Below are 57,671 nucleotides of genomic sequence, written 5' to 3' on the forward strand. Positions count from 1 at the left end.
CGGGACTAAGAAATGTACTTGCCCTTACATTTTTTATTCGATGCGAAAGATGTTTTGACTTCAGAACGCTTTATCTCAGAACAAGAAATATACCTATTTTTCTAAAATTGACACCTATAGTGCGGTTGCAAACCGAACCTACTGGGTCTGGGGGTGAATTAGAATTGCCGATTTAAATAATTAAACTTCATCAAACCTCGCCAGCGAAGGAGTGGTGTTTTGTGTTTTCCAAAGTGCCCTGTTATTTTCGGGTTTTACTATAGTTTTCGATGTGCTTGCATTCTTGACATGAGCCGAGGAAATCAAGGGTGTTTCCTGTTAAAAGAGTTTCCGCCCGGTGTTCAGAAAACACACAGGCGGAAAACAAAGATCGGATGTCTCCATCCGCTAAAACGTAATCGGCTTTGTGATTACACCGAAGCTGATGCTTGCGCATAGCCGGAGCGCCCATAGCCGTTGGCGGATGATTCATGAGTAAAGGACATTGATATCTCCATGAAAAGGCTTGAGGTTCCCCAAACGTATCCGCTATAATTGTTCGCGTATATTGAGGCAGCTGCTTGAGCAGTAAAATAATTCCACTCCTCACCACTACTATTAGACGCGTAGCCTTGGGCGTAGTAATCAAATGTATCTCCGCGATACTCAGAAGCCAAAGCAGAAGCATAATCGGGGTCAATACTTGACTGATCATAATCGTAAGTATGGTTAGGATCATGGAAATCAGCGTTGATGCCGATTGCAATAAACATTAGCGTCAAAAGACAAAGTAATTTTTTCATTTTGTATGCTCCTTTAACAGCAAGTCAAGATATTCATAAGGATCAATCCCTGCTGCATTATAATCAAGAACCTGTATATCCGCTGGCAAACTTTCTCCAGGGGATAGTTCTTTAATATCACCAATAATTAAACGGGAAGAACCACCTGCTGAACCATCCGAGGCAATATGTTTTCTTTCTTGGACATAAACTGTCTTCGGATAATGCAGATATACTCTGCCATTTTCTCCAATACTACTTCCGAGAAAACGCTCGCCCTCGTTCCAAGCTTTTATCATCACCCGCGCTGATAGTTCCAGATCAATGTGTTCCGTAGTATCTGTCCACTTCACATTAAAAGGAAAATTAGCAGGTATTTCAGGATACGCTCCGAATCCAAATGGCGAGACAGGCACATCTTCAAAAACCTGTGTTTCCTCTGAAACTATCTCATCTGGTAAGAAGGCATCCGTGATGTCAAGGTTCTCAGTCTCGTTGGGGACCGCCGCTGTTTCGTCAAACATCGGTTGTGTGTCCTCGTTTGCTTCGGGCGTGTCCCTAACCTCTGGAGTCTCTAACACAACGCGGGCAGTGCTGGTCTCCTTCTCGTTTTCGAGAGACTCAACTGCCAACGGTGTCCGACTCCACTCGGCTGCCGTGTTGCGTTGGACGTGCCAACTATACAACAGGCTGCTGCTGACGACCAGCGCGAAGAAAACAAGACCGACTTGAATCGCTCGGCTGGAAAGTAAATCACCTAACATCATATCACCTCTCTCATGCGGTTGATGGAAAAAGACCTGATCAGACAAACGGTCGCAGAGATGGCACTCTTTCCATTTCGTATAGCATGCTGATTTCCTTTTATATCTGTATGTATGATACAATAGAGAACCAGCACTGTCATACTGGGTTTATGGCAGTGCTATGCGCCGCTCGGTGTTGTACCTACCGGTGGCGCCCCTCTTAAAAAATGGAGACTGCCAATTACAAAACGATTATAGAAACAACACACAAAATTGTTAATCAAACGTTTTTGTGTGAATGTTTTAATTATACAAAAAAATACTACTTTTGTCAAGAAAAATTGTGTTTTTTCAAGAAAATGGACTATTTTTTCCTATAATTGGCTCTAATTTAGCATTTTTTACTAAAAAAGTCAAGAAAAAATATGATAAATTCGTTAAAAATGTCGTTTTTGACGGAAAATGATGATAATATGGTAAGAATTTATACGATTTTAGGTTCGTTTTTTCATATTTTTGGAAGTGGCGGGATAATTCGAAGTGCCTGTCCAAGCGATAGATGCCTATCAGCCCATTCAAGTCGCTCGCGCGCGTCAGTGTCCCCGAAATAGGCGGCCCTGAAGTCTTGGTTTAAGATATCCTTCATTTCCACAGTGAAACCGCCAGCGGGCAGTTTAAAAAACTTTTCTAACGCCTGCAGGTGTTTTTGATTCGGGACTCTCCTGCCGGTCTCCCACTCGGCGACGGTTTCCACGGAGGTATTGAATTTTTTGGCAAGTTCCGCTTGTGAGAGGTCGGCTTTTTCACGTAGGTAGCGCAGTAAATGCGGATTATAGGCGGTAGAAGATGAGGTGCCCACCAAAAATGCCCCTTGTTCCAAGTTCCTCACTTCTTGTGTTTGGTGTGTGTTTTCCTCTCTTTTAGCCATGATATGTCTCCTTTTGGAGGGTTTGTGTCTACTTATGATAGTTAATTAGACAGAAATTGTCAAGATTTGGTGGAAAATGTGAAAATGTAAATGCGTTAAGTAAAATTCAAGAATAATTACCTTGTATTTTATCAGATTTGACGTAAAAATGTCAAAATATTCGCTCCGTTTACCAAGGGTTATTTGGTTTTAACGCAATTCTATAGACATTTCACCCCTACGGGGTGGGGAAAGAGACGAAAACCGTTTCTGAGATGTGCAAAACTTGTTAGTAGCAACTTGGGTTAACGTAACGAATATCTCAATTGGACGTTTAGAGAGTATGTAGGGTTTAGAAAGGTGAAGGATGTTTCCACTGTTATAGCAAACGAAAAAGGAGAACGAACCATGACAACCCAAATTCGTCAGCAGAACGGCATCGCAATTTTGGAACCCACCGGGAAAATAGTAGGACCCTCTGTATCAGAATTACGGGAGGCAATCGCACCCCAGATAGAAGCCTCAGACACACCACGCATTCTTATCAATTTCGAGCATGTTAATAAGATTGACAGTTCTGGACTCGTTGCGCTTATGGAGGCACGTGCCGCCGCGGAACGAAAGCAAGGTCGTATCGGCGTTATCCATGTCGGCAAACACATCAAAGATTTGGTGGCACTGAGCCGGATCGTGAGTCTCTTTGAACATTTCGACAGTGAGGACGCTGCGGTCTCAGCGTTAGCGGCGTAGCATCTAAAATACAGTAGAACATAAAACGGGGACTGGTTTTACCAGTCCCTTTTTTTATGTCCCAGAAGTTGGGTTATGTGTTCGTCTGTTTCCGGGGTGATGTCCGCTCCAATGCCTCTTGGAAATCACGAAAACTTGACACCAATGAAGCGTTTAGGTTCAACTGCTTCAAGTTGTCAAGGTCGACAATCATTTCAAGAGACGATTTGAGGCGGTTGACATCCACATCTGTGAATCGCGTTGTCAGGGTTGCTACGGTGTTCTCAATCGTCGTTTCGCGCGCTCCACGTTCTATTCCTTGCTCTATTCCTTGCTCTATGCCTTGTTCAATACCTTGCTGTAGGTAGTGTTCTGCCAAAGTCTGCATGAGGTCTGCCTCCTGTTCGCACTCCGGTCGGGGAACGTCCGCAACGGTTCTCCTAAGAAAGTTAGGATTTCCTCAATATCTGTTTCTAACACAACACCGTCCTCATCGCGCACCGAGACCGGTCCCCTGAAGGCTTCCACCAAAAGAATAACACCGCTGCGCTACGAATCATAAAGATTTTGTGGTCCGCTTGGAACTATTATACGTTGATTTCCCGTTGGAGGTCAACCTTTTTTTCACTTTTCAATCACGGATATTTAGGGTAAATCCTAAAAATATATCGACAGTTTCGTAACGGTGTTTCCTCCAACCCGAAACGCACCCCGATCACGGTAGGTAAGGTTTCATGAAGTTTCAATAAATACTTCGGTAATTCTATCCCACAAAAACCCTCTACGGGGCTTGGCTTATTTGGGGGATTCGGGTTCTACAGAGATACCGCCCCTACGGGGCTTAGGTCTGTGAGGTGCCCTTTTTCTACACAGATATCATCCCTACGGGATTCAAGAGGTTTTTGAATGCTTCAAGGTTTCTGTGTCAATCTGTCCAGACCAGATGATTTTCAAGGCACGTAGGTTGGGTTGAGTGGGGTTGAAAATCAAAGGTAGATATTTCAAAATACGTCAAACCTGATAGACCCGCATAGGCGTGGAGAAACCCAGCGAAACCCAACGTTCTTTGCGTCAAACGCTACCAACATGTCGGTAGGTTTGCGTTGGGTTTCGCTATTTCCTTGATTGATAGAACGGTATAGAGTGGTAAAATGTGCTTGGGGTGTCCATATTATTTTCTCGGATCCGCTCAACCCAACCTACGATGCTATGACGCGTTTTTTCTTAAATTGACAGTCATGGTGCGGTTGAAAATTACACTTGCCAATTAATCCTCGTTGTCAGGAGGACTTGCAGTTAACCTATAGGGGTGGGAGGTTTTTGACGATCTCGACTGTTTTTAGGCTGATGGTGATGACGCGGGTAATCAGGTCCACAATATATCGCGGCTCGGTTTCACGGTTCGGGTCGTTGACGATGCCGCTCCGTCTGTCGGTCTTGACGCGATACTGATCTACGATCCACTCCAACGCGGAACGGGTGCCGAGCCGATAGTCGTGGACTTCTGGCGGGATGCCGTCGAGTGTGAGGAAGTCGTTGTATTTCAGCTGCGTCTTGTCTTTGGAGAGTTTCGTCTTCTCGACGCGCCAATCTATCTGCATCCCTGGCGTTTCGATGGACTTCAGTTTATCGTATTTCGGTGCGGATTCGTAGTTGACGTGGAGGTCTGCTAACTGCTTGCCTGCCTCGGCGAATCCCCAAAAGTTTTTGGCGAGGGGGTTGCTGACTGCGCCTTCGTGGGTGATGGCGTGTTGGTCGTATTGCTGCAACGTGGCGTAGTAGTCTTGGATTACCTTGTGGTTCGGTTTGAGGTTGAGTTGTGGCATGGGAGTATGGTAGCTGGTTTTGGGGGACGCGTCAATTTGAAACCTTGATTTCTCCCCACGTCACAGCCATCTTATTTAACGGTTCCACTGGTAGCGAATCACCAACCCAACGTGGTAAAATAGGCAGACTATCCGGCAAATGTACTAAACGCCGCACTTTCTGAGACGCAAAGGAGTAAATGTAAAGCCCAAAATTACCAAAACCTGTGTCAACAGAGAATACAAGATATTTGCCGTTCGGGGACCAATCTACTTGAAAGAACTGCCGCAAGTCGCGATTTGCTTTTTCTAAGAGGTTTATCCCATTAGCATTGACAATAAATATGCCTTCCTGAATCTGATCGACGACTTTTTCGTGGTTCCCCCCATCAATATCCGCAACAAATACGCCTTCATGGAGCGGGGTGTAGGCAATCTTTTTACCGTCCGGAGAGAACGCATAGAACGGGTAACGGCTTAAGAAACCCGCACGTTCATGGAATGGCAAATGTTTCTTGGCTTTTTCCTGACCATTGACATTCGACTCCCAGATCTCCTGATGCCTGTCCGTTGAAGTGAGATTGTAGAACACGGATTGCGCATCTGGTGCCCAGACGAAACCTGTCGGTCTTTCGCCAATTGGGTGTGGTAACTTCCGTTTCTGTCGTCCATCCGGTGAAATTAGAAAGATTTCTGTGTTCACATCGCGTCCCCCTCTTATCTTTTGCTGGCTGCCAGCATACACAATCCAACGTCCATCCGGTGACCAAGAAATATCGACGTAGGAATGGACTTGCAATATGATGGAACGAATTTTCTTACCGGTGCGAAGGTCTCGGATATGGAGAACATTACGGCGGTCAGGATCGCCGTCTACCGCTGCCAAGAAGCGACCGTCCGGCGAAGGTGTCGAAATACCTTCTTCCGCAATGCGTGTAGGTGCAGGGACGGTATCATTGGGATGTATCATGTAGGTGGTACTACGATAGGTGTAGACAATTACACCTTCTGCCCAACAGAGCAGATTCGGGCAGATACCCGATAGAAGAATTATTACCGAAAACAGAAAAGTCAAGCGACGTGCGTCCATTAGGAACCCCTCATTTCAAAATAGCTGCACTAACAGCCAAGGTTAAGGTGCGTTGGTTAATTATCAAACATCACTCTGTACACTCTTATGCTTAACGCAAGTTGCCACCTGTTTGTGCACATAGCACTCCGCTGGAGTGCGATCGCGTAAATACGCCATTTTCTATAGACATATAACCCCTACGGGGTGCGGAAAAAGACGAAACCCTTTCTGAAATGTGCAAAACCAGTTAGTAGCAACTTGGGTTATGCTTACAATTATTGTGCAAACTGAAGGAAGTTCAGGTTTATTATAGTAAAATCCCTAATTACCTATACACTAACATAAGGGCGAGGTTCCAAACCTCGCCAGCGGCGGTGGGTGTTGTTCCTTGACGAACTGTAAACATATTTTCGGATTTTACTATAAACGGAATTAGTCGTTTTGGACTTGTGAAAGTTGCTAAAAAGTGTTCTAAACCTTTGTGTTTACTATGTTTTCGCTTGTTTGAAGTTGCCTAAAAATGATGGAATATCGGTAGGGAAATAGGGGCGACATCCCCTATTTGAAACGAAAAAAGCGAGTTGCTTTTTCTTGGTTCCACACTTGCTTGATACTCTATCAGAAACCCTCATAAAAAGCAATTCATTAAATAACGCAAGTTGCCACCTATGCATTCTCACTGCGAAGCAATAGCACCCCTAATGAAGATTAAGGATTTAATCGGGTAATGTATGTGTTAATTGTCTGAATCACGGAGAACACGGAGGACGCAGCGGACGCGGAAATTGTGGCGTGCGCGGTGTTGATTGTCTGAAGCAGGATTTACAGGATTCTAAGGATTCACAGGATTATGGAGTCTTCTTGATTGAAAGTTGTGCTTTATAGAATAAATGTTTTATTATAGTAAATCCCATAAATCTATACATCAACACGAGGGCGAGGTTCCAAACCTCGCCAGCGTCGGTGGGGTGTTTGTTCCCTGACGAAGTGTAAACATATTTTCGGATTTTACTATAACGCAAGTTGCCACTTATTATAGACATAGCACTCCTACGGAGTGCAATCGCGTAAACACGCCCTTTCTATAGACATAGCACCCCTACGGGGTAAGGAAAGTATCCGAAAAACCGTGTTAGAATGCCAAAAATCCGTTGGTAGCAACTTGGGTTAAATTAACACGCTAAGGAACTGCTCTTGGGTCGTAAACTTCGACACTGGTAAGCGGATCTTTACCAAAGTGACTGGATCCCCCAAAGATATAGATTTTCCCATCAATGACTTCCGTTGTGTGTCCCGATTTTCCAATCAGCATGTCCGGTTCATGGGTCCAACAGTCGGTTGCGGGATCGTAGCTTTCGATCGTTGCGAGGTTCTTAACTTTATTACCTTCCCCAACGTAACCACCTATGACATAGATTTTTCCATCAATTACGCTTGCTGTGTGGCTCGTTTTCGGAGCAGGCATCTCTGTTCTTTTCTGCCATTGATTCGTTTTTAGATTGAACACTTCAACGCTGGAAAGATACGGATCTGGTTCGTTCTGAATCCCCGACCATCCCCTTCCACCCATGGCATAGATTTCTCCATTCACAACACTGATTGCCGTACAAGAACGTGGATGGGTTATATCTTTGGCTTTTGCCCATGTGTCCGTCGCTGGATCGTACACCTCCACAGTTTCCAACCGCCACTTTTCATTGGAACTTGACATCCCACCAATGGCATAGATTTTCCCGTCCATAACCGAGGTAGAAAGATAAGACCGAGGTGTCGGCATATCCGCTTTCTGCGTCCATGTGTCTGTAGCCGGATCATACATTTCTACGGTTGGAAGTTTTTTACTCTCAAGTCCCCAACCCCTGGAATGCTTAATTTTCTTCATTTGTGCGCCACCAATGGCGAATATTTTGCCATCTACAACCGAGGTAGATACAGCAGACCGAGGTGTCGGCATATCCGTTCTTCGTTCCCATGTATCCGTTTCCGGGTCGTACATTTCTACTTTTGAAAGCGTCATGTCCCCAAATTCGTCCAGTTTGAGCTGAAGTCCGCCCCCTATCGCGAATATTTTTCCATCTACAACCGAGGTAGAAAAGTCAGACCGGGCTGTTGGCATGTCCGCTTTTCGCGTCCATTGCGCTGTAGGAAATCTGAAAGAATTCGATCGCGTCTCGGAGACCGGAGGCGTATCAGGGGTCTGTAGCCCTGCCCCGATGTTTTTATTCGCGGATGTCGCGCGTCCGATCTGGTTCCGTAGGTCGGGTTTTGAATCAATATCAAGAACGACGAAGGTATCAACAATTTCAACCGTGGGTTCGGAGACTGCCTCGAAACTATACGGCTTTTGAAAGTGGACGAGGTGTTGGTGCGTCGCCCCTAATAGAAAGACAACCAGAAGCGTTGCAATACCAAAGGCACCCCACGGGAGCATGGGTTTTGCAACCGGAGGTGGTATCGGTTTCAGGTCAGCGACCTGCCGCATGATGTTCTCTGTTAGGTTGGAGGGGAACTGCACGCCGCCGAGAACTTCCTGAACCAGAAGTTCTTGGTCCTCCCGCAAACGCTTTCGCGCCCGCCAGAGTCGGTTTGTAATCGTGTTTACTGAGACACCTAAGAATTTGCTTATTTCCTTCGCTGTCATTTCACCGAGATAGTGGAGCGTCATTACCGTGCGCTCACTCTCCGGCAGTTTCGACAGAAGTTTTTCGGCGATTTCATGGCGATGCTCGGTCACTTCTGTCTCTCGCTGTTCCGCAGCATAATGGATATAAGAAGATTCTTCTATTTCTTCCATAGGTGTATCCTCCAGCGATTGCATCGCAGGTTTGTGTCTTTGGAGCCAGTTAATACAAAGCCGATTTGCGATGACGTAGAGCCACCCAGCAAATTGATTCGGATTTTTGAGTGTTGAGAGTTTCTTGTATGCTTGAAGAAAAGTATCCTGCGTAATTTCTTCAGCGTAGTGAAAATCTTTAACCTTCCGCCATGCAAGTGCGTGAACACCCTTTTGGTGCTTTTCGACTAACGTACTGAATGCCTCATCGTCGCCTGATAGAATTCTGCGAATCAGTTGAACATCGTTTTCCACCGTCACAATCCTCCATGATACACGAACAGGTTTATAATAAAACCTACAATTATTAAAGACACATTTTTAGGGCAGAAAGTGTGCATAATTTGAGAAAAACGTGATATATAATATACTCCAAAAATTGGCATGTTATCTGCATCAAAATTTAATTTCTCGCTTCTGACGCGTAAGTTTGACATAATGCATTGTACCCTGGATGTGGTATATATCATAGCCCCTATAACGTTAAAGACGCGCTTTTGGGATGCAAAGGTTGCATAATTTGGAATGGTCATCAGTTATAGTGAAACTCGTAATTACTTATACACCAACGCAAGGGCGAGGATACAATCCTCGCCAGCGGCGGTGGCATTTCAGGTGTCAGTCGTCAATAGAAAGGATTGACAGTTTACCGACTGCTGTAACCGCCGCTACTTCAAAATCACCATCCGTCGTGTCGCTGAGAAATCCCCGGCGGTAAGCGTGTAAAGATACAGACCGCTCGCAACGGGTTCGCCGACTGTATTTCTGCCATCCCAATACGCCGCACGGGTACGCGATTCATAGATTCCCGCTCCTTGAGTGCCTAACGCAAGTCTCCACACTAACGTCCCCTCTGCAGTATAGATAGAGATATTGACATCCGTGGGTTTTGACAACTGATACGGTATCCATGTTTCTGGGTTAAACGGATTTGGGTAGTTCGGCAATAATGCGGTCTGTTCCGGTGTTAATGTTGCAAGGAGTTGTTCCAAAATGAGAATACCGCGTTGAAAAGCGGGGTCTGTTAGGGACAATTGCTGGGCTTCCTGAAGCCATTTTTCTACATCTGCGATAGTGAACGTTTGGAAGGCTTGAGGATTCAGAGCGGGTGCGGAATCACTTGCGTCTAAGGCACCTGCAACGAGGACAAGGTCCTGTATATTGACAATCCCATCACGGTTGACATCCGCAGGACTGTCTCCCAATTGCCCAAGATTTGCTGCGACCGCTACAAGGTCTTGGATGTTAACAGTGCCATCCCCAGTGACATCCTCTTTGCGTCTTATAGGTTCAGTGACATCTGGTATAGCGGAGGGCTTGAGTTCCCATACGAGTACGGTGCCGTCATAACTCCCGGTTGCGAGGGTATTGCTATCCGGACTAAACGAGATGCCGTTGACCTCAGCTGTATGTCCGGTGAGCGTGCGGAGCGGGCTGCCCGTGCTTGCATCCCAGAGACGGGCGGTGCCGTCCCAACTCCCGGTTGCAACCGTCGTTCCATCCGGACTAAACGCTACGTTGACGACTGCCCCCGTATGCCCTGTGAGCGTGTGGAGTTCGCTACCCGTGTTGGCATCCCAGAGACGAGCGGTGCCATCATAACTCCCGCTTAGGATGATCGTTCCATCCGGACTAAATAATACGCTGGCGGCTCCAGCCCTATGCCCTTTGAGTGTGCGGAGTTCGCTACCTGTGTTGGCATCCCACAGACGCACGGTGTAGTCATAACTCCCGCTGACGATGGTCTTTCCATCCGGACTAAACGATGCACTTCTGACCCAAGTCGTATGCCCTTTGAGTATGCGGAGCTCGTTCCCCGTGTTGGCATCCCAGAGACGCACGGTGTTGTCACCACTCGCGGTTGCGATGGTCGTCCCATCGGGACTAAACGATACATCTCTGATCCAATCGGTATGTCCGTCGAGCGTGCGGAGATGGCTACCTGTATTCACATCCCAGAGACGGGCAGTGTCGTCATAACTCCCGCTAGCGAGGGTGGCACCATCAGGACTAAACGATAGACTGTTGACTCGATCCCTATGCCCGTTGAGCGTACGAAGATGACTCCCCGTGTTTGCATCCCAGAGATGTACGGCGTAATCCCAACCTCCCCAACGGCCGAATCGACCACCACTCCCGCTGGCGATGCGCGTACCATCTGGACTAAACGCTACGCCGATGACACCTTCCGTATGTCCGCTGAACTTGCGGAGTTCGCGCCCCGTGTTTGCATCCCACAGACGGACGGTGCGGTCCTCACTCGCGCTGGCGAGGGTGGCACCATCCGGACTAAACGCTACGCTGATGACCCCTTCCGTATGCCCGCTGAACTTGCGGAGTTCGCGCCCCGTATTCGCATCCCAGAGACGAATAGTGTTGTCACCACTCCCGCTGGCGATCGTCGTTCCATCCGGACTAAATAATACGCTGGCGGCCCCAGCCGTCTGCCCTGTGAGCGTGCGGAGCTCGTTACCTGTGTTTGCATCCCACAGACGGATGATGAGGTCCCCAGCTGCGACGGTGGTGCCATCTGGACTAAACGAGACGCTGTTGACCCCAACCCTTTGATGCCCTGTGAGCGTGTGGAGTTCGCGCCCCGTGCTCACATCCCAGAGACGGACGGTGCGGTCTTCACTCCCGCTGGCGATGGTGTTGCCATCTGGACTAAAGGCTACGCTGAGAATCCCAGGTCTAATAAGATTTCTGCCCGACCTCGTATGTCCGGTGAGCGTGCGGAGATGGCTACCTGTATTAGCATCCCAGAGACGGACGGTGTTGTCTGCACCCGCGCTGGCGATGGTGTTGCCATCTGGACTAAACGAGACGCTGAACACCCTATCCCTATGCCCTGTGAGCGTGTGAATCTCGCTACCTGTATTGGCATCCCAGAGACGGACAGTGCGGTCCTCACCCCCGCTGGCGATGGTGTTGCCATCTGGACTAAACGAGACGCTGTTAACTTCAGACGTATGTCCTCTGATTAGTTCAAGTTCTTCGCCTGTCTGTGCGTTGTAGATCCAAATGCCTACAGTACTTACGACTGCCAGACGTGTGCCGTCTGGGGAATACTTTATTTCATTTATTTTACCTTTGCCGAGACGTGCTTTAGCACCTTCGGGTAATCCCAACGTTGTGTAGTCTTGTGCAAAGGTGTTTGCCGCAACAGTAAATATCGCCAAAAGTACAACTAAAATCGAAGATAGTGTGGTTTTCATTGCTTAAGCCTCCCCCATGTTGTGGTGAGTTTTCCTTGTGCTTCTACTGCGAGTGCGTCACCGATTTGCGCACCATTTTTACCCTCCAGATGATGTGCATTGCCCGATGCATCTGAAAATTGCTGGGTGCCACCGGGTTCATCAAAATGCCACAACGCAGCTGTCTTGGCGTCATTTTTGAACTTGTCGTCTGGCATAAAGCCTTTTTTGTTGACATCGTAACGAGCCTCCGTTGAGATGCGGACCTCATCAATATATCCAGTGAAGGAACCCCAAAACGATTTGTCTGGCGGACGACCAGGTATTTCAATTATTTTTCCAAATCCTCCAAGCACGAAGTCTTGTGGACGCAAAAAAACAACGCGTCCAAGAGGTGCCCCGTCTTGCCATATCCCTACGAGATCATTGACGATTGTTATTTTCTGATCCCCCTTTGATTGGTAAGCGATGTGGTGCCATTGGTTCAGCTCAAGTGGGAATGGGAAAGGTATGGTCCTGCCAGCGTTGGCTCCCCCAAAACGATAGGCATTTATTAGTAGGATTAGGTTGCCTTTCAGGGGCTCGATATTGTGCAGATTAGCCAGATTATTTAGGTACGGTTGAAATTCATCGTTCACGATGACCATACGCACCTGTTGATGGAGTATCGTCAATAACGTATCCTTGTTGTCGGGCGGTGTGGTGGGATATATCCATGCTTCAAAGGTGAATTCCTCCGTGCCATCCGGTAAGAGATAACCAAAGGTTTCAAAATCTAAAATGGCGTGGTCATCGACCCCGTCAAGGACTAAATAGTTTCCACCTGCGGGTGATGGCGGCGGCAACGCTTTAGCACTCAGCGGAATGAATGTAAGCAGAAAAAGGCATGTAAAAAATTGTCGGTGTCCCATTCTTATCTCCTTTTTCGTCGAAAAAATCTGTGAGTCTTGAAGGACAGATTAACACATTCTCGTCTGTCAGATGTTTTGGATGGAGATCTGAAAGCCATGCTGGAAAATCGCCATGTTCTATTTGCGTTTAATATCGCCCCAAGTTGTTGCTAATTTTCCGATGGGATCAATAGCAAGGGCACCAGCGATTTCCTCAAAGAAACTTCTCTGATCTACCGCTTTGTCCGGATAGATGTCAACAGTGGCATGCGTTTTATCGTCAAAATGCAAGTTCATATATGCAGTACCGGCTTTTTCACTACATCGGTAAAGGAGGACATTCCCACCTTTTTGCAATTCAATTTCGATATTATAGTCAACTTCCCGCGCGGCACCCGTCCAGTGAGGATTATTGTACCATTTCTCGCCGTTAATCCAAATCTGTGCGTGGTCGTCGTGGGCAGGAGACATCACGGCTTTCATGTCCTCGGGAGCCTTAATAACAATAATACCGTAGGTATCAATGTGATTCACGGGACCACCCCTATTCATGTTGTGAGAGTTCGCGGGATTAATTTCAAAGACTTCCCAACGTCTGGTTCCCCCATGCTCCTTATCCCATCGGACCAGAAAATTTTGCGTCAGTTTTAAACCTTCAATAGTTGAAAGTTTGGGCTGCGTCAGTTTACCCTTTGTGCCTTCCTCAATGAAATCTTTCCGGGCGGAGCCAGCGAATCCACTATTCTCAAAATTCCCGTTAGGTCCGTAATATTTCCTGATCCAGTTTTTGTTCTTTGAATGGTCTTCGTTCAACGCGTCTTCGGGTGGGCTTTTGAACCAATCCGCCTCTTTTAAAGGGCCACCCTTTATGTTAATCTCCCCTTGCGTGAATGCAAGATGGGAGACGTTCACAAACAGCGCGAACATAATGCCTATAACGAACACGAACCGATAAAATTTTCTCATTGCAATTTCCTTCTTTTGTGAATGTAATGATTCGCTGATAGAAATCATTTTAGAGGTTTCATTGCTTCAGTCTTCCCCATGTTGTGGTGAGTTTTCCTTGTGCTTCTACTGTGAGTGCGTCACCGATCTGCGCACCATTTTTACCCTTCAGATGATGCGCATTGCCCGATGCATCTGAGAATTGCTGTGTGCCACCGGGTTCATCAAAATGCCACAACGCGGCTGTCTTTGCGTCATTTTTGAACTTGTCGTCTGGCATAAGTCCTTTTTTGTTGACCTCGTAACGAGCCTCCGTTGAGATGCGGACCTCATCAATATATCCAGTGAAGGAACCCCAAAACCATTTGTTGGCTGGCGGCTGGCCAGGCGGCTCAACTCTTTTTCCAAACCCCCCAAGCACGAAGTCCAGCGGACGCCAAGCACGAGGATCTTTATCATGTCCGAGAGGATCCCCGAGGGGCAGCGTCCATACGAAATCATTGACGATCGTTGTTGTCTGATTCCCATTTGACTGATAAGCGATGTGGTGCCATTGGTTCGGCTCAAGTGGGATCGGGAAAGATAGTCTCTCACCGAACTTTCCATCAATATAGGCATTCATTAGCAAGATTAGGTCCCCCTTCGGGGGCTCAATATTTAGTTCTTTAGCCAGACTATTTAGGTGCGGTTGAAATTCATCGTTCACGATGAGCAGACGCACCTGTTGATGGAGTATTATCAACGTTTCCTTGTTGTCGGGCGGTGTGGTGGGATATATCCATGCTTCAAAGGTGAACTCTTTCGTGCCGTTGGGTAAGGGTCTACCGAAGGTTTCAAAATCCAAAACGGCGTAGTCATCGACCCCGTCGAGGACTAAATAGTTACCCCCGGCGGGTGAAGGGGGTGGCAACGCTTTAGCACTCAGCGGAATTAATGTAAGCAGAAAGAGGCAACCAAAAATTAACTGATTTCGTAAATTTTTCATCTGCGTAGGTTTCCTTGATTTTATAGTAAAGCCTACAATTAAATGGACACTAAAAGTTGGCGAGGTTACATGAATATTAAAAAGTTAATTCGGTAATTTATTAGCGAAGTCCGGTTCGGTTAGAAACCGCACCTACCGGGCCTGGAGAAAATTTTGAGAGCATATTGCATCTCATCCCTATTTTTTCACTGTGCCCCATGTCATTGTTAGCAAGTACGATTGTGGTGAAACTTGTAAAGCATACGTGGGATCGAACCAATCCCCGCCAAAGCTCCAGATATTATCCGTCAACTGGGTCCGAACACCGCTGTGCACATCGATTTTTAAAATCTGATGGGGTCCGTTAATCGCTTGTGTGTAGAGGACTTCTCGTCCATCTGGCGATAACTCAGGGGACCAAGCATACGGACCGGCTTCATCGACAAGTTGGCGGAGACCGGTGCCGTCGCGGTTGACGATGAAGATTGTATTTTTATCCATCCATTCATTGCGATGCTGCCTATCTCGGACAACCGCATGATTGTTCCCAGAAAAGACGAGTTTATTACCTACCGCAGACCAAGAAGGGAGGCGTTGCCATTGTATTGCTTTCTTACGTAGTAATTGTTTTCGCGCGTGTGTGCGGAGATCAACAAATGTAAGGCGGTCTCCTATAATGCAAGCGATTTCTCTCCCATCCGGTGACCACGCTGGATCCGTGCCATCTATGACGAGTTCCTCTTCTTTTTCTTCTCCTAAAGTCGCAATGTAGATAGTGGATCTGGAACTATTCCAGTCGATACCACCGTAAGCGATCTGTTTGCCGTCGGGTGACCATGTCGGATTGCTTTTAGTCGTTTTTCTGTTTTCTTTGAAGACGCGTCGGACATTTGATCCGTCAGAGTTCATCAGATACAGATCGTCAATGCCCCCCTCACGATCAGAGATGAAAAGAATTTGATCACCGCTCGGGGACCAGACGGCTTGTAGATCGTCGGCGGGATGCTGTGTTAAGTTCACCTGTCCAGAACCGTCAGGATTCATAATGAAGACATCATAATTTCCATGCTGTACGGAGGTAAACAAAATTTTGGAGGTCGTTGGTGGTCTTGCGAAAAGTGGAGAAGTGCTTACATTCAGCACCAATAGGCTAACTATGGCACAAACTAACAAGTTCACTGTTTTCATAATTATGCCCCCCATAAAAACTTTAGAAACGTCTTTCGTATGCTACCCTATCGAACAGATTGAAATTTACAAGTCATGTTGGGTGGGTGCGCTCGCGCGCACCCATAACGTCGTTACTTCAAAATCACCATCCGCCGCGTTGCTGAAAAATCCCCAGCGGTAAGCGTGTAAAAATACAAACCACTGGCGACCGGTTCGCCGACTGTATTCCTGCCATCCCAATACGCTGCACGAGTGCGCGAGGTATACCGACCCGCCACCTGATATCCCAGGGACAGTTCACGCACCAGAGTGCCGCGCAGATTGTAAATGGTCATGTGAACCGCTGCGGGTGTTTTTAACTGGTACGGGATCCACGTCTCCGGGTTGAACGGGTTCGGATAGTTGTTCAACAGGGCGGTTTCCGTTGGTGTCAGAAGTGCCAAGAGGTCTTCAAGCACCTCTATCCCTCTCGCCATCGTTGCGTCTTTATGTCCAAGTTGCTTTGCGTCGAGTAACCATCTCTGGACCTCTCCGGCAGTGAGTGTCTCAACGACTTGTGGATGTGCAGCGGGTGCCGATATAGTTATAGTAACACTGAACGCCCCTGCCACCAAGACGAGGTCTTGAATGTTGACCACACCATCTTTATTGACATCCGCCACATCCTGTCCGGTCCCAGTTTTCCCGAACTGCGACACAACGATGATGAGATCTTGGACATTGACGACACCGTCGGCGTTGAGATCGCCTTTGAGTTGGGGTGGTTCCATGAGGGGGGTAGCGGGTGCCAGTTCCCACACCTGAACCGTCCGGTCCCAACTCCCACTCGCCAGCATGCTACCATCCGTGGAGAAAGCCACGGAAGTAACACTATTCCTATGCCCTTTAAGCGTCTGCAGGGGTTCTCCGGTTTTCGCATCCCATAACCGAATCGTGTCGTTATACAACAGAAATGTTCTGTCACTACCGCCACTCACTAACGTGTCACCATCGGGAGAGAATACTACGGAATTGACATCATGCGTATGCCCTTCAAGCGTCATTCTGTGTTGTCCAATTTTCGCATCCCACACCCGAATCGTCCGGTCATAACTCCCACTCGCTAATGTGCTACCATCGGGAGCGAACGCTACGGAAAGGACACCATCCGTATGCCCCTCAAGTGTCTGTAGGAGGTCGCCAGTATCAGCATTCCACACCCGAACCGTATTGTCATAACTCCCACTCGCTAATATGTTACCATCGGGAGAGAACACTGCGGAACGGACATAATCTGTATGCCCCTCAAGTGTCAACTTGTGTTCGCCGGTGTCAACGTCCCACAATTGAACCGTATTGTCATAACTCCCACTCGCTAATGTGCTACTATCGGGAGAGAACGCTACAGAACGAACACCATCCGTATGCCCCTCAAGTGTCTGCAAGAGTTTCCCGGTGTCAGCATCCCGCAACAGAACGTAATTGTCCCAACTCCCACTCGCTAACATGCGACCATCGGGCGAGAACGCTAAGCAAGTGACACCATCCCTATGCCCCTTAAGTGTCAACTTGTGTTCACCGGTGTCAGTATCCCACAGCCGGGTCGTATTGTCCCGACTCCCACTCGCCAGTGTGCGACCATCGGGAGAGAATGCTACGGAAAGGACATCATCGGTATGTCCCTCAAGTGTCAACTTGTGTGGGGCGCTCGGAACACCCTCTGCTTCTGCTGGAATGCTCGTCACTGTTCCGTCTAGCATGAGCCGAAGCGTATTCCGGCTGCTGTATTTTCCCCATACACCATCCACTTTAATCTCGCCAACCCATCTGTATTCACCGGGAAGCGTTATCACATAGCCGTATAATCCGGAAGCTCTTTCTGAATCAGGAACATCGACCCAGGGACTCGTTGAATCATCCCGCCTCTGCCATTTAGAGTTGCGAACTGGCTCAATAAAATCAGTCCTTTGGTTCCTTGTGGAATAAACTATTATTCCTCGACCTCCTGCAAGGGCTACTTGAATTCCGTCCCTGAGTAGGCGGATACTTGATGACGGGGGATACTCGTCCGCGGCCTGACAATAGCTGATGCCTTGCGCACCAACGCTTATCAACACAACAACTAAAATCACTGTTAGGCTTTTTTGATTAACAATTGTGCTTTTCAAAATACCACTCCTTATAATATCTATCCGTTTTCGATTTCACGGCGAAATCGAGGAGATGTGTGGACTGCGATTTGAGGGAACCGATCCGGTTCGGTGTCCTGAAACAGATCCACATTCACAACTAACAACGCACAAATAATCAAGATACCTAACGTCTAACGTCCTTTTAAGGTTTACCTCCATCTTATGCTTGATAATCCGGTCCGTGATGTTCATCATGCCTTTTTATAATTAAAGACACAATTTTTAGAAAAAAATTGTGCATAATTTGAAAAAAAATGAAAAAATTTGAATTTTGATCCTATGAAGGTAAGGAAACCATATCTATCGTGTCTGGGAGTTAACCACTTGATAGGTTAGATAGAGCGTAGCGAAACCCAACGTTCTTTACGTCAAGTGCTGGAAACATGGCGGTAGGTTTGCGTTGGGTTTCGCTATCTTCTTGATTGATAGGACGGTGTAGAGTCGTAAAATATGCTTGGGGTGTCCATATCATTTTCTCAGCTCCGCTCAACCCAACCTACACTGCTATGACGCGTTTTTTCTAAAATTGACACCTATGGTGCGATTAGAAATCTCACCATAGGCATCAATTTAGCGATTTCATACGTCATTTCAAAACAGGGTCTTAACAGATGCCGCCCCTACGGGGCTAAAGCATTGGGGTAAACGTGTTTCTACATAGATGCCGCCCCTACGGGGCTTTATTTTTTTTGATTCCGATTTCTACATAGATGCTGAAGAAATACCCAAGCAAATAAACCCTACGGGACTAAAGAGGGTTCTGAGGTATTAAAGGATTATGACTAAAATCCGGCACAGTTAGAAACAGTGCCTACCGGACCTGGGACTACGACGGTTATTTGCTCTAAAATTGACACTTATGGGGGCGATCCCCTAACTACACCATAGGTGTCAATTTAGGGATTTTTCACGCCATTTTGTAGCAGCGGTTCCACAAATGCTGCAGAAACATCCCAGCAAAAACCCCCTACGGGGCTTTAGGTCTGTGAGATTCCGTTTTTCTACAGAGATACCATCCCTACGGGATTCAAGAGGGTTTTGGAGTTTTCAAGGTTTTTGTGTAAAATCTGGTGCGGTTCATGCAGATTAAGAATTTAATTCGGTAATTGCGGGCAGGTACAAGACCTGCCCCTACAACATTTTTTTTTGGATAACATTACCGAAGTATTTATTTAAACTTCATGAAACCTCGCCAGCGGAGGGGAGAGACAATTTGGGACGGTTGGGAAACCGCACCTACCGTTGTGCTTCAATCGGGATATGAAACACCCCGTGCCATTGTGAAGCAAGGTAAAATTTATCGTTAAGGCTTAGTCGGTTTTGAAGGCATCTTCCTGCACTTGCTCCCAAACACCTGAGTTGAGGCGATAAAGCCCCTCGTTTGTCCCGACGAACACTGTGTTTCCAATCGTAGCGACTGTGTAGATGCGTTTGATCGTTAATCCTTCGTTAAAGGGATCCCACTGTGCCCCCGCATTCGTAGATCGGAAGACCCCATTATCTTGGAGAAAAAGATATATTGTAAAACTCGCTTGTGAACCGGTGCCTTGTGTTTCATCTGTGATGATGAGTCCAACAGCCTGTCCCTCCGGTCGCGGACAAAAAGCATTCCATGTTTCGCCATCGTCCCGTGAAGCGAAAATTTCATCAATAGAGACGACATAAAGAACGCCAGTATGTTCTGCCATAGACATTCGGCTTTCGGGGATTGGTACATTCGTGTTAACGAGCGTCCACGCAGTCGCATCTGTTGTCAATCTGTGGATACCCGTTTGTGTGGCTGCATAGAGGGTGCCGTTGGATGTCGCAAAGATGTCAAAGACGTGACTCCCTGGAGGACCAATCACTTGTGTCCGCCGCGGTGTGGAAGGTATGAGGGAATCTCCTTCTGTCTCGGACGTTAGAAGCCTTTCAGAAGTTTGCAAACCGGCATCATTGTCTTTTCCGGTGGCTCCAGGACGCCCGGGCTGATTTCGCATATCCGGTCTTGAATCCATATCAAGAATGACATCGGTATCAACAATTTCAATGGTGGGTTCAGCTGTTGCCTTGAAACTATACGGCTTCTGAAAACGGACGAGGTATCGGGCACTGACACCTAACAGCAGCAGGACCAAAACAGCCGCCGTGCCAAAAGCTGCCCACGGCAGAAACGGTTTCCCAACCGGAGAGGGTGTGGGTTTTATGTCAGCAACTTGCTGCATGATATTATCGGTCAGGTTAGGCGGTAATTGGACAATCGCAAGCCCTTCCTGAATTAAGAGTTCTTCTTCGTTTTGTAAACGTTCTCGCGCCCGACGAAGCCGACTTTTAATCGTATTCACCGATACACCTAAGAAATCGCCGATCTCTCTGGGAACCATTTCACCGAGATAGTAGAGCGTTACGACTGTGCGTTCACTCTCTGGCAGCTTTTCCAGCAGCTTTTTAACGATTTCATCCCGATGCTCAAGTGCTTCTGTTTCGCGTTGCTCCGATACATAATGGGTATAAGAGAATTCCTCTATTTCTCCTGTGCTTGTTGTTTCCAATGATTGCATCGCAGGTTTGTGTCTTTGGATCCAATTCAGGCAAAGTCGGTTTGCAATGACATAGAGCCATCCAGCAAACTGATGAGGATTCTTGAGCGTCGAGAGTTTCTTGTATACTTGGAGGAAAACGTCTTGCGTAATTTCCTCAGCATAGTGGAAATCGCCGACCTTCCGCCATGCAAGCGCGTGAACACCCTTTTGGTATTTCTGAACTAAAGCACTAAATGCCTTGTCATCTCCTGATAAGATTCTGCGAATTAATTGAACATCGTCTTCCACCATCAAGACCTCCATAACGCGCCAACTATTTAGGGGCGATTTCGGATTGCTTGAGTCTACTCCATTGTGTTATTAGTTTCTCTGGACTCGGTGAAACGTCGAGGAAACCGGACGGCACCCACGCGGGGTAACCATCCTGCGCCGCATGTTTTGTGATTTGGCGTGGGGCACCTCCTGTGACGGAGACGACATAAACATTTGAATCCTTATTCGGGTTGCCCCAAGGATTTTTAATATCTGCATCGTAAGCAATCTGTTTTCCATCTGGTGACCACGCTGGATGGCGGCTCCAAATGTTCATCGGTGTCACGCGCCGCGGATTGCGTCCATCAGCACCCACAATGTAGATACCACTTCCCGCAAGATTAGCAGAATAGGCGATCTGTTTCCCATCGGGTGCCCAACTGGGGGATGCACCTCCACGTTCTGGATTCGCAATGCGTCTGGGACGTTTCCCGTCGGCATTCATCACATAGACACCACTGCCTTCATCGCGATTGGAAAAGAAAGCAATCTGTTCGCCATCGGGAGACCATGCCGGATTTAAATCGTATTTTTCATCGTCAGCAAGTCGTCGTAGATTTTCGCCGTTGATATCTATTTTGTAGATGTCATAATTTCGATCATCTGTTCTGTTCGATGTAAATACGATCCAGTTTCCATCAGGTGACCAGTCAGGGTCGCTATCCCGTCCGGGATGGTTTGTCAACCGCCGAGGTTCTGGTTCATTAAGTTTCATGATATAAATTTCGTGGTTTCCATCCCGGTCCGACTCAAAAGCAAAAGCGTGTCCGTTCGGTGCCCAAGTCACGCGACTGTCATACGCAGGGTGATTCGTCAAGTTGCGTAAATTCTCTCCCTTTGTATCAATGATGTAGATATCCCAGTTTCCCGTTCGGTTGGAGCTGAAGGAGATATACGAAGCCGCCCAAACGTGTACAGTGAACAGAAGTAAATTGAACAGCAATGTTATTCCAAACCCTACTCGGACACATTTCGTTTTCATTTTACACCTCCTCCAGAAAATTCACTATTAAAAATAACGAGTTTGCTTAATGCGTCAACTACTTAGGAACGATTTCAGAGTGTTTGAGTCTACCCCATTGCGTTATTAGTTTTTCCGAACTCGGAGAAACAGAAAGGGAAAAACCAGCAGGCACCCACGTCGGGGACCGCTCTATCGCCGGATGGTGTGTCAACCTACGACGATTGTTTCCGTCTACATCTATGAGGTAGATGTCAGAATTTTCCTCCCACTCAGCACTAAAGACAATTTGATCATTCGGAGACCAAGCAGAAATACCATCCTTCGCCGGATGGTGTGTCAATCTGCGGACATTTCCGCCGTCCGCATTCATCACATAGATGTCCCTATTTCCCAGAAGCCCAGTACTAAAGGCGATCTGTTTCCCATCCGGAGACCATGTGGGAACATTTTCCGCTTGTGCTTGTCTTGTCAGACGTTTGAGTTTACCACCATCAGCATTCATCACATAGATATCAACGTTGTTATCCTCTTTAGCAGCAAAAGCGATTAATTGACCATCAGGAGACCAAGCCGGGTTGTAGTTTCCGTTTCTCTCATGCGTCAGCCGTTGGAGATTTCCGCCATCCGGTTCGATTTTATAGATGTGATGCGTCCCTTCTCTATTAGAGTCAAACGCGATCCATCGTCCGTCTGGAGACCATGCAGGATTCCTGTCATGTTTTGGGTGGTGCGTCAACCGATGGGATACCTTTGTACTGAGATTCATTACATAGATTTCTGGATAGCCATCATGTCGAGTGGAAACATAAGCCATCCGCTGTCCGTCTGGCGAAAACGCTGGAGAAAACTCATGGGCTGGGTGATTCGTCAGTTTCTGGAGATTCTTGCCGTTGATATCCATGATGTAGATGTCATAATTTCCACTTCGATTGGAACTAAAGGCAATGTGCGGAATATCGGATGCGTAGATATATAGGTCTGTCGCAAGCAATAAGTATATTAATATCGTTGTGGCTCCCAACGCTATATAAGTAAATTTCCGTTTCATTTTTATTTCTCCGTGTATGTCATTTAGAAATAGTGCGTTTGGCAATGATGGGTTTAAGGACGTAGAAAGTCCCATACTGTGACATTCTAACTCAAGTTGCTACTTTTGTAGTAGAATCTGTTAGGTTGCGTGTGATGAGCCGCAAACTAAAAGTTTGCGCTACAAAATCCGATCAATCATTAGGTCGTCGTATATCAAATCTTCTGTTACCCCTTAAAGACACAATTTTAAGACGGAAAGGGTGCATAATTGGAAAAAAAGTAAAAAAAAATGAATTTTATAGTAAAGGCCGTAATTATTTATGCACCAACACAAGGGCGAGGATACAATCCTCGCCAGCGGCGGTGGGCGGTTTGTTCCCTGACGAACTGTAAACATATTTTCGGATTTTACTATAATCCAATGCGATTGGGGAAATGTTGGTTAGTCATCGGTTTTCGGTTGACGGTCGGGAATTAGAGTTCCATTAACCCCCCTAACCCCCCTTATCAGGGGGGAATAAGAGGTCGGGAATCGGAGTTCCGTCGTATAGGAGTCGGGAATTAGAGTTCCCTCCTACAAGGCAGGTTGCTTGGAAAGAGAGAAGATATATTTCAATTGTTGGTAGGTGCGGTTTGAAACCGTGCCTACCGAATTTGGGGGTTGAGAAATGTTAACGGAAGATGTAAAAAGGCATAAAGAGGTTCAAGGACGGGAACCTGGGCAAGAAACTGATATTTAGAGAACGGATTTTACAGTTCGTCTTCGATTGAGATATGAAACACCCCGCGCTGTTGCGTAGCAATGTAGAGTCTGTTTTTACTGACAACCAGAGAGACAATTTTATCTGGAACACTTTGAGAAATCCGATTCCACTTGTCATGAGTATCCAAGCGATAGGCACCCGCATCATCAGCACCATAGATTGTCGTACCATCCACGGCAAAGTCGTCTATAATAATCCGTTTACCCATTCTATCGGTGAGTGCGCGCCAGTGCGCGCCGGTTTGCGAGCTTAAGACCCCTTCATCAGTTGAGACGTAAACCGTAGAACCGGCAAACACTATCTTCCTGAAGTGGGTAAAGTGAAGCGGAAGGGTTGGTGTAATATTTTTCCAACTCTTTCCACCATCGAGCGATTGAAACAGCCTACCATTCCGTTTACCGACATAGATGGTTTCTCCTGAAACCGCTAACTTGAAGCCTCTATCAGACTCATGAAGCGGGTCATTGGTATCTATTAATCCAGTGTCTTCCCATTCCGAGTCGCCGGGTTTCCACTTGAAAAGCCGTTGCTTGTATTCCACGTAGAACGTTTGTCCATTGACTGCAAACCCGCCAATTTCGTTATGTTCAAAGGCGAAGGAGAATGTTGCTGGTGGGTTCTCGTTTTTTTCAGGGTCATTAGGCAAGGGCTTTTGTTTCGCTTCTTCGGCACTTGTCCACAGCTTAATCAAGGAGGATTCTCTTTCAAAAGTGGGGGCTTCCTGAACTGGGACAAACACGTCGTCACCTGCAGATGAATGGAAAACGCGAAAGCCGTCATCGTCACGAGCAATTCCGTAAAGAATGTCGCCAGCAGTCGCTACTTGTGAGACAAGGGAAAGATTCTTCCCGTCTGCTCCGAGCGGTTGATCGTTGGAACCGATCTGCACGGTTTCCCACGTCTCGCCACCGTCAACGGATTGAACAAGATCCATGCCAGTCTGTGCATACAATTTGTCGTTGCAAGCGGTCAAGTCCTGTATAGTTTCCATTATCCCATTCATAAATGGGTGCCAAGATTCACTTCCATCAATTGTGCGATGAATACCGTGGGAACTGACTTGGTAAAAAGTGTTTTCGTCCACTGCTACAACTCCGTGTGGTAAAAGTGTTGTTTCACCAGTACCCTCCACAATCACCATACCATGTGTACTCATGAGAGGAGATTCATTTTTAGGCGTTATTTCAGTCCACGACGCGCCTAAGTCGGTCGAGTGGAAAATTCTGCTTGTGCTCTCGTCGTACCAAGGTGTTCTCGAAAGTATGAGTCGTTCCACATGCTCTCTTGACATTGACTTAAACGGTCCCAGTGGCAAAAAATCAGAGTTCATTCCAACATAGAGGTTGTTTTCAAACCCTATCAGGGAATGGACAGGTTCCGACGTACCGACTGATAATCGTTGCCAAACATCTGAATTGAGGCGATGGAGCCCCTCGTTGGTGCCAGCAAATACCGTATTTTCAACCGCCGCTACTGCGTAAACACTTTGGTCTGTGAGTCCATTCTCCAAAAGGTTCCACTGCGCACCAGCATTTGTGGATCTGAAAATGCCTTTCGTGTGAAGGGCGAGATACATTATAGGACGCGCGTTTTGGTTATTCCCTTGTATCTCATCTACAACGATAAATCCAACAGCCTCTCCCTCTGGTCGAGAGCAAAGGACATACCACGTTTCGCCATTGTCGGTTGAAGCGAATATTTTCTCACTGGAAACAATATAGAGGGTATTGCCATGTTCTGCCATTGGCATTCGGAGCATGGTGGTTGGCACGCTCGTGCTGGTGAGCGTCCACGCAGTTGCTTCTGGCGTTAGCCTATAGATCCCCTTTGATGTAACAGCATAAAGCGTTTTCTCAGATGTTGCAAAGATGTCACGCACGTGTCCGCCTAACGGTCCATTTGTCCGAGTCCACTGAGAGATGGAAGGTCTGAGTGAATCCGTTGACGTATTGGACGCTAAAGTTGTCTCAAAGGTCTGCCCGTCACCGCTGCTTTTATTGGGGTTAGTAGCACGTCCAGCCTGATTCCGCACAGCGGGTTTCGCATGAGTATCAAGGACGATGGGTGCGTCAACAATTTCAATGATAAATTCAGATTCTGCCTCAAAACTGTACGGCTGCTGAAACCGAGCGAGATATTGATTGCTCGCACCCAGCAGCAGCATAATCAAAACCGTAGCTGCACCAAAAGCCGCCCATGGAAGCAAAGGTTTCGCAACCGGGGGGCCTGTCGGTTTCATGTCAGCGACCTGTTGCATGACGCTCTCAATTAAGTTGGTAGGTAATTGAACACCACCGAGGACTTCACTAATTAAGAGTTCGTCTTTCTCTTGTAGACGTTTTCGTGCCCGATGAAGCCGACTATGAACCGTCTTCACAGATACACCTAAGAATTTACCGATTTCCTTCGATGTCATCTCACCGAGATAATAGAGGGACACTACTGTGCGCTCACTCTCCGGCAATCTCGCCAGAAGTTTTCTGACGATTTCGGTGCGATGTTCGGAGGCTTCTGTCTCGCGATGTTCCGAAACATGGCGGGTGTATGATAATTTTTCTATTTCTGCGGTGGATGTACCGTCCAGCGATTGGATTGCTGGTTTTTTCTTGCGCAACCAATTCAGGCAAAGTCGATTTGCGATGACATACAGCCATCCGGCAAACTGGTTGGGGTTCTTGAGTGTTGAGAGTTTTTTGTATGCCTGAAGGAAGGTGTCTTGTGTTATCTCTTCAGCATAGTGAAAGTCGCCAATCTTCCGCCACGCAAGCGCGTGGACACTCTTTTGGTATTTTTTAACTAAAATACTGAACGCTTCATCGTTGCCTGACAAGATACTGTGAATCAACTGAACATCATCTCTTACCATCAGAATTCTCCATGATTAATGAATAGTTTTGGTCGTTTTGAACATGTATTAGGCACTGCTGGCGAGGTTTGAAACCTCGCCAGCAAAGGAAGCTGCGTAAGTCCTGTAATGAATGGTTTTGGTCGTTTTGAACAGACCCAGTAACATGGTGAAACTCTACTTCTATTATCATAGCAATACAAACACTGTTTTTCCAATAAATTCTCGTGGAGAATAGAGTGAAACCCAACAATTCGCACTAACCTACCTATTTCGTTAAAGTGTTGGATTTCACCCATAGTGCTAAAACCGTAACCTTTTCTCCTTAAATATCCATACGGAAGAATTTCAGAAACGCCACGGTTGTTAGCACGATTGCAAAGAAGCAGAGCAGCAGTAGATCCAGTGCGGCGTGTTGGAGCGTTTCTGCCAAGGTTGCTTCAGCGACCGGTGGAGGCGGCATCGGAGACTGGATTTCTTCTATATGGGTAAGATTCCCTGGGTCTTCTGACATTTTGCTGAACATTTCCGTATCAAGTGTCTCATAGTAGCGAGTTCCCGTTTGGAAGTAAGTGTTTTTTTTCGCCTGACCGGTTTGTGTGGTATCCGTTGCAAGAAAAATGAAGGAAGCCGTCGGTGTGATTCGGGAGAAATTTACACCGATTGCATCTTGGTGTTTTCTTTCTCGCTGATAACGCCTATCGAGTTGCGTCGCGAGGTCCCGGTATTTTAACCGAGCCTCCTCTTCAAGCGGTGCCATCTTCTCATTCATTTTCTCGTAGTGTTCTGGACCTATTGTAAAGACGGCGGTCCCTCCCGGCGCGGGGTTAGATTTCATCATTTCAGATAACACTTCACCCATCATTTTGCCTCTTTCCGCTTCGAGGGTAGCACGCAATTCTGCTCGCCTCGCTGTTTTTTCCCTGTAGACACTCTCCGCTGTTGAAGTTGGCGCGACGATTTGTGCCGCGAGAAACCCGACACGCGGTAAAATCAGAACAGCAAACACCCAGACAGTAAAAGCAACGATGAGGGCTGTCTTGGCACTGTCGAAATAAATTGAGATCACCGCCCCTACCGCAAAAAAGACCGCAATGTAGAGCAGCGAGACAAAGATAAGACACAGGATTCGCAGAAAAGTGTCCGATTCAGATAGTGGAAATCCTTGCAAAACGAGCACGAGTAAACCGATAATTACCGAGATTAAGAACGGAAGGATGAAGACGAGGTATCCACCGATGAGTTTGCTCCACAGAAAGATATCGCGTGGCAGCGCATTGGCGAGTGTTATCCGAAGTGTTCCTGCTTCTCTTTCGCCCGCGACGGCATCAAACGTAAACAACAATGCCAGTAGACTAAAGACAGTACTGACGACAAACACGAAATCGAGATGTCCCAAAAGAAAGGCTATTGGCGCGGTAGACAGTGACGCTTCACCCCGTGTTATTCCGTTGCGTGTCATACCGAGATAACTTGGAAGGGCAGATTCTAAACCCGTCGCAAACACACTTAAAGGTGTCGGTTTAAGAATCAACTTGGAAACTTCAAAATTCGGATCCGTCGACGCTTTTGCAGTAAAGCTAAAGTAGTGTTTCGGACCTGCCGATTCCTTACCATTTTCGTCTTCGAGAGTGTCTTCGTCTTTGAGAATTTCTTGTTCTTGATAGTCGATTTGGCGTTTGAGGTAATGATGGTAATTGATATGTAAATTGAGTGGTATGAGTAATACACACATCAGTAGCAGGGCAACAAACCGAGCACTCAGAATGTGATGCATCATCTCTTTTTGAATCAAGGTCATTAACATTGGCGTATCTCCATTCTCATGAAAAGTGTAAAAAAAATCCAGTACGAAGTAAGCGTATTAGAATTATCAGAATTTGCTCTTACAATCCCAGTGAATTATAGTAAAACCTGTAATTACCTATACATCAACACGAGGGCGAGGTTCATGAAGATTAAGAATTTAATTCGGTAATGTAGGGCAGGTACAAGACCTGCCCCTACAATCGTTTTCCTCAACTTGATGTTTTCTCCTCAAATATCTGTACGGAAAAATCTCAGAAACGCCACGGTTGTTAGCACGACTGCGAAGAAACAGAGCAGTAGCGCATCCACAATTGATCGACGGAGTGTCTCTCCTAAGGTTGTCTCCTCCAGCGCGGTGGGCTGTGGAACTTTGACAGGGGGCTTGTAATGCTCGGACGGGATATGATCTGAAATTTTGCTGAACACATCCATGTCAAGCCTATTCCAGTAGCGATTTCCTGCTTGCAAGTAGTCGCTTCTTTTCCCTTTCCCCGTCTGTGTCAAGTTCGTAGCGAGATAGATTAAAGAAGATGTGGGTGTCATTCGGGAGAGCGTCTCACCGATTTGCTCTTGTCTTTTTGTTTCACGTTTGTAATCTCGGTCAAGTTTATCAGAGTAGTTTTGGAATTTTAAGCGATATTCCTCTTCAAGCGGTCCCATGCGCTCAGCAATTTTTTCCCTATTTTCCCCCATTCCCGGTACTACTACCGTCATTCTGCGGCCCATTTCATCCGTTACTTCTTCTCCTTTGAGCTGAATTTTATCTCTTTCCTTTTTAAGCACCGCGTTAAAATCCTCTTGCATGGCTGCTTTCTCCATATAGACGCTCTGCGGTGTTCGGGTCGGGGTAATGAGTTTGGCGGCAAGGAACCCAACGCGTGGTGTAATCAGCACCGCAAATACCCAGACAGTAAAGGCAATGATGAGAGCCGTCTTGGCACTATCCAGATAGATAGAAATCACCGTCCCTATCGCGAAAAACACCGCAATATAAAGCAAGGAGGCGAGGATTAAACCGAGTACCCGTGGAAAAATATCGGACTCACCGAGCGGAAATCCTTGCCAAACGATCATCAGTAAACCGAAGATAAATGATACCAAGAACGGAACAACAAACACAAGGTATCCACCAATCAACTTGCTCCATAGGAATACGTCGCGCGGGAGCGCGTTCGCTAAGGTAATTCGCAACGTCCCTGCTTCTCTCTCCCCAGCAACGGCATCGAATGTAAACAGCAACGCCAGCAGACTGAAAACTGTACCTATCACAAAGAGAAAATCGAGATGTCCCAGTAGATAGGAAAGGGGTGAGGCAATTAAAGCGTCGGGTCCCTGTGTGATCCCATTGCGGGTCATCCCCAAATAACTCGGTAGCACGTTTTCCAGTCCGTTTGCGAAGACGCTCAAAGGGGTCGGTTTGAGAAAGACTTTGGAAACTTCCTCTTCCGGTTCAGGTGGTGACTTCGGGTCCACTTCCGCCTCTTCAATGTTTGCGCGTTTAATCGCTTCTTGGTAGTCCACTAAATTTTGGCGATAATTGCTGTAATTGATATGCAAGGTAAGCGGAACAAGCAAGAGACACATCAGCAGAAGTGCTACAAATCGGGCACTCAAGATGTGGTGCATCATCTCTTTCTGAATCAGGGTCATTAACATTATCGCATCCTCATTCCATGGTAAAGTATCGTGAGATTTGAAACAAAATAATCGTGTAACACTATCCTTCAGTTCTTAAAGACACAATTTTTTCCGGAATGCTTGCATAATTTTGAAAAAAGATCAAAAAATCTGAATTTTAATCTAAAAATTGGTAAAACGACTTAAAGATATGAGAAATGGAGAAAAGAACAAAACATTTGACATTTTTTCACTTTAATTATAAGATGTAGGCAATCTGATAGCGGTTTCTCCCAATCCAACGAAACCGAAACGTGAGAACGGTATTCCATTGAAAGCTACCAACGTGAGGTCCCTCCTCACAGTGAACGTATCGGAGGTGAACATGTCACAGAACGATGTTGCGTTAATGGCGCACCTCATGCGCCGCGCAGGGTTTGGCACAACCCGCACCGAACTGGAAGCCTACGTTGAAAAAGGCTATGAGAACGTAGTTGACGACCTCGTCCATCCCGAACGCGGGACCCCCATTGATGAAGATATTTTAGACCGCTACTTCGGCAGTGAAGGGGGTTATGTCGGAACTTGGATTTATCGGATGATGAACAGTAGATGCCCGCTTCAAGAGAAGATGGCACTCTTCTGGCATCATGTCTTTGCAACGGGACTGGGCAAGAATCAGCACATCCTTGCATCCACGAACCAGATTGATCTGTTCCGAAGCGTCGGTATGGGGAAAATGCGAGACATTTTACTCGAACTCTCCAAAGATCCGGCGATGATCTTCTGGCTCGACAACAACGAAAATCGCAAAGGCGAACCCAACGAGAATTACGGTAGAGAACTCCTTGAACTTTTCTCATTAGGTGTGGGTAACTACACAGAAGATGACATTAAGAACTGCGCTCTCGCCTTTACAGGCTGGACATTCGGACAACCGATTCCATTGTACCCCCACGGTTACTACGCGCCTCCTTTTCTCTTCGTTGAGGAGGAACACGACAATAGCGAAAAAACCTTTTTGGGGCATACCGGAAACCTCAACGGCGATGACATCATTGATATTATTGTCGAGCAACCCGCTTGTGCGAGATTCATCTCCAGACACCTTTACAACTTCTTTGTCGCAGATGAACCGCAGGTACCGTCGTGGAATGTGACACCGCCGCAGGACCCGGACGCAATTGAAACACTCGCGGACGCATTCATGGCATCTGATGGACATATATCCCATGTTCTCAGTGTCCTCTTCAATGCCGACTTCTTCAAAGAAGCCCAATTCAAGAAGGTAAAAAACCCGACGGAACTCGTTACGGGAATCCTGAAACTGATAGGGACCTGCCAAGGTCCACAACCGGGGATGGCGCAATATGCGAGTGCTACCCAATTGATGGGACAGAAACTTCTCGATCCGCCCACCGTAGAAGGATGGCACACCGGTAAAGAGTGGATTGATGGCGGTCTGCTAACTGCCCGCGTCAATTTTGCCGTTCGTGAAGTCAGCGATGCGTCGAAACCGGGCATTCAGGATATTATTACACGCTTGAAAAATAATGGAAATCCGCTCTCACCAGAAACATTTGTGGAGAGTTGCCTCGAATTTGCGGGTCCATTGGTGGTGGGAGATACGACGCGTCAGTATTTGACCGAATTCGCTGAGGTGAACGGTGAGATTGATTTTAGAGATGATGCTGCTGCGGAGGAGAACCAAACCCTGCTCGTCAGTATGCTCCAGTTAATTGTTGCATCAAGAGAGTATCAACTTGGCTAACCTTTTTGTAGCCTTGGACCGAACATAGGAGATGTTGCTATGAATACTACGAAAAAAGCCCCGGTCCTCGTCGTTGTGCAACTCAGCGGTGGCAACGACTTCATGAATACGCTCATTCCCTACACAGCCGGGATTTACCACGATTCACGTCCAGTTGTCGGCATCAAATCGGAAGATGTCCTACCGTCAGAAGTGGACGACGCTTTGGGTTGGCACCCGCAGGCTGCCCCGCTGAAAGAGATGTTTGATGCCGGTAATGTCGCCGTTGTGCAGGGCATCGGCTACCCCGATTCAAACCGATCGCATTTCAGGGCGATGGATATCTGGCATACTTGTGAACCGCTGAAAATCGGTGATGAGGGGTGGGTCGGTAGGCTTGTCCGAGAACTTGATCCACAGAGCCAGAACGTCTTAACAGGTGTCAGTTTCGGACAGGGACTGCCGCGCGCCTGTGCACTTTCAGGTATTCCTGTCACCTCTGTCGGTGACTTGGATAACTACGGACTGATGACCAGCATTGGCGATGAAGGGCACCGCACAAAAGCACTTGACGTATTCAAGAAGATGTATAGCAGCACGGTCGGCACCGGCATCGTGATGGACTACCTCAGCCAGACCGGATTAGATGTGATTAAAGGTGCGGATGAACTCAAGAAGGCACCGGCGATGTACAAGTCCGAGGTGGAATATCCACAAAACGCAATCGCAAAAAGCCTGCGAGATGTCGCACGCGTCCACCTCGCTGATCTCGGCACACGCGTCTTTTACACGCAGCACGGCGGTTATGATAACCACGCCAACGAGGTACCGACACATCCACGACTCCTGACAGAACTGACGGAAGCCATCCAAGCGTTCTTCACCGACCTACGGTCACAGAACGCCTCTGAAGAGGTCGTCATGTACGTCTTCACAGAATTCGGTAGACGTATCCGAGACAACGCCAGCGGCACGGATCACGGAACCGGCGGTGGTGCGTTCATCATCGGCGATCGCGTGAAAGGTGGACTTTACGCCGAATACCCATCTCTTGATCCGTCCCGTTGGGTACATGGTGAAGACCTTGAACACACTATCGACTTCCGTGGTATATACGGAACGCTTTTAGAGCAGTGGATGGGTGTAGACCCAACGCACATCGTCGGCGGGAATTTTGAACAGATTCATCCCTTTTCAGTGTAGCTTGCAAACTGAAACTTGCTATTAAATGACGTAGGACAACGGGAGGAGGCATATTATGGGAAGACCGTACGGCTTGCTGCGTGCCGGGTTTCCATTTCATAAGACCCTAAGCATGCGGCGCACGACGAATTTTCCGATCGACATCGCAATCGGAAAAGAGGGACGTATATATATTATGTGCCGTAGCGACGGCACCGCAATGATCCGAAAATACACCGTTGAAGACGAAGACCTCGGCACAATGGGTGGTTACGGACAGGGTGACGGGCAATTCACATGGCCCGTAACGATTACCTCTGACAGTGAAGAAAACCTCTATGTCTCCGATGAATACTTGCATCGGATTGTCGCCTTCAACAGCGAAGGTGAACACATCGGTACATGGGGGGAACACGGCACCGATCCGGGACAACTCAACGGTCCCGCTGGCATCGCCTTCGACCCGGAAGAGAATCTCTACGTCGCCGATAGTCTGAGCCACCGGGTACAGAAGTTCACGAAAGACGGCAAGTTCCTCTTCGGATGGGGGACTTATGGCGACGGTGAAGGTGAATTTAACATGCCGTGGGGTGTTGCCGTAGACGAGCTCGGTGATGTCTATGTTGTTGATTGGCGAAACGACAGGGTGCAGAAGTTCAATGCCGAGGGAGAATTCGTCTTCGCATTCGGCAAGTCCGGCAGCGGCAACGGTGAACTCAACCGTCCTGCCGGGATTGATGTTGACCTGCACGGCGACATCTATGTTGCTGACCGAGGCAATGACCGCATTCAACTCTTCAACGCCGAAGGGCGGTATGTGCAGAAGTTCCTCGGTGATGCCACACTGTCAAAGGTGTCACTGGCTTACATGATGACGAACGCCAGTCCAAATCGGATGCGAGACATGGCGGATTTGGAACCGCAGAAATACCTACGTTCCCCCAAATCCGTTGCTGTCAGTGATGATGGATTGATGTTCGTACCTGACTTTGAATCCTACCGGGTTCAGGTTTATCGGAATATGGCAGTGCCGTTGACAGAGCAGGAATTTAGCCCACCCCGTAGGTCGGTTACACTACATCAGGAGTAAATGTCAAGTCATTAGGCAAAAACCATATTCTCTTAGCAGAGCCAGGCGTGTATTCTATACGCTTGGCTTTTTTGTATGCTGACGAAGGAATGAATCTTAAAAACCCAATTGAAAGCGAATCTTACGTCAACCAAAAAATCCAATTAAACGTTGAATTGTTGCGTAATATATGAACAGAGGTTAAAATGACTGCATGAAGCCAAAATTCGTTATAGTTCTGGCTATATTCATTACTATGCCACTGTCCGTTTTTGCGCAAACCGGTGATGTCCAAGGAACCGTCTATCAGCAAAGCACTGGAAAATCCCTCGCAGCTGCTGATGTCCGCATTACCGAAACCGACCAGAGTCAAAAAACCGATGAAAACGGTATCTTCCGCTTCACAGAACTTCCCGAAGGCACCTATACTTTTGTTGTTACGCATCCGCTTGAACCCCAACCTACGGAAATCTCTGTTGACATCAGCAGCGGTGATACCACCAAAGTCAAAATACATCTCGGACCAGCCTTTAAACTCGAAACAGTCGTGGTAGAAGGACGACGGCTTCCACCAACGGTGAGTCGCACGGAAATCCGTGGCAGTGAGCTCCTACGTATCCCCGGCACCACCAACGACGCGCTCAAAGGATTGATGACGCTCCCAAGCATCGGTATCCCAAACGATTATTTGGGCATCCTCTACATTCGCGGCAGTGGTCCCAGCGACACCATTTACTATCTTGACAGAACACCTTTCGGTTATCCTTTTCACTACGGTGGACTCGTTTCAACAATCAACTCTGACATCATTGAGGACATTCATATATACGCCGGTGGTTACGGTGCCGAATTCGGGTTAGATTCACAGACTGTACTTGATATCCGCTCCCGCGACCGGACAGACAAACGGAGGTTGAGCGGCAAGTTTAACCTTAACGTTCTCTATTCCGAAGGAATGCTTGAAGGTAGAATCGGCGATAAAGGCTACTTTCACGTCGCCGGAAGGCGGAGTTATTTTGATTTCATTGCTGGAGTGTTTCTTGAAGATTTGGTGTGGCCCTACTTCTCCGATTACCAAGTCAAATTTGTCTATGAGCTTGCCGAAAACCATCATCTCACTGTTAATGCCTTTGGAACAAACGACCACTTTCATATCAGACCAAGTGCTACAGTGATATCTGACTTTTCTGCGTACTTCAGAAACGGTTTTGAAGCGCAAGGTATCCATCTCCGTTCAGAGTTCACTGAAAACCTAACATCCAACATCTCTTTCACCCACGCCTTCACTTTTCTTAATACGGATTTTGAGGCAATTTTCGGTGAATCTTTCTTAACGGAGGTGGACGGCAGAGAAATAGAACCAGAACTTATATCCCAAAGATCCATATACAACAACATAAAGGTTAATGTTCCAATCTATACACTCCGTGGAGATGTCTCTTACCAGCTAACGCCTAAGTTCCAATTTGAACCCGGAGTGCTCTTCACATTTAGCCCAGCAAAGAGTTTTGGAGACCGAGGCATAATATATGAAGGGTTAACCGATTCAGATATATTTTCCATATTGCATGAAGATGAAGAATTGATGAACAGCGATAACGAGTTCTATCAGATAATCCGCCCTGGGGCAGATCGCGATGAGTTCTGGTACGATTTTCGACGCTCAGAAGGGTATCTACAGGGACGATACGATCCACTCTCATTTCTGTCGCTCGCGCTTGGTATACGGTTCGACTATTTCAATCTAACGGAGGAACTCTCCGTTCAACCGCGCGGAAGTTTGAGTGTAAAACTTTCCAATAACGCCACGCTCCGCTTTGCTTACGGGACTTATGAACAGAGTCCATTGGCGTATCAAGTGCTTGCCGAGAATGGAAACAGAGACTTAAAATCCAGCACTGCGAACCACTATATTATGGAGTTTGAACACGATATTTCATCACAAACAGAACTCAAATTCGCAACCTATTACAAAGGCATACGGGACTTAGTAACGGCAAGTCAAACCGAACGTGTTAATAATGTTGACGCGCAAATTGCACCTAATTATCTTAATCAAGGCACGGGATTTATAGGTGGTGCAGAGGCATTCCTAAGGCACCGCGTTAATGAAAAGTTCTTCGGTTGGTTCTCTTACACATGGACACATAGGGAACAGCGCACACATCCTGATGCCCTTTATGAACCACACATCTTTGATAACACACATATTATCAGTCTCGTCGGTAACTATAGCATCAGCCCAACTTTTGAGATTGGCGGGAAATGGCAGTATTCAAGCGGGACAACCGGTGCGCATGTAAGCGAAATTCTTCTCATCCAAGATCCAATAACACGAGGCATGCAACCTATTTTCACTGATGTTCAGGGCGTGGCGGAAATACCTTTGGCATCGTTACCCTCCTATCACCGATTAGATCTGCGTGTGAGTAAAACATGGGATCGTAAAGGGTGGCAAATAGGTGGATTTCTCGAGATTCTGAATGTTTACAATCGTAAAAATACTATCAAGTTTTATAATCCGGCGGGTGACGATGTACAGGAAGCACCCCAACTTCCCATCATCCCCTACGGCGGCTTGACAATCGAGTTCTGAATCCAAACGATCCAATACCATTAAACCCCGTTCCACCATCGCTGGTGAGGATCCTATCCTCGCCCTTTCCCAACCGACAACTACCACCCATAAACATACCCGAGACGATCTACACGCTTGGCTTTTCTGCGTCCTGCTGGCGAGAAAATAAACTTAAGTAAACTAAAAATTTGAAGATTACGTTAGAAAAGGCATTGTTGATTTTGCATCACAGACTTGCTGACTCCGACCTATCTTTTGGCGAGTTAGAATCCGAACGCTGTCCAAAACTTATGTTAACTTGGACACAACCAAACAAAACGGAGGTTAATGTTTCCATCATGGAAAAGCCATTGTCTATTCTATTTTTGTTGGTGCTTACTGCCTTACCTGCTCTTGCCGAAACCGGCGATGTTCAAGGCACCGTCTATCAGCAAAGCACAGGAAAACCCCTTGCATCCGCTGATGTCCGCATTACCGAAACAGAACAAACGCAAAAAATCGATGAAAACGGTGTCTTCCGCTTCATCGAACTCCCCAAAGGCACCTATACTTTTGTCGTTACCCATCCGCTTGAACCCTTACCTACAGAAATCTCGGTTGACATTAGCAGCGGTGATACCACCGAAATCAAAATACACCTCGGCGCAGCCTTTAAACTCGAAACAGTGGTGGTGGAAGGGAAACGCCTCCCCCGCACGGTGAGCCGAACGGAAATCCGTGGCAGCGAACTTCTACGGATTCCAGGTTCCGCCAATGACGCACTCAAAGGACTAACGACTCTCCCCAGTATCGGCATCCCAAACGATTACTTTGGCGTGCTTTACATCCGTGGGAGTGAACCGGGCTCCAACCTCTACTATTTGGACAGGACCCCCCTCGGTTATCCATTTCATTGGGGCGGTTTGTTGTCAACCATCAGTTCAGAAACTATTGAAACAATTGACATCTACGCTGGCGGATACGGCGCGGAATTCGGATTGGATTCTCAAGCGGTGCTTGACATCCACGCACGCGACAGCATTGCAGAGCGGTTCGATGGGAAATTTAACCTTAATATTTTTTATTCTGAAGGGTTGCTTGAAGGAAAGATCGGTGAAGAGGGATACGTTTCCGCCTCAGGACGGCGAAGTTACTTTGATCTCATCGCTGAACCGATTTATGAAAGCCAAACGGGAAACACGCAACAGTTTCCCCATTTCTCGGACTATCAACTCAAATTTGTCTATCCACTGACTGAAAACCACAGCCTCACACTTAATGCATTCGCCGCAACCGACCATTTTCATGTTGAGACAGAGGAAGAGGAAGATGATGAAATGGAAATAGACGATCCTTTTGAGTCCTCTGCCTTTTTCAAAAATGGATTTAACGGGCAGGGCATCCACCTACGTTCAGAATTCACCGAAAATCTCACATCCAATCTATCACTGACCCGTTCACTCAATTTTCTTGATATAGACTTAGATGCGGTTATATCAGAGACTACCCTTACAGATGAAAACGATGAGATAATCTCTAAATACAGGGATTCTATCGAGTATAACTTAAAGGTTAACGTCCCCGTCTATACCCTCCGCGAAGACGTGTCCTACAAGCTAACACCTAAGCTCCAGCTTGAACCGGGGTTTCTCCTGGCGTTCAGTCCAGCAAACAGTACGGAGCATTCCAGTTACCCATCATTTGAAGAAGAAGTACCAGATGACGAGACAGTGAGCGAATTAATGCGGACGGATCCCACCAAAGTAACGTTTGACGATGATGGAACCCCGCGGATACGCGCGACTGAAACCAGAGACTACGAATTTGGACACGATTTACAACGCGCCGAAGGCTATCTACAAACACGATACGACCCGCTACCCGCGCTTTCAGTCGCGCTCGGTATACGGGTCGATTATCTCGATGTGATAGAGCAGGTTTCCATTCAACCCCGTGGGAGTATAAGTATCAAGCTTCCGATCGGTTCTAACCTCCGATTCGCTTATGGACATTATGAACAAAGTCCACAACTGTCCGAGCTGCTATCAGAGAACGGGAACGCAGCGTTAAAATCGAGCCTTGCACGTCACTATATCATGGAAATAGAACACGAACTTTCATCACGCACCGAATTCAAGTTTGCTACCTACTACAAAGACATCCAGAAACTAATAACACCCGATGAGGTCTCAAATTATCTCAATCAAGGCGTTGGGTACGTCGGCGGTGCAGAATTGTTCCTACGGCACCGGATTCCAGATAAATTCTTTGGCTGGATTTCGTATGCCTACACGCACGCCGAGCGTCGAGAAAATCCTGATGTTACATATCAACCTTACCTTTTCGATAATACACACATTGTTAGCATTGTGGGAAACTATAACTTTAGTCCGGATTTTGAGATCGGCGCGAAGTGGCAGTATCTCAGCGGTACCGCCGAAGCACCTATCAACTCCATCGTTCTCATCCAAGATCCGGTGACGCGCGGATTGAACCCTCTCTTCGCAAGTTTTAGCCGCCTCTTAGGTGCTAAACTGACCCCTTATCACAAGTTAGATTTGCGGATAAGTCACAAATGGAACTTCATGGGCATGAAGATAGGCGGATTCATCGAAGTTCTCAATGTATACAATCGCAAAAATACCATTGAGTTTATCCAGAATGAAGGAACATTTGAAGTACAAGGGGAGGAAGTCACAATTGAAGAACGCGAGGTCGGAACAGCCAGGCAACTTCCATTGCTGCCTTATGTTGGGTTGACGCTTGAATTTTAAATCCAAATCCGAGATTTGCCATTTACGAGGTGTTCTGGTATAATACCGCTGTAGTAGGGAGCGCACACCCCCACACGCGTCCAACAAGGAGAGATACTTATGAAAATCTGGATTATTTTTGGTATTTGCGTTCTGATGCTCACCGGCTGTACGAGTGCTGAGTACCAAAAGATGCAAGCAGAACGCGATCAGCTGCTCAAAAATTACGAAGACCTCCGCGACGAGCACAACGAACTCAAACTCAAAACCGATACAATCGAAACGCTGTTAGGGAAGTGGAGGTTTTTAAATCTTGAAATCGAAGAAAGCGATGTCACCGAAGAGGTTGCAAAAGCCAAAGCCGCACTTTATGCCCTTGACTTGAAGAATCTCACGCTTAAATTCTTTGAGGAAAAAGGTATCTATAATTACCGCGGCAAAAACGGTGATACGGAGGTTTTCGGACAATTTACTATCATCACTGTCCGGTACGGCGATGAACCCTTCCCATTCATCCGGTTCATCAGACGCTCCGGCCCTGAGATACCCCAATTCCTTTTCGCAGCAAGTTCCGACAGAAAACCGCTCGGTCTATCAGGCGCGCCGGGACTTGACACAGCAAACGAGATTAGTATTTCGGTTAAGCCTGACGGGCTGTATCTCACAATGCACGGCAAGATGCAATTAGGTCCCAGCGGTTGGGTCCAAAGTGGTGGCGTGCGGTGTTATTTTGGGAGGGTTGAAAAATGAAAATCCTAACTGCTTTCAGCCTGCTAATGCTTGTTTTTGCAGGGTGTACCAATGCCAAATACCAAGAGATGCAAAACGAACGTAATAGCGTCCGCGCTGCCTTTGAAGATGCTCGCAGAAAACACGACCCGCGGACAATGGAACTTGCTTTAACTGACGAACTTCTTGGCACATGGGAGTTATTGAGTTTGGAAGTTGAAGAAGGTGATGTCAGCGAAGAAATAGCGACATTAAAATACGATATTCATGCGACGGCTCGCAAAAATTTGACCCTTGAATTTTTTATGGACCGAAATGTCTTCCGCCGATACCGCGGGAAAAATGGAGAGGCAGAAGTAACAGGAAGTTTCAAAATTAGCCCACTCCGCTATGGCGGGGAATTGTTCCCCTTCCTGCGAACCTTTCGGGACACAGGTGAGAAATTACCTCAATTCATCTCTGGCATGGCACAAAACAGGCTTGAAACAGGAGAGAGTGTCTCTATGAATATTAGCCCGCTATCAAATTGGTTGGGCATCTCAGTTACGGAGGACAGATTGCACATAATTTTGGACGGTGCAATGCAACTAACTCCAAACGGCTGGGCACAAAGTGGAGGGATCCGTTGCACTTTCAAACGGGTTAAATAAAACCGTATTAAGGAGAGAAAACCGTGAAAATGTTAACACCGCTCGCTATCCTCGTATTCGTGTTTACAAGTTGTAATAGTGCGCTATATCAAGAAGGACGGCAGGAAAGCAAAGATGCAATCGAGAATTACGAAGATGCGCGCATGAAATATGATCCAGAAAAAATGACAAGCGAGATAAAGGCGCAGCTGATCGGTAAATGGCAGCTGATCGGCATAGAAGTTGAAAAAGAGACCATCAATGCACAAGCGACGAACCCAAAATCCGAAAGCGGCGAAACAGTCTCCTCCTCCGATACCAATGTACAAACGCCAACAGCACTCGAATCGTCTCAGCCTAACATGGAGGAACGGACATCCGAACAGGATCCTGTGCAATTACCGCCAATCACAGTCCAAGGGCACGAAGATAACCAAAAGATAGCTGCGGCAAAAATGGCTTTGGTCGCTGCTAACCGTAAAAATCTAACGCTCGAATTTTATGAGGAGCGTACCTCCTACTATTACCGTGGCAGCAACCGGGGCAGGAAAGTCACAGGGCAATGTAAGATCATCGCCCCGCGAGTAGGAGATGTCCCTTTGCCATTCATCCGATTCAGACGGCGTACCGGTCCGAAAATGCTTGAGTTCCTATTTACTTCCGAACCCGCAAGGCTTATGACCGCCAGAAGCAAGCAAGCGTTTGCTGAAAATACGCAGCGGATGGAAGGGAAAAATTACGTAAACACCAGCCGACCGATATGGGGGGATAAGCACGAGAACGTCCGTAGACTGGGTGGAAGAGGCAGTGAGAAAGCCGCCCCAAAAGGGGTTTCCTACATGCCAATTTCAGCATTGGGAATTGAGGTGACAAGTGACCGACTTTATATAATCCTTGCAGGAGATATGGAACTAACCCCCAACGGTTGGACACGAACCGGTGGTCTACGATGCGCCTTTAAGCGGATCGAATAAGAAACTGGTCCCTATAGTCTATGGAGGTAGGTCTTGTGTCTACCCTTCACTCTTGGTTTAAAGTATACTAAAATTTGGACAATTTTCCGCAACATAGGGGACCGTTAGTTTTCTGTGTCCTTGTAGCATAGGCTGTTAGCCTGTGGCATCGTAGTTGTAGGATATGCCGTTGGCTTCCTGGACCAAGGTCCGCAAACCACCGTTATCTTTCACCAAGTTTTGGGATGTGTGAAACGCGTAGAAAAATCCTTTAGTCTTTAAAAATTCAACCGAAATGTGCTATGAATTCTCCAAACTATAGTAAAGTATAACCCAAGTTGCTACCTACAACATTTTAGTTATGAACCCTGCGTCTTTGTAGCGTAAACTTTCAGTTTGCGCACGCAGAAGCACAGACTAACAGTCTATGCTACAAAAACCAGCACAATCTAACACATTCTGCTACAAAGGTAGCAACTTAGGTTAAAGTATAAGAGAGGAAAAAATAAATGATGAAAACGTTAACAATATTGGGCATTATAACGATAGTGTTCACAGGTTGTGGGACGCTAATATCCCCGGAGACTCAGTATGAACGGGAAAGCTTGATTGAAGCTTACGATGCCGCGCGCCAAAAACATAATCCCGAAAGAGTCAAGAAAGCCGTGAAGGACCTTCTTGTCGGTAAATGGCAGTACGCCGGGTTAGAAGTGGAAGAGGGCAGTGTCACTGCAAAGCGGGCGGAGTTGATATCGCAGCAGACACCAAGCTCGCCATCTTCCGCTACGGAAGGATTACCCACGGCTGCCGCGGGCGAAGCGTCAACAACCCCTAACGTGTCTGAAGAAGCGGCGGTCCCAAACCTGCCAAATCCAGAGGCAACCCCACAGACCCCGGATGGAGAGGCGAATGTGACTCGTCTGCCACCAATTGAGGTCACAGACGAGAAATCGCAGCAACGGATATTAGGTGCAAAAGCCGCACTCGTCGCCTCTACGCGGAAAAATCTCATACTCGAATTTTCTGAGGACCGCACCTCTTACTACTACAGCGGTAGCAATCGCGGCAAGAGTGTCACGGCGCAATGTTACATCACCACCAAGCGGTACGGCGACGATCCATTTCCGTTTATCAGTTTTCGGCGGCGGACGGGCCCAGAGATGCTTGAGTTTCTATTCGGTTCCGAACCTATAAAACAGATGGTCGCGAAAAAGAAACGGGCGGATGCCGAGAGAATACGCAGAATGGGGGCACAAGCTGGACGGAGAGCCTCTAAAACCTCTTATACAATCTCCTCAATAGCAGGAATTACGGTGACAGAGGACACACTCTATTTAGTCCTGTATGGGGATATGGAGCTAACACCGACAGGGTGGATGCGAACGGGAGGTCTGCGATGCACTTTCAAACGGATCGAATAAAAATGAAGATTTTAATGACATTTTGTATTCTGATTTTGGTATTCACGGGTTGCACCTCTGTGAAATACCAGCAGATGCAGAACGAACGCGACACCCGTCGTGAAGCGTATGAAGATGCCCGAAGAAAAGAAACGTTTAAACGTAGACGCAATTTTTTCTCGGATGATATGCTCGGCAAGTGGCGATTTCTTGAACTCGTCATTGAGGAACGGGGTGGAAGCGAAGACATCTTGAAAATAAAAGCCGCACGCACTGCCCGTAGACTTAAAGGACTGACGCTTCGATTCTGGAAAAGGGGTGATGTCTCTTACCAGTACCAAATCGAAAACATGATGACGAAGTCTCATGGAACGTACTCAACAGGGGCGGTTCATGATGAGGACAAACCAGACAGTGGAGGAATCGCATTCTATCCGACGGCTGGCACCCAGATACCGGATCTCCTATTTAGTTTCGCAGATGGCATCCATAGACAGGTCCTGTTAGATAACGGAGAAGTCCACTCCATAACGCTAAGACCTGACATATTGGGAATCTCCATAAAAGAGACACAGATGGATTTGACATTAGATCTCGGCATGGTATTAAGCCCCGACGGTTGGCTGCACCGCGGAAATATCCGTTGTACCTTCGAGCGAATCGAATAATTTGCATGAACGTCCAAAAACAGACACAAACGAAAGCCTTTACTTGCTTGTCTTATTGGGAAAAATCTTATGAAAAGCGTGGGTATCTTTACCCTTTGTTGCATTAGTTTGGTATTGGTGTTCGCTCACACGCGTCAGGTTTGTGCAAGAGCACCTGAGAGTGCGAAAATCGTCTATACCTCTGAAACAGTAAACATTAAACAGAAGGGCAATAGCGACATCTATATCATGAATCCGGACGGGACAGGGCAGATCCAATTAACGCGACATCCTGCCTCCGATTCTCAACCTGTCTGGTCACCGACAGGGGATAAGATTCTTTTTACCTCAAATCGCGATGGCATTTCGGACCTGTTTCTTATGAACGCAGACGGGACAAACGTACAACAGGTGTTCCAGAAATTGGCAAACAGACTACACGGCACCTGGGCACCTGATGGGAAACAGATTGCTTATTACCGTGTTGATGCAGAAATTAACGAAACAGGTATCTACACCGCTGCAATTGACGGAACTGGAGAGGAACGAATCGTGAGCGGTTGGCAACCAGCGTGGTCACCAGACGGTTCCGAGATCGTCTTTGTTTCACTGGAGGACCTTGGAATTCACATCATTAACCTACAAACCGGTGTAGAAGACATCGTGCTTCCGATGGAACAAGCGATCCCTTTTGACCCAGTTTGGTCGCCAGATGGAACCCAAATTGCTTTTACCGGTGTAAATCTGGTTCAGCTCGTTCTGGGAAATTTTTTAAAAGCCGGTGGAAAACTGCCGAACGCGGTGGAGACGATCTACACTGTGAACCGCGATGGCAGCCAACTTGAGCGGGTTGTTTTTGGTGACACCAAGACTTCTGATCCTGCTTGGTCCCCGTTCGGTAACCAACTCGTATATGAGCAACCTGTCGGAAAAGAGATTCATCTCTTCAGAATTACGCTGGGCAGTGATAATCCACACCAGCTTACAGATGAAGGCTATAACAGGGACCCAGATTGGTTCGACCCGTTGGTTTTACCTGTGGTCCCACAACCGAAGTTGTTCACAACAGTATGGGGAAAAATAAAAGCAGATTAAGAAGTGGGACGCACCGTTCGCATCTGTCCGCGAAGATTAAGCTGCACTTTCCAATTATTCCAGCGTGGTAGTAATACTGAACTCAACGTCGGTTGACGGATGCCGCGCTCCCATCGCAATGTGACAAGTTTTTCGGAAGGATGGTATTCGACGCTGAACTTCGCACCGTTGACAGAAAATTCTTTTGGATACTGTGCCTCAATTTCAGCGATAGTGTCAGCGTCTATTTCTGTGAAGACCAAATCCTCCGGTGAAAGAAGTTTCCATTCCTCGGCGACCTCCACACCCAACACAACCAACCGTGAAACCAACCATTCGTGCGGTGTTAGTGCTGTTATTTCCGAGGTTTGTAGCGCGCACTGCAGGGTCCAGGCATGAATCGCCCGTGTCAGCTGCTCACCAGCACCAGGGAACACGGTTCCGGAGAGAATAAGCGATGCCAACGCCTCTCTCAGCAACGCCCCACGTAGCGGTCGCCGTTCGCGTCCGATCTCCCTTCCCGCATATTCGGTTACCACCTCTGCGACGATGTCTTCGCCTTCAAGTCTCGGTGTGGTAACCTGAGAAGTTCCGATTCCTGCATCAACGAGGTCAGTAAAAGCGCAAGGCATGGCAGTACGTCCCATCAATTGAACGCGTGTGCCTTTCCCAATACCAACAGTTTCCAGAATCAAAGCGGCGTGCTGCCCTTCCGAGAGGAGTGAATCGGAATCGAGCAAGACCTCTCCCTGTTCATTTCCCCACCCCTTCCCTTTCCGTCTTCGGACGTAGGCGCAAGCGTCCCACTCCCGTAGGAGGTAAGCGATCAGTGCCGAGCGGTCAGGTTGCGGTGATGCTTTTTCTTTGATGACAGACGGCAATTGAAAAAACGTCCTGAGCTGCGTTGCAATTCTGCGACACTCAGCGAGGGCAGTCCTATGGAGGTGATGCCGTTTCGCATCGCCGCAGCGCAACGTTCGGATTGCCGTTGTCGCATCGCACCCATCCCGAAAAAGGTCTTTCTGACGAGCGTTTTGAACCGCCTCCTGTTGTTCAGTTGACATACCGACCATACGTCGCCATAACGGCGCAGGACGTTCCAAAGTCGCAATGAGATCAACCAAATCGCGTCGGAGAGAGGGGGGAGCCTTTACCAACAATCGGGCGTGAAAGGGATCAATGGGTAATGCAGAGATTTCGGCACCTTCTGTTGTGAGCGTGCCCTCGTTAGAGAGAACCCCCCAACGCTTCAAGGCGGTTTGTGCCCGTTCCACTGCGAAATCAGGGGGCGCGTCGAGAAACGTCAAATCCTGTGGACGATAACCCGTTGAAGCGACAGTCAACACGAATTGCGTCAAATCCTCCCGACGAATCTCTGGAGGTGTTTCCTGTTCAAGTTGCCCGTGTTCTTCCCAGAGTCTGTAGCAGATTCCCGGACCGAGGCGACCTGCACGTCCGCGACGTTGCTCAGCCGAAGCCTGCGAGATGGGACGTAATGCTAAGACAATCCGTCGGCTTTGATGGACGCGCTGGCGCACCAATCCAGTATCCACAACAGCAGTAATCCCCGGAAGTGTGATTGATGTTTCAGCAACGTTGGTTGCGAGGATAATTCGGCGATATTCGGGTTGCGTCTCAAATGCGAGGTCCTGGGCATCGGCGGATAAATCGCCATGGAAAGGAATGAATTCTATATTCCGCATCTTGCGAAGTGCGTCGTGACATGCGTTAATTTCACCTTTGCCCGGCAGGAAAACCAATATATTCCCTGCAGTCTCTTTGAGTGCACGCTTAATTCCATTTTCGACGCGTTCCACCAAATTATGGGATGTCGGCACAACTGCCCCGCCAAGGTATCTCGCTTCGACAGGGTAGACGCGCCCCTCTGCACGCAGCACCTGCCCACCAACAAATTGTGCGAGTTGTCGCGCGGCTATCGTGGCGGACATAATAACGAGTCTCGCGTCGCGTCGTTTCTTTTGGCATATCGCGAGGAACAGGTCTGTCTCTACACCGCGCTCGTGAAACTCGTCCAAGATGATAGTGCCGTATTGATCCAATTCCGGTCCAGCGGCATATCGCAGAGCAACACCGGGCGTGACAAAACGGATGCGGGTTAGCGTATCCGAGCCAACATCCTCAAATCGCACCGTATAACCGACTGAATGTCCCAGTGGTTCGCCACGCTGCTGGGCAACCCACCGTGCGAGTGAACGGCATGCAACGCGTCTCGGTTCAACAACAAGCACCGGTTTATCTGATAGCGCAGCGCACCACGGCGGAACTTGTGTCGATTTTCCACTGCCAGTTGGTGCCACAATCACCACGGGACCTTCCGCTATCGCATCCTGAAATGTTGTCTTCAATTCTGTAATCGGAAGATTCGTTTCCTTCATAACGGCTATTATAACCGATAGCCGATTAGGTATCAAGAGGTGTGATTTTATAAGGAAATGGCGAGAAACAAGAGTCAGCGACCCACAAGCGTCTGTAATCCTGATAATCCTTGAATTCTGGTTCAGACGATTAAGATCGCACCTTCCTCAATAAAATTCCTAACCGTCATAAACTTACATTTGCTAACACTAACAATTTCAGGGTCATTCAATTTTAGATAAATTCTCGGATTATCTCAATTTTTGAATTTTCTTTTTCAAGTCCGGTGCGGTTGGGAAACCGCACCATAGGCATCAATTTAGGGATTTTTCGAGGCATTTTGTAACACCATCTTTACAAATGCCGCCCCTACGGGGCTTTATCTTTTTTCATTCCCATTTCTACACAGATACCATCCCTACGGGATTCAAGAGGTTTTTGAACACTTCAAAGTTTCTGTGTAAAACTCGGTTCGGTTGGGAAACCGAACCTACCGGGCTTGGGGGTCCAAAATTGGACTCAAAAATGGAGAATTGAATAGCCCTGCCAACAATCTCAAACGCTCTTGACATTTCCGCCCGTTTCTGATATTATAACTCCATATCTACCAATTGACGTTCTAAAGGAAAAGATTATGTCGCATCAGAAATTCGTAAAACACACGCATACAAAAAAACAGAAAGCTTACCGATTATTTGCATTGATAGTTCCTGCCATCCTATTACTCTGTCAGTCCCCTGTTTACAGCGAACAGTATGTCATTGTTGAAAGTGAAAACGGTGACAGACTCACAGGGACTTGGATCGGGGGAACCGATACCCACTTTGAAATAGAGTACAATGGACAAGTTTTACAACTTCCAGTGGTAGGGTATACCCTCAAGTTCACATCAAATTTAGCAAATGTTCCGGATGGAACTGCCACGAAGTATTATAACAGGGGAATTGATTTACTGGAGATGGGGCTCCCTGAATTAGCACAACGACGATTTGAAGAGGCAATCGAAGAATATCCAAAATATCCGGCTGCGCACTACCAACTCGGATTACTTTACAAAGCAAATGGCGACACCGCAAACGCACTGGAAAGATTTCGTTCTACAGCACTCCTTGATGCCCCAAGTTTCGCCCTCGTCCCACTCTTCCATGAGTTTGGAGATATTGCCCTTGCCAATGAAGATTATGCTGTGGCAGTGGATAGTTACCAATTGATTCTAACCTATTATCCAGAACACACGGACGTACCAATGCTAAGCTACCTCACCGGATTTCTGCTCGTCGAACAATTGGAGGACCAAAATGCCGGACTACTTCTTCTTGAATCGGCAATCAAAGAATATCCTGACATGGCGGGACATGAAAAAGCACTATTCCTGATTGGAAAACTACAAGCAGAAACAGGTGAGTTGGAAAATGCGCTGCATACTTTGGACGGGTTTGTTACGCGCTATCCGGGAAGCGAATGGATTTACGATGCACACCTCATCCGTGCGGCTGCCTATCTGAAACTCGGTAGACTGGAAGAAGCCGCAAGTGAAGCGATCCTCGTTGATGAGATCAGCAACGATGAGAAAATAGAGGAACGCGCAAAAGAGATTCTGGACCAGACGAAGTGGACTGTTTACACCGATGCAGATGGGCTTCCCGATAACCATATCCAAGCGATTACCACCGATGGTACACGACTATGGATAGGGACCCCAAAAGGTGTAATGGTGTTTGAAACCGTGCACGGTAAATGGATACCGATTGAAGGACAGGCGCAGCTGATTAACACTGCCTTAGAGAATGTGCCGGATGTGAGAGCCATCGCTGCGAACGAACAGGAAGTGTGGGTGGGGACGCGTTTTCAAGGTGTTGTTCATTACAGCAAGTTAACAGGCAAAATTGAGGTTTACTTCCTGTCGGAAGGTCTCCCCGCGTGGGTCAAAGACATCAAGATGGACGAAATGGAGGTTTGGTTCGCTACAGATGTTGGAATTATACGTAAGATTCGTGGCAGTGATGGACCCCCTCTCCATTATAACACTTTCAACAGTGATCTACCCGCGGATGATATAGAAACTTTGTTACTAACGCCTAAAACATGTTGGGCTACCTCAGCAGATGGTGTTATCGGAATATTTGACCGAGAAATTGAGGGGTGGGATTCCTATCATTCCACTGCTCTCCGAGAAGGTATGACAATCGTTGGACTTGATACGGCAGAAGAGCAGCTGCTTTTTACGTGGTTCAACGCTGACGAAAAATCCAACGGTTTTTTTCGAGCAGATATGGACGGTGGGAACGGAAAATCGACAACACTCGACACAGGCATAGAAGATGAAAACGATTTAAGAAACATTTACATCAGGGGTGCCTTAGACACTTCACCTATAGTTCAAAAAAATCCCGAGGAAATACCGGTAGAAGAAGCACCGGACCCAACAATATCCGAATTTTCGTCGGAAATAGCAGGATTAGAAATAGAACCACCGCCTCCCAAACCACCAATTCCGTTAGTGCTGTGGATAACAACGAACGATGATTTTTACACGTATCACACACGCTCTCAGGCGTGGGAGTATGTAGCAATGCCTCAGATAACCAGAGGTGAATTGACAACAAAAGCCCTTGTGGTAATGAACAATAGGGTATGGATAGCAACCAGTAACGGCTTAGTAAGCACGAGTGTTCAATGAAATCTGTTCATAAGCGTGTGAACATAAAAAACTATGCAACCGACATCCACAAAACTTATCACGCGTTGGTCAGACGCTAAACCCGCCCAGGTCAAAGACGAATTGGTTGTTGAAGAACCACTGGAAATTCGGGTGGGGCAACAGAGTTTGATCGTTGTGATGCGGACTCCCGGACACGATTTTGAACTCGCCGCAGGTTTTCTGTATACGGAAAGCCTCATAACTTCTGGCGATGACATCGAAATCATTGCCTATTGTGATGAAGAGAGTTCTGAAATGCAGCCTGCCGGTTTATCGTCGTTGCAGAATATCGTCAATGTTCGCCTTGTGAAAGAACTGGACCTTGAGACACAATCGGGTTGGCAACGGAATTTTCACGCGAATGCAAGCTGCGGACTCTGTGGCAAAATGACGATTGAATCTGTGCGGCAGCAGGTGTCGCCACTGAATTCGGGATTCCGTGTGAATCAAGATGTCTTCTATAAACTCAACGATCGATTAAGGAAAGCACAATCCGTTTTTGAAAAAACAGGTGGACTCCACGCCGCGGGGTTATTCAATGAAGCGGGTGAACTTCTAATTGTCAGAGAGGACATCGGTAGACACAACGCCGTCGATAAAGTCATTGGACAAGCAGTATTGGCTGACTTGGTGCCACTTGACCGTCATATTCTGATGGTAAGTGGTCGTGCGAGTTTTGAAATCGTGCAGAAGGCACTCTTTGCCCGCATCCCGATTATTGTTGCGGTTTCCGCGGCATCGACACTCGCGGTTGACCTTGCCAAGGAGGGTAACCTCACGTTAGTAGGCTTCATGCGCGGGCAGAGCATGGCGGTCTATAGCTGCCCGGAGCGGATTTGCCGTGCAGAGCGAGAAAACGAAAAAGATGTGTAGACAAATTTTTCTATCCTTTTGCGGTGGGATGTCTCTATAAGGGTAAAAGGAAATCGGGCTTACAAACCCCTTCTACAAAGGAGTAAAATTATCATGAGTTTCATTTTAGAGGGCATCCAAAATCTTGTTAATTTGTTATTTTTTGTGGCTATAGTTGGCACTTTAGTGGTTTCGTGGATATATGCCAGTCGGTTGAAAAAACAGTACGGCGCGGACTTCCCATGGAATAAAACGGCGGTTATCGTCGGGATTGAAGTCTTGCTTTGGATCGGATTTACCATTTTCTGGGGATTCGTTAAAGCGTTCTGGGTGCCAATTCTCATTGTCGCTATTATAGCCATTGTGCTTATTTCGCGAAAGAAGCGGAAATATGTCTGAATATGGTCAAACGAAGGCGCGTTAAGAAAGCGCGCCAACTAAAACAAACCTAAGGAGAAACAGATATGAGTCGGACAGGGAGAGCCGTGGTCGCGTGCGGCAAAGATTTTGAGATTCGTGAATACCCGGTCCCCGAACCTGAACCGAATACAGTGCTACTTCGTCAGGAACTCGCAGGTATCTGCGGGACTGATCTGCATAACTGGCAGAACGGTTTCCAGCAGGAAGTACTGTTGGGACATGAAAACGTCGGCATCATTGAGGCACTCGGTGAAGGTGTGGAAACCGATTATGTCGGTAAACCGGTGAAAGAAGGAGACAGGGTTATTTTCGCCCCCGGAACAAACTACGGTGCCTACGGTTTCCAATGGAATCCAGACGAGGCACCACACTTTCGCGGTGGGTTCGCGGATTATATGTATCTCAACTATCCGAATACCTGCTTTATGAAAACCGACGCTTCTCCTGAGGTCGCAGTGCTAACGGAGCCTTTCACTGTTGGTGTTCATGCCGCAATGCGCGGAGAAATAAAACTCGGTGACACCGTCGTTGTACAAGGTTCCGGTGCTATTGGGCTTGTGACGCTTGCATGCGCGAAATTGAGCGGTGCTGCGAAAGTAATTATGGTGGGTGGACCCGCCGGACGACTGGAACTCGCCAAACGGCTCGGTGCGGACGTAACAATTGATATTGAAGAGGTCACCTCTCCCGAAGAGCGGACGGAATTTGTGATGGCGGAAACCCCGCGCAAAGAGGGCGCGGATGTTGTCTTTGAATGTGCGGGTTTTCTCCCCGCTACACCAGAAGGATTGGGGTACACCCGACGCAGCGGCACCTTTGTTGAAGTCGGTCACTTTGTGGATATGGGTTCAATTGACTTCAACATTAACCAATTGCTGATGCGCAAAAACCTTCGGGTCGAAGCCATCTGGGGCAGCAGTTATGAACACTTCGTTCGCGGCTTACCGCTCCTTGAACAGAGTGGATTGCCCTTTGCCGACATGATTAGTCACCAGCTGCCGCTCTCACAGGTCGCAGATGGTTTTCACGCACTCAATGGGGACTACCGTATTAAGGGTGAAACAGCGATTAAAATTGCGGTTCGAGCTGAAGAATAGGCGAATATTGGGGCATATCGGATTTGTAAACGCGCTTTTTAAGTGTATATACATTGCGTGCTGATACAGCGCGCCTATAGGAGACATCATTAATGGCAAAAACGTATCGAATTGGCTTTGCATCTCTTGTACATGATCATGTCTGGGGTGAACTTGGCCACTGGCAGGCACATCCAAACGTTGAAATTGTCGCTGCAGGCGATGTCAATGCGGAATTACGCTCCCAGTTCAGCACAGAAACTGGTGTTGAAAATGTCTATAATTCTTGGCAAGAAATGGTGGAGAACGAGGAATTAGACATCCTCCAGGTGTCAGCCGAGAACAACGCTGGAGCCGACATCGTTGAAGCTGCAGCGGCGAAGGGTATCCACGTCGTTTCAGAAAAACCGATGGCGGCGCGTCTCTCCCAAGCAGATCAGATGCTTGCTGCTGCCGAGAACGCTGGCACCTTGTTGATGGTGAACTGGCCCACCGCATGGAGTCCTGCACTCAACACCGCAATGGATCTTATCAAAGACGGTGCTATCGGTGATCTTTTCTACTTCAAATGGCGCTCTGCACACAACGGACCGAAGGAAATCGGATGCTCCCGCTACTTCTACGAGTGGCTCTACGACGAAGAGAAAAACGGTGCTGGTGCGTTGATGGATTACTGTTGTTATTGCGCTGATATGTGTGCTTACCTCCTTGGCACCCCACAGCAAGTGACTGCCTTCCGTGGTACCTTCGTCAAAGACTACCCGATTCCCGACGATAACGCTGTCATTGTCATGAAATACGGTAATGCCTTCGGAATTACGGAAGCGTCTTGGACACAGAAAGTCGGTTATGTCACACCGAACCCAGTAGTTTATGGCACTGAGGGTGCGCTGATGGTCAGCGGAAACGAAGTACACCTGCATCCAGCAGGTAGCGATGCCGAAGTGATAACACCTGAACCACTCCCAGAGGGCAGACGTAACGCCGCAGAATACTTCATTCACTGTTTAGAGACGGACGAACCCGTTGAAGGCTTGTGCAGCCCCAAAGTGAGTCGGGATGCCCAAGAAATCCTTGAAGCAGGTTTGGTGTCAGCAGATAGTGGGCAGGTCGTCAACTTGCCGATGTCATAAACGAATATAAGCGCGTTTCCAAATCGCGCCCACAGGAGCATCTGGAGAATTTTATGAGTGATAGAATTCCGATCGCATTACAACTGTATTCCGTCAGAGACGACTGTGCTGGTGACTTATCTTTGACGCTCCAAGCTGTCGCGCAGATGGGTTATGAAGGTGTTGAGTTTGCTGGTTACTATGACCGGACTGCCGAAGAATTACGCGGGATGTGCGATGACCTTGGATTGAAAGTTGCTGGGACGCATACAGGGATAAACACACTTCTCGGTGATGAACTCGCTGAGACGGTCGAGTTTAACCAGACGCTCGGCAATCCGTATCTGATTGTGCCGGGATTACCCGGAGAATACCAAGGTTCTCGGCAGGCATGGCTTGATACCTCAGAAGTTTTCAACAGCATTGCTGAAAAAATCGCTGACCAAGGGATGTTCACCGGTTATCACAACCACACGGGCGAATTCACACCCATGGATGGCGAGATCCCATGGGATATATTCGGCAGTAACACCCGCGACGATGTCGTGATGCAAATTGACATCGGTCATGCCCTTCGCGCCGGTGCCGACCCTGTATCCTTTATTGAACGCTACCCCGGTAGATCAAAAGTGGTGCATCTAAAAGAGTATTCCGCCACGAATGACAAAGCAAACGTCGGTGAAGGCGAAATTCCGTGGGACGCTGTGTTCCGTGCCTGTGAAACCGTCGGTGGCACCGAATGGTACATCGTTGAGCAGGAAAGTTACGCCTATCCGCCGATTGAATGTGCTGAACGTTGCATTGAAAATCTACGAAAGATGGGGAAAATTTAGGTTTGCTGGCATCTGAGGCACCGCGTTCCGATAGTGTTGAAACAGACCTTCTGCTCTGGTGGGAAGATTTCTATCTCCCTGTTTTCGAGTACGTCCTTCCGAAAATGGGGATCTTGGAAGGGAAAAGGATCCTTGAACTCGGCACCGGCACAGGCGGGACCGCAACACTACTGGCGAAACGCGGTGCCTCTGTTGTTGGAATTGATCTACTGCCTTTTCGACTCGCTGAAGCACAGGCGCGAGCTACGGAACACAACGTCGCTGAGGAAGTTAATTTTGCCCTGATGGACGCGATGCACCTCGCCTTTCCAGATAATACCTTTGATTTTATTATCTCCAAATCTGTGTTGGTTTTTACAGAACACAGCCACATTGCGAAAGAGTGCTATCGTGTTCTCAAGCCGGGGGGTAAGGCGATCTTCATGGAAAACATGCGCTACCACCCAGCGGTGTGGCTGTATCGAAAAATGTTTCTTAAGTATTCTGGCAAGCTGCGTTATTTTTCAATGCGGGACATTGAAACAGTCGGTGCTGAATTTGAGCAGTTAGAGCATCGTGAGTTTCATCTCACTGCAGTGAGCGCGCTGTTCTGGCAGAAATGCATTACTATTCCACTGTTCTATAGGGGAACCCTCCGCGTTTTCAAGGCGATTGACACATTTCTCCTTAAATATCTACCATTCCTCAAGCGGTTCTGTTGGATCACCGCGATGATTTGCCATAAAGTGTAGGGGCTGGGTAACCCAGCCCCTACTACCACGGCTATCCATATTTCAGCCAATTGTCAAAAAGCGGTTTGAGTCGATCTGGAAGACTGCCCAGAAAAGAGGGTTCGTTGAGCCATTCTTGGCTGGTTGGACTCTCTGGGTTTGCAGGTTCGCTTTCCGATGGCGCGGTAAGAACAGCATAGTGAAGCGTCTGCCGTTTTGATCCGGTAAGGTTGCAGCCTTTGTGGAGCAAACTTGAATTGTAAAAGACGATATCACCGGCTTTCAGCTTGACGACAAGTTGGTTCGGCATCGCTTCCTTTGGTGTTTGCTGTATGACTGCACGCTCCGCATCAGTGAGTTCACGTCTATGGCTCCCCGGCACGATGTAAAGCGTCTCATCGTCATAGAGGGCACCGTTGAGCTGCACGTGGCTTCTGAGTCGACCAAGAAGGGTTTCAAGAGGCACCTCTCCGTCCGGTGCTGAATCTCGGTGCCAGTTAATGTGGTACGATTTCCGCTCGGAACTAACGAGGAGGGTGCAGAGGTGATACCTTAATCTTTCCCCAATAAGTGCTGCAATGACATCCAATATCTGCGGGTGCGCAAGCGCGTCCACAAGTGCTTTTTCACGAATGCTTGGATGGAAGATGTTATTGACACCCCAGATGTCATCGCGTTTGCCATCTATGTAGCGTAGGTGATCGGCGTGTAGCCTTTCAATACGGCACTTGTGGAGTATCCGATCAATAGCACTTCGATAGATTTGAATGTCGGTTTCGGGGAGTGCTCCCTTACGAATGATGTATCCGTTTTCGACAAAAGCGTCAATTTCTGAATGGGTTAGCATTTTAGGTTTCCTTGATCTAATCGGTTGGACAGTAAAGATCATTAAACTCAATTTCATTTCCGTCTGGATCAAAGATGAAGAAAGCCCGGCACTTGCCGCGCGGGTCGTCAAAATCAAAAGGACCACGGGTCCGATAAGGTAGCGTTGCGAACTGTTCAGCGAGTTGGTTAATCCGCTCGGTGCTTGTCACAAAGGCGAAGTGCATCGGTCCCCCTGCATCATGCCCCGGTGAACCAGCTTCCTTGAGTACAAGATGTCCGTTCTCTAAGTAGATATAAAGCTGCCGATTGTTCCGCTCTACGATCTCAAAGCCAAGCAAATCTCGGTAAAACGCCGCTGCTTGATCAAGATTTGCAACTTTAACGAAAACCTCTCCAATGCCGTAATAACCTTGCATAACACATCTCCACTGATACTGCGGTATATGATAACCCAAGTTGCTACTTACAAGGTTTAGGCATGTAAACTCCGTTTTTCAGGCAACAAGGACTATTATCTGTGGCGTTTTGCAGCGTAAACTGTTCGTTTGTGGACACAGAAGCACAGACTAACAGTCTATGCTACAATAATTAGCACATTCTAACAAATTCTGCTACCGAGGTGGCAACTTGGATTATGATAAACAAAAAGGCTCTGGATTGATGAAATCCGGAGCCTCTTTGTTTCAGGTTAATAACACTTACTGTTTCTTGATATGCGCCCATGTAGTAGCGAGTTTTCCTTGTGCTTCCACATCGACAGTCGCACCAACAGTCGCACCATCAGCGAGTTCCTTGACTTCGTCTTCGCTAAGCGCACGTTCCCAAAAGTAGACCTCGTCAATCATACCATCAAGCCAGAAGTCGTTGCCTGCATTGCCACCGACTTGCCGTCCGACACCGATTTCAACCGGACGCTCCGGGAACGTCCGAAGCGGTGTCTCAATTGACCTTGGATTGGACTGTCCACTGGGGGGAACCACAGTACCATCGGTGACAGATGAGGTCACATACGCTGTGGCTTCTGTACCATTAACAACGTAAGCGACGTGCACCCATTCGTCTACTGCGTAAACATCGTTGGTGGCGAACCAACCTTCACTGCCTTCCCAGCAACTGCCCCAGGTCATGTTGGTGTCACTCGTGGTGCACATTCGCACCATGAAGTGGTCACCCCAACCGACCTTGTCGCCTTTGAAGAACATTCCTGCGTGGTCTCTGCCGCCGCCTTCCCTGACGTTAACCCACAAGGAGACAGAGAAAACCCCATCTTCTTTTTCAAGGCTTGCAGCGGAAGGGATTTCGACATATTGTCCGGTGTTTTCACCGGTCGCGGGATTCTCGGGATTGTCAAGGTTGAGTGCCATCCCGTGACGACCGTCTGCAGTGCTGGCACCGTTCATGAATTCGCCATCGTTGCTTCCAATAGAATCGTTCGCTGACCCGTCGTCAAAGTTCCAGACAGAAACGAGACCATCTTCAAGCTCGGCGTAACTGTTGGCACTGAATACCATAAGTGCTAAAATGAAAAACAGACACATCTGCTTCATAATAAAAGCTCCTTATTGTTTTAAGCCTAATTGAGCAGATTTGTGGAGAATTCCACAAATCTGCGATGTTTTCAGATTCTCAATCGTACTTAACGGTGGTGATAGGATTTGACCTTGCCCCACGTTGTGGCTAATTTTCCCTCCGCCTTCACAGCGAGTGCCCTATCTGGACGTTTGCCACTTCCGAGTTCCTCTACTTCAGCTTCAGAGAGCGCACGGTCCCAGATGATAACATCATCGATGATGCCATCAAGGAACGTATCGTTGCCATCATTACCACCGAGACCTCGACCTGCACCGAGTTCCAAAGGACGATCTGGGAACAGAACATAGGGTTCCGCGGCGGCTCTCGGGTTCGATTGACCGCTGGCAGGTATTTCGGTTTTCCCGCCCTCTGGCGTTGCGTATCCAATTGCCTCTTTAC

The 57,671-nt window shown here is 47.6% G+C and carries 43 protein-coding genes and 1 pseudogene (1 of these 44 running past the window's edge); 19 read left to right on the plus strand and 25 right to left on the minus strand.

The window, feature by feature from the left end:
• Positions 1–410: 410 nt before the first annotated feature.
• The 3 genes from OXH39_03545 to OXH39_03555 all read right to left on the minus strand — a co-directional run bounded on the left by OXH39_03545 (position 411) and on the right by OXH39_03555 (position 2,435).
• Positions 411–782, minus strand: a complete 372-nt coding sequence (locus OXH39_03545; GenBank protein MCY3549511.1) for a hypothetical protein — start codon at positions 780–782, stop codon at positions 411–413.
• Positions 779–1,528 (minus strand): hypothetical protein, encoded by a 750-nt coding sequence (locus OXH39_03550; protein MCY3549512.1) that lies wholly within the window; start codon positions 1,526–1,528, stop codon positions 779–781. Before OXH39_03550 ends, OXH39_03545 begins: the two co-directional genes overlap by 4 nt.
• 487 nt (positions 1,529–2,015) lie before the next feature.
• A complete protein-coding gene (locus OXH39_03555) occupies positions 2,016–2,435 on the minus strand; it encodes a helix-turn-helix transcriptional regulator (protein ID MCY3549513.1) in 420 nt (139 codons plus the stop codon).
• A 387-nt stretch (positions 2,436–2,822) separates the two neighbouring features.
• Between OXH39_03555 and OXH39_03560 the strand changes: the two genes are divergently transcribed.
• Positions 2,823–3,164: an STAS domain-containing protein gene (locus OXH39_03560; protein MCY3549514.1), complete on the plus strand. Its 342-nt coding sequence runs from the start codon at positions 2,823–2,825 to the stop codon at positions 3,162–3,164.
• Between the two features lie 73 nt (positions 3,165–3,237).
• Here OXH39_03560 and OXH39_03565 read toward each other — a convergent pair whose 3' ends face one another.
• The 17 genes and pseudogenes from OXH39_03565 to OXH39_03645 form a co-directional block, all read right to left on the minus strand.
• Entirely contained in the window at positions 3,238–3,531 is a 294-nt protein-coding gene (locus OXH39_03565; GenBank protein ID MCY3549515.1) for a hypothetical protein, read from the minus strand.
• Positions 3,532–4,444: 913 nt separating this feature from the next.
• A pseudogene (locus OXH39_03570) lies at positions 4,445–4,849 on the minus strand (helicase).
• A gap of 151 nt (positions 4,850–5,000) precedes the next feature.
• The gene (locus OXH39_03575; GenBank protein ID MCY3549516.1) at positions 5,001–6,038 is read right to left on the minus strand and encodes a hypothetical protein; all 1,038 of its coding nucleotides are present in this window, start codon (positions 6,036–6,038) and stop codon (positions 5,001–5,003) included.
• A 1,162-nt stretch (positions 6,039–7,200) separates the two neighbouring features.
• Positions 7,201–9,108, minus strand: coding sequence for a sigma-70 family RNA polymerase sigma factor (locus OXH39_03580; GenBank protein MCY3549517.1), 1,908 nt, complete (start codon positions 9,106–9,108; stop codon positions 7,201–7,203).
• A gap of 413 nt (positions 9,109–9,521) precedes the next feature.
• Positions 9,522–12,068 carry a T9SS type A sorting domain-containing protein gene (locus tag OXH39_03585; GenBank protein MCY3549518.1) on the minus strand — a complete coding sequence of 849 codons (2,547 nt, stop codon included), beginning with the start codon at positions 12,066–12,068 and terminating at the stop codon, positions 9,522–9,524.
• Positions 12,065–12,958: a hypothetical protein gene (locus tag OXH39_03590; GenBank protein ID MCY3549519.1), complete on the minus strand. Its 894-nt coding sequence runs from the start codon at positions 12,956–12,958 to the stop codon at positions 12,065–12,067. The genes OXH39_03585 and OXH39_03590 overlap by 4 nt, the downstream gene beginning before the upstream one ends.
• Positions 12,959–13,075: 117 nt before the next feature.
• A complete protein-coding gene (locus OXH39_03595) occupies positions 13,076–13,903 on the minus strand; it encodes a hypothetical protein (GenBank protein ID MCY3549520.1) in 828 nt (275 codons plus the stop codon).
• 58 nt (positions 13,904–13,961) lie between these two features.
• Positions 13,962–14,867: a hypothetical protein gene (locus tag OXH39_03600; protein MCY3549521.1), complete on the minus strand. Its 906-nt coding sequence runs from the start codon at positions 14,865–14,867 to the stop codon at positions 13,962–13,964.
• Between the two features lie 177 nt (positions 14,868–15,044).
• On the minus strand, positions 15,045–16,034 hold the full coding sequence (locus OXH39_03605; protein MCY3549522.1) for a hypothetical protein: 990 nt from the start codon (positions 16,032–16,034) through the stop codon (positions 15,045–15,047).
• Positions 16,035–16,147: 113 nt separating this feature from the next.
• Positions 16,148–17,848 (minus strand): T9SS type A sorting domain-containing protein, encoded by a 1,701-nt coding sequence (locus tag OXH39_03610; protein ID MCY3549523.1) that lies wholly within the window; start codon positions 17,846–17,848, stop codon positions 16,148–16,150.
• A 655-nt stretch (positions 17,849–18,503) separates the two neighbouring features.
• A complete protein-coding gene (locus OXH39_03615; GenBank protein MCY3549524.1) occupies positions 18,504–18,659 on the minus strand; it encodes a hypothetical protein in 156 nt (51 codons plus the stop codon).
• A gap of 838 nt (positions 18,660–19,497) precedes the next feature.
• A complete protein-coding gene (locus OXH39_03620; protein MCY3549525.1) occupies positions 19,498–21,000 on the minus strand; it encodes a sigma-70 family RNA polymerase sigma factor in 1,503 nt (500 codons plus the stop codon).
• A 22-nt stretch (positions 21,001–21,022) separates the two neighbouring features.
• A complete protein-coding gene (locus tag OXH39_03625) occupies positions 21,023–22,003 on the minus strand; it encodes a DUF5050 domain-containing protein (protein MCY3549526.1) in 981 nt (326 codons plus the stop codon).
• 58 nt (positions 22,004–22,061) lie between these two features.
• Positions 22,062–23,033, minus strand: a complete 972-nt coding sequence (locus OXH39_03630; protein MCY3549527.1) for a DPP IV N-terminal domain-containing protein — start codon at positions 23,031–23,033, stop codon at positions 22,062–22,064.
• Between the two features lie 731 nt (positions 23,034–23,764).
• Positions 23,765–26,644, minus strand: coding sequence for a sigma-70 family RNA polymerase sigma factor (locus OXH39_03635; protein MCY3549528.1), 2,880 nt, complete (start codon positions 26,642–26,644; stop codon positions 23,765–23,767).
• Positions 26,645–26,948: 304 nt separating this feature from the next.
• Positions 26,949–28,430, minus strand: a complete 1,482-nt coding sequence (locus OXH39_03640; GenBank protein ID MCY3549529.1) for an ABC transporter permease — start codon at positions 28,428–28,430, stop codon at positions 26,949–26,951.
• 230 nt (positions 28,431–28,660) lie between these two features.
• The gene (locus OXH39_03645; protein MCY3549530.1) at positions 28,661–30,088 is read right to left on the minus strand and encodes an ABC transporter permease subunit; all 1,428 of its coding nucleotides are present in this window, start codon (positions 30,086–30,088) and stop codon (positions 28,661–28,663) included.
• 346 nt (positions 30,089–30,434) lie between these two features.
• On the opposite strand from OXH39_03645, the gene OXH39_03650 reads away from it, so the two are divergent.
• The 11 genes from OXH39_03650 (at position 30,435) to OXH39_03700 (ending at position 44,813) form a co-directional block, all read left to right on the plus strand.
• Positions 30,435–31,820: a DUF1800 domain-containing protein gene (locus OXH39_03650; GenBank protein ID MCY3549531.1), complete on the plus strand. Its 1,386-nt coding sequence runs from the start codon at positions 30,435–30,437 to the stop codon at positions 31,818–31,820.
• 39 nt (positions 31,821–31,859) lie between these two features.
• Entirely contained in the window at positions 31,860–33,002 is a 1,143-nt protein-coding gene (locus tag OXH39_03655; GenBank protein MCY3549532.1) for a DUF1501 domain-containing protein, read from the plus strand.
• Between the two features lie 55 nt (positions 33,003–33,057).
• The gene (locus OXH39_03660) at positions 33,058–34,071 is read left to right on the plus strand and encodes an NHL repeat-containing protein (GenBank protein MCY3549533.1); all 1,014 of its coding nucleotides are present in this window, start codon (positions 33,058–33,060) and stop codon (positions 34,069–34,071) included.
• A 235-nt stretch (positions 34,072–34,306) separates the two neighbouring features.
• The gene (locus OXH39_03665) at positions 34,307–36,646 is read left to right on the plus strand and encodes a TonB-dependent receptor (protein MCY3549534.1); all 2,340 of its coding nucleotides are present in this window, start codon (positions 34,307–34,309) and stop codon (positions 36,644–36,646) included.
• A 320-nt stretch (positions 36,647–36,966) separates the two neighbouring features.
• Entirely contained in the window at positions 36,967–39,381 is a 2,415-nt protein-coding gene (locus OXH39_03670) for a TonB-dependent receptor (GenBank protein MCY3549535.1), read from the plus strand.
• A 99-nt stretch (positions 39,382–39,480) separates the two neighbouring features.
• Positions 39,481–40,110 carry a hypothetical protein gene (locus tag OXH39_03675; GenBank protein MCY3549536.1) on the plus strand — a complete coding sequence of 210 codons (630 nt, stop codon included), beginning with the start codon at positions 39,481–39,483 and terminating at the stop codon, positions 40,108–40,110.
• Entirely contained in the window at positions 40,107–40,739 is a 633-nt protein-coding gene (locus OXH39_03680) for a hypothetical protein (protein ID MCY3549537.1), read from the plus strand. Before OXH39_03675 ends, OXH39_03680 begins: the two co-directional genes overlap by 4 nt.
• Before the next feature lie 23 nt (positions 40,740–40,762).
• On the plus strand, positions 40,763–41,692 hold the full coding sequence (locus tag OXH39_03685) for a hypothetical protein (protein ID MCY3549538.1): 930 nt from the start codon (positions 40,763–40,765) through the stop codon (positions 41,690–41,692).
• A gap of 488 nt (positions 41,693–42,180) precedes the next feature.
• Positions 42,181–43,092, plus strand: coding sequence for a hypothetical protein (locus tag OXH39_03690; protein ID MCY3549539.1), 912 nt, complete (start codon positions 42,181–42,183; stop codon positions 43,090–43,092).
• Positions 43,093–43,094: 2 nt separating this feature from the next.
• Positions 43,095–43,739 (plus strand): hypothetical protein, encoded by a 645-nt coding sequence (locus tag OXH39_03695; GenBank protein MCY3549540.1) that lies wholly within the window; start codon positions 43,095–43,097, stop codon positions 43,737–43,739.
• Between the two features lie 69 nt (positions 43,740–43,808).
• On the plus strand, positions 43,809–44,813 hold the full coding sequence (locus OXH39_03700) for a hypothetical protein (GenBank protein MCY3549541.1): 1,005 nt from the start codon (positions 43,809–43,811) through the stop codon (positions 44,811–44,813).
• Here the strand turns inward: OXH39_03700 and OXH39_03705 are convergent.
• The gene (locus OXH39_03705) at positions 44,810–47,188 is read right to left on the minus strand and encodes a helicase-related protein (protein MCY3549542.1); all 2,379 of its coding nucleotides are present in this window, start codon (positions 47,186–47,188) and stop codon (positions 44,810–44,812) included. The two genes, OXH39_03700 and OXH39_03705, sit on opposite strands and share 4 nt — an antisense overlap.
• Before the next feature lie 614 nt (positions 47,189–47,802).
• Between OXH39_03705 and OXH39_03710 the strand changes: the two genes are divergently transcribed.
• From OXH39_03710 to OXH39_03740, 7 genes are all read left to right on the plus strand, one after another.
• A complete protein-coding gene (locus OXH39_03710) occupies positions 47,803–49,848 on the plus strand; it encodes a tetratricopeptide repeat protein (GenBank protein MCY3549543.1) in 2,046 nt (681 codons plus the stop codon).
• 33 nt (positions 49,849–49,881) lie between these two features.
• Positions 49,882–50,742 carry a formate dehydrogenase accessory sulfurtransferase FdhD gene (fdhD, locus tag OXH39_03715; GenBank protein ID MCY3549544.1) on the plus strand — a complete coding sequence of 287 codons (861 nt, stop codon included), beginning with the start codon at positions 49,882–49,884 and terminating at the stop codon, positions 50,740–50,742.
• 93 nt (positions 50,743–50,835) lie between these two features.
• Positions 50,836–51,120, plus strand: a complete 285-nt coding sequence (locus tag OXH39_03720) for a hypothetical protein (protein MCY3549545.1) — start codon at positions 50,836–50,838, stop codon at positions 51,118–51,120.
• A 65-nt stretch (positions 51,121–51,185) separates the two neighbouring features.
• Positions 51,186–52,238 carry a zinc-binding dehydrogenase gene (locus tag OXH39_03725; GenBank protein MCY3549546.1) on the plus strand — a complete coding sequence of 351 codons (1,053 nt, stop codon included), beginning with the start codon at positions 51,186–51,188 and terminating at the stop codon, positions 52,236–52,238.
• Between the two features lie 92 nt (positions 52,239–52,330).
• On the plus strand, positions 52,331–53,350 hold the full coding sequence (locus tag OXH39_03730) for a Gfo/Idh/MocA family oxidoreductase (GenBank protein MCY3549547.1): 1,020 nt from the start codon (positions 52,331–52,333) through the stop codon (positions 53,348–53,350).
• Between the two features lie 53 nt (positions 53,351–53,403).
• A complete protein-coding gene (locus OXH39_03735) occupies positions 53,404–54,162 on the plus strand; it encodes a sugar phosphate isomerase/epimerase (GenBank protein MCY3549548.1) in 759 nt (252 codons plus the stop codon).
• 2 nt (positions 54,163–54,164) lie between these two features.
• Positions 54,165–54,893 carry a class I SAM-dependent methyltransferase gene (locus tag OXH39_03740; protein ID MCY3549549.1) on the plus strand — a complete coding sequence of 243 codons (729 nt, stop codon included), beginning with the start codon at positions 54,165–54,167 and terminating at the stop codon, positions 54,891–54,893.
• A 31-nt stretch (positions 54,894–54,924) separates the two neighbouring features.
• Here OXH39_03740 and OXH39_03745 read toward each other — a convergent pair whose 3' ends face one another.
• The 4 genes from OXH39_03745 to OXH39_03760 all read right to left on the minus strand — a co-directional run.
• Entirely contained in the window at positions 54,925–55,719 is a 795-nt protein-coding gene (locus OXH39_03745) for a phytanoyl-CoA dioxygenase family protein (protein ID MCY3549550.1), read from the minus strand.
• Positions 55,720–55,735: 16 nt separating this feature from the next.
• Positions 55,736–56,116, minus strand: coding sequence for a VOC family protein (locus OXH39_03750; protein ID MCY3549551.1), 381 nt, complete (start codon positions 56,114–56,116; stop codon positions 55,736–55,738).
• A gap of 282 nt (positions 56,117–56,398) precedes the next feature.
• Positions 56,399–57,247 carry a LamG domain-containing protein gene (locus OXH39_03755; protein MCY3549552.1) on the minus strand — a complete coding sequence of 283 codons (849 nt, stop codon included), beginning with the start codon at positions 57,245–57,247 and terminating at the stop codon, positions 56,399–56,401.
• 89 nt (positions 57,248–57,336) lie between these two features.
• Positions 57,337–57,671, minus strand: the end of a protein-coding gene (locus OXH39_03760; GenBank protein MCY3549553.1) for a hypothetical protein. The gene runs 499 nt beyond the window's last position; only the last 335 of its 834 coding nucleotides appear in the window; its start codon lies off the right edge, out of view; its stop codon occupies positions 57,337–57,339.

The sequence above is a fragment of the Candidatus Poribacteria bacterium genome (assembly GCA_026702755.1).
Lineage (GTDB): Bacteria > Poribacteria > WGA-4E > WGA-4E > WGA-3G > WGA-3G.

Excerpts from the sequence above, each read along its gene's own strand:
- OXH39_03545 (MCY3549511.1), bottom strand. The coding sequence starts at position 782 with ATGAAAAAATTACTTTGTCTTTTGACGCTAATGTTTATTGCAATCGGC.
- OXH39_03550 (MCY3549512.1), bottom strand. The coding sequence starts at position 1,528 with ATGATGTTAGGTGATTTACTTTCCAGCCGAGCGATTCAAGTCGGTCTT.
- OXH39_03555 (MCY3549513.1), bottom strand. The coding sequence starts at position 2,435 with ATGGCTAAAAGAGAGGAAAACACACACCAAACACAAGAAGTGAGGAAC.
- OXH39_03560 (MCY3549514.1), top strand. The coding sequence starts at position 2,823 with ATGACAACCCAAATTCGTCAGCAGAACGGCATCGCAATTTTGGAACCC.
- OXH39_03565 (MCY3549515.1), bottom strand. The coding sequence starts at position 3,531 with ATGCAGACTTTGGCAGAACACTACCTACAGCAAGGTATTGAACAAGGC.
- OXH39_03575 (MCY3549516.1), bottom strand. The coding sequence starts at position 6,038 with ATGGACGCACGTCGCTTGACTTTTCTGTTTTCGGTAATAATTCTTCTA.
- OXH39_03585 (MCY3549518.1), bottom strand. The coding sequence starts at position 12,068 with ATGAAAACCACACTATCTTCGATTTTAGTTGTACTTTTGGCGATATTT.
- OXH39_03590 (MCY3549519.1), bottom strand. The coding sequence starts at position 12,958 with ATGGGACACCGACAATTTTTTACATGCCTTTTTCTGCTTACATTCATT.
- OXH39_03595 (MCY3549520.1), bottom strand. The coding sequence starts at position 13,903 with ATGAGAAAATTTTATCGGTTCGTGTTCGTTATAGGCATTATGTTCGCG.
- OXH39_03600 (MCY3549521.1), bottom strand. The coding sequence starts at position 14,867 with ATGAAAAATTTACGAAATCAGTTAATTTTTGGTTGCCTCTTTCTGCTT.
- OXH39_03605 (MCY3549522.1), bottom strand. The coding sequence starts at position 16,034 with ATGAAAACAGTGAACTTGTTAGTTTGTGCCATAGTTAGCCTATTGGTG.
- OXH39_03615 (MCY3549524.1), bottom strand. The coding sequence starts at position 18,659 with ATGATATGGACACCCCAAGCATATTTTACGACTCTACACCGTCCTATC.
- OXH39_03620 (MCY3549525.1), bottom strand. The coding sequence starts at position 21,000 with ATGGTGGAAGACGATGTTCAATTAATTCGCAGAATCTTATCAGGAGAT.
- OXH39_03625 (MCY3549526.1), bottom strand. The coding sequence starts at position 22,003 with ATGAAAACGAAATGTGTCCGAGTAGGGTTTGGAATAACATTGCTGTTC.
- OXH39_03630 (MCY3549527.1), bottom strand. The coding sequence starts at position 23,033 with ATGAAACGGAAATTTACTTATATAGCGTTGGGAGCCACAACGATATTA.
- OXH39_03635 (MCY3549528.1), bottom strand. The coding sequence starts at position 26,644 with ATGGTAAGAGATGATGTTCAGTTGATTCACAGTATCTTGTCAGGCAAC.
- OXH39_03640 (MCY3549529.1), bottom strand. The coding sequence starts at position 28,430 with ATGTTAATGACCTTGATTCAAAAAGAGATGATGCATCACATTCTGAGT.
- OXH39_03645 (MCY3549530.1), bottom strand. The coding sequence starts at position 30,088 with ATGTTAATGACCCTGATTCAGAAAGAGATGATGCACCACATCTTGAGT.
- OXH39_03650 (MCY3549531.1), top strand. The coding sequence starts at position 30,435 with ATGTCACAGAACGATGTTGCGTTAATGGCGCACCTCATGCGCCGCGCA.
- OXH39_03655 (MCY3549532.1), top strand. The coding sequence starts at position 31,860 with ATGAATACTACGAAAAAAGCCCCGGTCCTCGTCGTTGTGCAACTCAGC.
- OXH39_03660 (MCY3549533.1), top strand. The coding sequence starts at position 33,058 with ATGGGAAGACCGTACGGCTTGCTGCGTGCCGGGTTTCCATTTCATAAG.
- OXH39_03665 (MCY3549534.1), top strand. The coding sequence starts at position 34,307 with ATGCCACTGTCCGTTTTTGCGCAAACCGGTGATGTCCAAGGAACCGTC.
- OXH39_03670 (MCY3549535.1), top strand. The coding sequence starts at position 36,967 with ATGGAAAAGCCATTGTCTATTCTATTTTTGTTGGTGCTTACTGCCTTA.
- OXH39_03675 (MCY3549536.1), top strand. The coding sequence starts at position 39,481 with ATGAAAATCTGGATTATTTTTGGTATTTGCGTTCTGATGCTCACCGGC.
- OXH39_03680 (MCY3549537.1), top strand. The coding sequence starts at position 40,107 with ATGAAAATCCTAACTGCTTTCAGCCTGCTAATGCTTGTTTTTGCAGGG.
- OXH39_03690 (MCY3549539.1), top strand. The coding sequence starts at position 42,181 with ATGATGAAAACGTTAACAATATTGGGCATTATAACGATAGTGTTCACA.
- OXH39_03695 (MCY3549540.1), top strand. The coding sequence starts at position 43,095 with ATGAAGATTTTAATGACATTTTGTATTCTGATTTTGGTATTCACGGGT.
- OXH39_03700 (MCY3549541.1), top strand. The coding sequence starts at position 43,809 with ATGAAAAGCGTGGGTATCTTTACCCTTTGTTGCATTAGTTTGGTATTG.
- OXH39_03705 (MCY3549542.1), bottom strand. The coding sequence starts at position 47,188 with ATGAAGGAAACGAATCTTCCGATTACAGAATTGAAGACAACATTTCAG.
- OXH39_03710 (MCY3549543.1), top strand. The coding sequence starts at position 47,803 with ATGTCGCATCAGAAATTCGTAAAACACACGCATACAAAAAAACAGAAA.
- fdhD (MCY3549544.1), top strand. The coding sequence starts at position 49,882 with ATGCAACCGACATCCACAAAACTTATCACGCGTTGGTCAGACGCTAAA.
- OXH39_03720 (MCY3549545.1), top strand. The coding sequence starts at position 50,836 with ATGAGTTTCATTTTAGAGGGCATCCAAAATCTTGTTAATTTGTTATTT.
- OXH39_03725 (MCY3549546.1), top strand. The coding sequence starts at position 51,186 with ATGAGTCGGACAGGGAGAGCCGTGGTCGCGTGCGGCAAAGATTTTGAG.
- OXH39_03730 (MCY3549547.1), top strand. The coding sequence starts at position 52,331 with ATGGCAAAAACGTATCGAATTGGCTTTGCATCTCTTGTACATGATCAT.
- OXH39_03735 (MCY3549548.1), top strand. The coding sequence starts at position 53,404 with ATGAGTGATAGAATTCCGATCGCATTACAACTGTATTCCGTCAGAGAC.
- OXH39_03745 (MCY3549550.1), bottom strand. The coding sequence starts at position 55,719 with ATGCTAACCCATTCAGAAATTGACGCTTTTGTCGAAAACGGATACATC.
- OXH39_03750 (MCY3549551.1), bottom strand. The coding sequence starts at position 56,116 with ATGCAAGGTTATTACGGCATTGGAGAGGTTTTCGTTAAAGTTGCAAAT.
- OXH39_03755 (MCY3549552.1), bottom strand. The coding sequence starts at position 57,247 with ATGAAGCAGATGTGTCTGTTTTTCATTTTAGCACTTATGGTATTCAGT.